Genomic DNA, 54768 nt, shown 5'->3' with positions numbered 1-54768 from the left:
CGAGCCCGCACACCGTCACGGGTCCGTGGTCCACGTCGAACTCGACCGAGACCCCCCAGCCGCGCTTGCCGTGGTAGACGCCGAGGCCGCGCAGCAGCGGCTTGCGGGCGCTGATCGCGAGGTGGGCCGGTCCGTCGTGACCCATCTCGACGACGTCGTCGTGGAAGTTGAGCGCCTGGAGCTCGGTGAACGACCCGCCGGCGCCGATGCGGTCCATGAGCAGCATCGCCAGCGACGTGCGCAGCTCGTACTCACCCACGACGGGCACGCCGCGCGCGGTCAGCAGGGAGGCGCCGAGGATCAGCCCGGCGCCCACCCGCTCGTGCATCTCGCCGTCGAGGCCGCGGTGGTAGTAGGCCATCGAGTCGAGCGAGAAGTCCTGGACGAGGCGGTCGAGGGCGACCGAGACCCGCGACCCCCAGCGGAAGTCGTCGTCCACGACGCTGTCGTCGAGGACGAACACCTCGCGCGCCACCGCCATCCGGGCGTCGGTCTCGGCGTCGGTGACCTGCTCGACGCGGACCCGCAGGTCGTCGATCTCCAGGACCTCGACGTGCCCGCCCAGCTGGGCCGAGACGAGCGTCGGGTCGGAGGAGACGTCCATCATCCCGGGGTACAGGTGGCCCATGAGGCCGTGCCGGCCGTGCCGGAACGCCGCCCGGACGCCGGCCGCCTTGACCCACCGGGAGATGCGGGTCCAGGCACGAGGGTCCTCGACGTAGCCCGAGACCGAGCGGAAGTCGATGCCGCAGCGGCGGAACGTGTTGGCCATCTCGGGAAGCGGGCAGGCGCCGCAGTAGGCCAGCCAGGCGCCGGTGTCGAACTCCGCGTGGTCCATCGACTCGGTGGGCTGCAGGTTGAGCAGCAGCACCGGGGCGCCGGAGCGCTGGGCCACGGGCACGAGCATCGAGGCGGTCATGTAGGTCGTCAGGAAGCCGACGATGAGGTCGCAGTCGGCGAGGCGCAGCTGCTCGGCGGCGCGCGCCCCCTCCTGCGCGTCCGAGATGAAGCCGACGTCCACGACCTCGCAGTCGAGCTCGGCGAACCGCTCGGACACCCGTCGCGCGCTCGCCTGCAGCTGGGGCAGCAGGGCGGGGAACTGCGGCCAGTAGGCGCCGAGCCCGCCGGCCACGAGCCCGATGCGGGTCTTGCGCGGCGTGATCCGCTCCAGCCCGGGAGGGGCGGCGGCGTCCAGGCTCTGGGTCATCGTGTCGGTCCTTGTCGTCGTCGGGAGGCGGTCAGCGCAGGAACGCCGCGGAGACCCCAGCATCCACCGGCACGTGCAGCCCGGTGGTGTGGGTCAGGTCGGGACCGCAGAGCACGAAGACCGCGTTGGCGATGTGCTCGGGCAGCACCTCCCGCTTGAGGATGGTCCGCTGCGCGTAGAACTTGCCGAGGTCCTTCTCCTCCACGCCGTAGACCGCAGCGCGGTTGGCGCCCCAGCCGCTGGCGAAGATCCCGGACCCGGCCACGACCCCGTCGGGGTTGACGCCGTTGACCTTGACGCCGTGCTCGCCGAGCTCGGCGGCCAGCAGCCGGACCTGGTGGGCCTGGTCGGCCTTGGTCGCGGAGTAGGCGATGTTGTGGGGTCCGGCGAAGACGGAGTTCTTCGACGAGATGTAGATGACGTCGCCGCCCATCCCCTGGTCGATGAGCACGCGCGCCGCCGCCTTGGACACCAGGAACGAGCCCTTGGCCATGACGTTGTGCTGCAGGTCCCAGTCGGCCTCGGTCGTCTCGAGCAGCGACTTGGACAGGGACAGCCCGGCGTTGTTGACGACGAGGTCCACGCCGCCGAAGGCGAGGACCGCCGCGTCGACCATGGCCTGGACGGCCGCCTCGTCGGAGACGTCCGCGGCCACGCCGACGGCGACGTCGGGGCCACCGATCTCGGCCGCCGCGGCCTGCGCCTTCTCCAGCGACAGGTCGGCGACGACCACGCAGGCGCCCTCGGCCACGAGCCGCTTGGCGGTCGCCTTGCCGATGCCGCCGGCGGCGCCGGTCACCACGGCGATCCGGGTGGCCAGGGGCTTGGGGGCCGGCATCCGCTGCAGCTTGGCCTCCTCCAGCGCCCAGTACTCGATGCGGAACTTCTCGCTCTCGTCGATCGGGGCGTACGTCGACAGGCCCTCGGCGCCGCGCATGACGTTGATGGCGTTGGTGTAGAACTCGCCGGCCACGCGGGCGGTCTGCTTGTCCTTGCCGTAGCTGAACATCCCGACGCCCGGCACCAGGACGACCAGCGGGTCGGCGCCGCGGATCGCCGGCGAGTCCGGGGTCGCGTGCCGGTCGTAGTAGGCCTGGTAGTCCTCGCGGTAGGACACCGCCAGCTCGCGCAGCCGGGCCACCGAGTCCTCCACCGAGGCGGAGGCCGGGAGGTCGAGGACCAGCGGCTTGACCTTGGTGCGCAGGAAGTGGTCGGGGCACGACGTGCCCAGCGCGGCGAGGCGGGGGTGCTCGCTGCGGGCCAGGAAGTCCAGCACCACCTCGGAGTCGGTGAAGTGTCCGACCATCGGGCGGTCCTGGGACGCGATGCCCCGGATGGTCGCGCCGAGGGCGGCGGCCTTCGCGCGACGCTCCTCCTCGGGGAGGGCGGCGTAGCCCTCGAGGGCCGGGCCGAAGGGCTCCGGCCGGCTGTGCTCGGCGATGTGGGCGGCGGCGGTGTCGATGATCCACAGCGAGCGGGCCTCGGCCTCCTCGCTGGTGTCGCCCCAGGCGGTGATGCCGTGCCCGCCGAGGATGCAGCCGACCGCCTGCGGGTTCTTCTCCTTGATCTCGGCGATGTCGAGCCCGAGCTGGAAGCCCGGACGGCGCCACGGGACCCACACGACCTCGTCCCCGAAGATCGTGGCGGTCAGTGCCTCACCGTCGGCCGCGGTCGCGATCGCGATGCCCGAGTCGGGGTGCAGGTGGTCGACGTGGGCGGCGTCGACGAGACCGTGCATGGCGGTGTCGATCGACGGCGCGGCGCCACCCTTGCCATGCAGGCAGTAGTCGAACGCGGCGACCATCTCGTCCTCGCGGTCGACGCCGGGGTAGACGTCGACGAGGGCGCGCATGCGGTCGAGGCGGAGCACGGCCAGGCCGGGCTCGCGCAGCGTGCCCAGGTCCCCGCCGGAGCCCTTGACCCAGAGCAGCTCGACGGGCTCGCCGGTGACGGGGTCGGTCTCGGTGCCCTTCGCCGAGGTGTTGCCCCCGGCGTAGTTGGTGTTCTTGGGGTCGGAGCCCAGGCGGTGGGAGCGAGCGATGAGCTCGGCGGCGGTGGAGGTGGTCATGAGTCCTTCTCGCGTGACCGGGGGGCGGGCCGCCCGCGGTCGGGTGTCGGGTGGTGGGGAGGCGTCAGGTCCACGAGAGCGGCGTCCCGCCGACGCGGGCCTCGTCGATCTGCTGCTGGTAGCCGGACTCGGCGTAGGCCCGCATCGGGTTCGCGGGCAGGCCGCGCTCCTCGCGCCACGCGGCCAGCGTGGGCCGGACGTCGGTCTGGAAGGCGTCCATGAAGATCTCGTTGGCGCCCAGGACGTCGCTCTCGGCCTGGGCCACGGCGAGCGCCTCGCGGTCGAGCAGCAGGGCTCGGGCGGTCATCTCCTGCACGTTGAGGACCGAGCGGATCTGGCCGGGGATCTTGTCCTCGACGTTGTGGCACTGGTCGAGCATCAGCGCGACGTCGCTGCCCTCGTCGAGCCCGCCACCGCGGATGACCTCGACGAGGATCCGGAACAGCTGGTAGGGGTCGGCGGCGCCGACGATGAGGTCGTCGTCGGCGTAGAAGCGGGAGTTGAAGTCGAACGAGCCCAGCCGGCCCAGCCGGAGCAGCTGCATGACGATGAACTCGATGTTGGTGCCGGGCGCGTGGTGGCCGGTGTCCAGGCACACCATGGCGCGCTCACCGAGCGCGCTGACCTGGGCGAAGGAGGTGCCCCAGTCCGGGACGTCGGTGTGGTAGAACGCCGGCTCGAAGAACTTGTACTCGAGCACCAGGCGCTGGTCCGCGCCGATCCGCTCGTAGATCGACGACAACGACTCGGCGAGCCGGTCCTGACGACCGCGCAGGTCGGCCTGGCCGGGGTAGTTGCTGCCCTCGGCCAGCCAGATCTTGAGGTCGCGCGAGCCGGTCGCGCCCATGACGTCGATGCACTCGAAGTGGTGGTCGATGGCCTTCTGGCGGATCTTGGGGTCCACGTGGGTCAGGGCGCCGAACTTGTAGTCGTCGTCCTGGAAGGTGTTGGAGTTGACCGTTCCCAGGGCGACGCCGCGGTCGGTGGCGTGCGCGCGCAGCGCGTCGTAGTCGTCGACGAGGTCCCACGGGATGTGCAGGGCGACGGTCGGCGCGAGGCCGGTCAGCCGGTGCACCATCGCCGCGTCGTCGATCTTCTCCTGGATGGTCCTGGGCGTGCCGGGGGTGCCGAACACCTTGAAGCGGGTCCCCGAGTTCCCGTAGGCCCAGGAGGGGACCTCGATCGCGAGGCGCTCGAGGGTTGACGCGATGGCGTCGAAGGCGGGCATGACGTTCTCCTTGCCGGGTCGGACCGGCTGGTTCCGGGGTCGTGGGGGGGGGGGGGGGGGGGGCCCCCCCCCGCCGCGGGGGGGGGTGGGGGGGGGGGGGGGGCGGGGGGGGGGGGGGGCCGCAGAGCGGATAACTCCGCGTTACAGCGAGTACGCCGCCGCGCTCACTCGCCGCGGAAGACCGGCTTGCGGCGCTCCGCGAACGCCCGCATCCCCTCGGCCACGTCGGCGGTCCGCATGAGCAGGGTCTGGCCGCTGCGCTCGCGCTCGAGCGCGGGCTCGAGCTGGGTCAGCGTCGCCGCGTTGACGGCGCGCTTGGTGGCGGCGAGCGCGAGCGGCGGCCCGGCGGCCAGGCGGCGTACGAGGGTCTCGACCAGGGCGGGGAAGTCCGCGTCGGCGGCGAGGTGGGTGACCAGCCCGGCGTCGTAGGCCTCCTGCGCCGACAGCGGCTCGGCGAGCAGGCCCATCCGCATCGCGCGGGCGCGCCCGATCGAGGCGGCCACGGTGGCCGAGGCGCCGCCGTCGGGCATGAACCCGATGCGGGCGAAGGCCAGCAGGAAGCTCGCGGACTCCGCGGCCACCACGATGTCGGCGGCGAGCGCGGCCGAGCAGCCGACGCCGGCCGCGATCCCGTTGACGGCGGCCACGACCGGCTTGTCGAGCCCGACGATCGCGCGGATGATCCGGTTGGCCGCGTCCATCGCGCGGACGTCGAACTGCTCGTGCGCGTCCTGCCCGGAGATGTCGGCGCCGGTGCTGAACGCCGCGCCGGCGCCGGTGAGGACGACGACGCGGACCTCCTCGCGGCTCACGGCCTCCTCGAGGGACCGCGCCAGGTCGACGGCCAGCTGCGGGCTGAGGGCGTTGAAGACCTCGGGCCGGTCCAGCGTGAGCCAGAGCGCGCCGTGGTCGAGACGCGCCTGCAGGTCCGTGTCCTTGGCCATGGCGGCGAGTGTGCCACCATGGATCCGTGTCCGCTGCCAGTCCTGTCGAGGTCGAGCCAGACACCGAGAAGGACCTCGTCCCCGACGGGGTCACGGTCCTGGCCACGCCCTGGGTGACCATCGTCTGGAACGACCCGGTCAACCTGATGTCCTACGTGACCTACGTCTTCCAGAAGCACTTCGGGTACGACAAGAAGAAGGCCGAGAAGCTGATGATGGAGGTCCACGAGGACGGCCGCTCCGTCGTCAGCACGGGCACCCGCGAGGAGATGGAGCGCGACGTCCAGGCCATGCACGAGTACGGCCTGTGGGCCACGCTGCAGAAGTCCGAGTAACGGTGGGCGCGTTCACGCGGCACCGGCGCAGCAGGCTGGTCATCGCGAACTTCACCGGCTTCGAGGCCGACCTCCTGCGCTCGCTGGCCTCCCAGCTCGTCGAGCTGCTGCGCAACGAGTCCGCCGTGCCCCGCGAGGACCAGGACCCCTTCGAGGCGATGATGGACTTCTCGGGGCCTACCACGGCGCCCGAGGACCCGGTGCTCGCCCGGCTGTTCCCCACGGCCTACCCCGCCGACGAGGAGGCCGCCTCGGAGTTCCGCCGCTTCACCGAGGGTGCGCTGCGCGACGGCAAGGCGGCCGCCGCCTGCTCGATCATCGACACCCTCGAGGACGCCGGCCTGCCCGAGCAGCTCACCGAGGACGGGCTGATGATCGACGTCGAGCTCGACGAGCCCACGGCGGAGAGCTGGCTGCGCTCGTTCACCGACGTGCGCCTGGCGCTGGCCAGCCGGCTCGGGATCGAGGAGGGCGACGAGCAGCTCTGGTACGACCTGCCCGACGAGGACCCGCGCTCGCAGGCCCACGACATCTACGAGTGGGTCGGCTACCTCCAGGAGACCCTGGTCGACGCCCTGATGCGCTAGTCGGCCGACCGGTCCGTCCGCCGGGCGAGTGCGGGGACCCGCCGGCCCAGCGCCTACGCTGGGGTCGTGCTGACCATCGAGCAGGCGACGTACGACGCGATCGTCGCGCATGCCCGCCGCGACCACCCGGTGGAGGCCTGCGGGATCGTCGCCGGTCCCGAAGGCAGCGACCGTCCCGAGCGCCACGTGGAGATGGTCAACGCCGCGGGGAGCCCGACGTTCTACGAGTTCGACTCCACCGACCTGCTCGGCCTCTACCGCGACCTCGACGACCGCGACGAGGAGCCGGTGGTGATCTACCACTCACACACCGCCACCGAGGCCTACCCGAGCCGCACCGACATCGGGCTCGCGCAGGAGCCGAACGCGCACTACGTGCTGGTCAGCACGCGCGAGCACGGGAATAACGACGGCCCCGTGGAGTTCAGGTCCTACAGGATCGTCGACGGCGAGGTGACCGAGGAAGAGGTCGCCGTCGTACCCCAGCTGAGCACCGACTGAGCAACACAACCGAGGAGTCTCACCCATGGCCATCGAGGTCCGGATCCCCACCATCCTGCGCACGTACACCGACGGCCAGAAGGCCGTGAGCGGTGACGGCGCCAGCCTGAGCGCGCTGATCGACGACCTCGAGGCCAGCCACCCCGGCCTCAAGGACCGCCTCATCGACAACGGGGACCTGCGTCGCTTCGTCAACGTCTACATCAACGACGAGGACGTCCGCTTCATCGGTGGGCTCGAGGCCGAGCTCACCGACGGCGACCAGGTCGTCGTGCTCCCGGCCGTCGCTGGGGGCTGAGCGGGGACGCGTCAGCGGACCCACTGATGGTGGTCGAGCGAGCGGCACGGCTGAGCCTGCGAAGCCGTGACCCGCGTGTCGAGACCTGAACGAGATGAGAGGGAAGATGTCGTGAGCGCTCGCCGTACCTTCGTCCTCGTCGACGGCGAGAACATCGACGCCACGCTCGGCAACTCCCTCCTCGGACGGCGTCCGCTGCCGGAGGAGCGCCCCCGCTGGGAGCGCGTGACGGCGTACGCCGAGTCCGTGTGGGGCCAGCCCGTGGTCGGGCTGTTCTTCCTCAACGCCACCAACGGCCAGCTGCCCGGCAGCTTCATCCAGGCGCTGCTGGCGATGTCCTACCGGCCGATCCCGCTGGCCGGGCGCAGCGACCAGAAGGTCGTCGACGTCGGCATCCAGCGCACCCTCGACGCGCTGCTCGGGCGGGACGACGACGTCCTGCTGGTCAGCCACGACGCCGACTTCGCGCCCCACATGGAGCGCCTGCTCGGGGGCGAGCGCCGCATCGGCGTGGTCGGGCTCCACGAGTACGTCAGCATCCAGTACACCGACCTCGACATCGAGATCCACGACCTCGAGGACGACGTGCAGGCGTTCAACGTCCCGCTCCCGCGCGTCCGCATCATCGACCTCGACGACTTCGACCCCGAGCGCTTCCTGCGCTGAGCGGGCTCCTCCCGAAGGGCACCCTGTACCCATGCGCTACGACAACCTGCTGGCCTCGGTCGGCAACACGCCGCTGGTCGGCCTGCCCCGGCTGTCGCCGAGCCCCGACGTCCGGCTGTGGGCCAAGCTCGAGGACCGCAACCCGACCGGCTCGATCAAGGACCGCCCCGCGCTGAAGATGATCGAGGAGGCGGAGAAGGGCGGGCTGCTGCGTCCGGGCTGCACGATCCTCGAGCCCACGTCGGGCAACACCGGCATCTCGCTCGCGATGGCCGCCAAGCTCAAGGGCTACCGGATCGTGTGCGTGATGCCCGAGAACACCTCCGCGGAGCGCCGCCAGCTGCTGCAGATGTGGGGCGCCGAGATCATCTCCTCGCCCGCGGCCGGCGGCTCCAACGAGGCCGTGCGCGTCGCCAAGCAGGTCGCGGCCGAGCACCCCGACTGGGTGATGCTCTACCAGTACGGCAACGACGCCAACGCGCTCTCGCACGAGGAGGGCACCGGCCCCGAGCTCCTCGCCGACCTCCCGAGCATCACCCACTTCGTCGCCGGCCTGGGCACCACCGGCACGCTCATGGGCGTCAGCCGCTACTTCCGTCGCGCCAAGCCCGACGTCAGGATCGTCGCGGCCGAGCCGCGCTACGGCGAGCTCGTCTACGGCCTGCGCAACCTCGACGAGGGCTTCGTCCCCGAGCTGTACGACGCCTCGCTGATCGACTCGCGCTTCTCGGTCGGCCCGCGCGACGCCGTGCGCCGCGTGCGCGAGCTGCTCGAGACCGAGGGCATCTTCGCCGGCGTCTCGACCGGCGCGATCCTGCACGCCGCCCTGGGCCAGGCCGCCAAGGCGGTCAAGGCGGGGGAGAGCGCCGACATCGCCTTCGTCGTGTGCGACGGCGGCTGGAAGTACCTCTCGACCGGTGCCTACGAAGGCACCGTCGACGAGGCCGAGGACCGCCTCGAGGGCCAGCTCTGGGCCTGACCGGGCTACCGTGACGGCGTGCTTCTGCGTGCCGCCCTGCTCTCGCTCCTGACGACGCTCTCGCTCGTCGCCCCGGCGCCGGCGCACGCCGCGGACCCCGTGGTGAGCACCGCTCCGCCCACCGTCTCCGGGGAGGCGGTCGTGGGCCGGGTCGTGCGCGCCAGCCCGGGCACGTGGTCGCCGGCCGAGGTCACCGTCACCTACCGGTGGCTGCGCGGCGACCGGCCGATCCCGGGCGCGACGTCGCCCGCCTACCGGGTCGTCCCCGACGACCTGGGCTCTCCGCTCGCGGTCCGAGCGACCGCGACCGACGCCGACGGCCACAGCGCCGTCGCGACCTCGGCCCCGACCGGCCCTGTGGCGCGCGGCGTCCTCGTGAGCCGTCGCCCGCCGGCCGTGACGGGCACCCGGCGGTACGGGCGTACGGTGGCCGCGACGACGGGTCGGTGGTCGGTTCCGCCCCGCGTGGCGACGTACCAGTGGCTGCGCGGAGCGCGGCCCATCCCCGGCGCCACGAAGCGTCGCCACACCTTCGCGCCGCAGGACGTCGGCCGGCGGGTCCGCGTGCGGGTGACCGTGCGGGCCCACGGCTACGAGCCCGCGACGGCCGTCTCGGCTCGCACCGGCACGGTCGGCCACCGCGTCGGGGTCCGGCGCACGGTGACCTACCACGTCGAGACCCGCGGCCGGATCACGACGAGCCTGAAGGACTTCCGGCGTCTGGCGCAGCAGACCTACGACGACCCGCGCGGGTGGCGGGCCAAGGGCGTCCGCTTCGTCCGCGTGGCGCGCGGCGGCTCCTTCACCCTGGTCCTGGCCGAGGCGTCGCGGGTGCCGGCGTTCTCGCCGATCTGCAGCAGCGAGTGGAGCTGCCGCGTCGGCCGCTTCGTCGTCATCAACCAGACCCGTTGGAAGAACGCGTCCCCGGCGTGGAACCGCGCCCGCGGCGCGCTGCGCGGCTACCGCCACATGGTGGTCAACCACGAGACCGGCCACTGGCTCGGCAAGGGCCATGCCGGCTGCCCCGGCCCCGGGCGCCTCGCGCCGGTCATGATGCAGCAGTCGAAGGGCCTCGCCGGCTGTCGCTTCAACCCCTGGCCGACGGCGGGGGAGCTGCGCTAGCCGCGGAGGTGCGACCGGATGCGTCTGTGCCGTCCCACCCGCCCCACCACCCGTACGAAACTCACGCTTCCGGTACGAAGTTTCCTACCGGAAGCGTGAGTTTCACCGGGTACCCGGTGAAACTCACCCGGCGCCAGGACCGACGCGCAGCCGCTGCCGCACGTCGAACTGGCTGCCGGGGACGGGGCCCAGGCCGAGGAGCGTGGTGACCAGGTTGGCGAGGTCGCTGTTGCGGACGGGCTGGGGGCCGACGGGGCGCGGGCGCGAGCGTCCGGGGTTCACGTAGGTCGGGTTCATCTCGTAGAGGTCGCCGTGCTCGATGCCCGGGCCCCAGACGACGAACGGGATCCGGTAGTCGCCCAGCTGGGTGACCTGGGAGTGGTCGCGGCCGACGCCGCCGTGGTCGGCGGTGAGCACCACGACCACCCGGTCGAGCGTCGGCTCGGTGTCGATCGCGCTGAGCAGCGTGCCGACGAGGGAGTCGGCGTGCTCCACGGCGCGCAGGTAGTCCGGCGACATGAAGCCGTGGGCGTGGCCGGCGGCGTCGGCGACGCCGAGGTGGACGAAGGTCAGCGCGCGGTCGTGGCCGACGAGGTCCGCTCGGGCGGCCCGGACGAGCGCGTCGTCGTCGCCGACGCGGATGACGGTCCGGTCGATCGCCCGGGGCCAGGAGCGCGTGAAGGTACGGAACTTCGTCTTCGTCGAGAACAGCGCGGACGACCCGCCCGCGGCCTGGATCTTGCTGAAGACCGACCGCACGCGCTCGCCGGCGGCCCGGTGCACGGTCGAGCGCGGGCGCTCGTCGTTCCAGGTGACGCCGTGGCCACCGGCCCGCTTCGCGACGCGTCGGCCGGTGACCATGCTGGTGTGGTTGGGCAGCGTGATCGTGAGCTCGTACTGAGCGCGGGCGTTGAGCGTCGCGGCGCCCTCGTCGACCAGCCGCCAGAGGTTCGGCGCCCCTTCGTGCCCCAACCGCTGGAGCGCCGTGGGGTTGAGCGCGTCGACCGAGATGGCCAGCACCCGCACCGCCCCCTCGTCGGCCCGGGCGGCCTCGTCGGCCTGGGCGGCCTGGGCGGCCCGAGCGGCCGCTCCGGCCCGCGCAGCCGGCGCGCTCGCGGTGTCCGGGGTCCGGTCGGGCGAGGCGGCGGCGGACGACGGAGCCGCCAGGGCGAGCACCGCGAGGCCGGCCGCGGCCCGATATCGGACGGTCATGTGTCCGAGACTACGCAGTCGGCGACGTGACCTCGGTCGCGACGCCGTCCGTTTGCCGGTGCCAGCGCCTACGCTTGCGTGTTGTGCCGCCCCTCATCGACGTCGACCCGCGCGAGCGGCCCATCGGCATCTTCGACTCCGGCTTCGGCGGCCTCACGGTCGCGCGCTCCGTCATCGACCAGCTGCCGCACGAGTCCATCCGCTACGTCGGCGACACCGCCCGCCAGCCCTACGGCCCCAAGCCGATCGGCGAGGTCCGCGAGTACGCCCTGGAGTGCCTGGACCACCTCGTCGAGGAGGGCGTCAAGGCGCTGGTCATCGCGTGCAACTCGGCCAGCGCCGCGATGCTGCGCGACGCCCGCGAGCGCTACGACGTCCCGGTGGTCGAGGTGATCTACCCCGCCACCCGGCGCGCGGTCGCGGCCACCCGCACCGGCCGCATCGGCGTGATCTGCACGGCCGCCACTGCCGAGTCCATGGCCTACGACGACGCGTTCGCCGCCGCACCGCAGGTCGAGCTCACGACGCAGGCGTGCCCCCGCTTCGTCGACTTCGTCGAGGCCGGCGTGACGGCCGGTGACGACCTGCTCGGTGTGGCCCACGACTACCTCGACCCGCTCTCCGCCGCCGACGTCGACACCCTGATCCTCGGCTGCACGCACTACCCGTTGCTCACCGGCGTCATCTCCTACGTCATGGGCGACGGGGTGACCCTCGTGAGCAGCGCCGAGGAGTGCGCCAAGGACGTCTACAAGATGCTCACCGCGACCGGCCTGATGCGGGAGACCGGCGAGGCGACGTACTCGTTCGTGACCACCGGCTCACCGGACGAGTTCGAGACGATCGGCCGCCGCTTCCTCGGTCCCGAGATGGTGGCGGCGAGCCAGTTCGCCGGCGGTCTCGCATGAGGCTCACGGTCATCGGCTGCTCGGGGTCCTACCCCGGCCCCGACTCCTCGGCGTCCTGCTACCTCCTCGAGCACGAGGAGGACGGCCGGACGTGGAGGATCCTGGTCGAGCTCGGCAACGGCGCCCTGGGCCAGCTCCAGCGCTACGTCGACCCGCTCGGCATCGACGCCGTCCTGCTCAGCCACCTGCACGCCGACCACTGCCTGGACCTCTGTGGCTACTACGTGATGCGCAAGTACCACCCGACCGGCCCCCAGCCGCGGATCCCCGTCTGGGGACCTCCCGGCACCGCCGAGCGGATGGCGCGCGCCTACGACCTGCCGCTCGACCCGGGCATGCACGAGGAGTTCGACTTCCGCGCCTACGACGAGGAGACCTTCGAGGTCGGCCCGTTCACGGTCGCGGCGGTGCCGGTCGACCACCCGGTCACGGCCTACGGCCTGCGGATCACCGCCGGGGGCAGCACGATCGGCTACAGCGGCGACACCGGTCCCTGCGAGGGGCTCGACCGCGTCGCCGCGGACGCCCAGCTGCTGCTCGCCGAGGCGTCCTTCCGCCACGGTGACGACAACCCCCCGCACCTGCACCTCACCGGCACCGACTGCGGCGACGTCGCGAGCCGGTCGCGGGCCGAGCGGCTGGTGCTCACCCACATCCCCCCGTGGTTCGACAAGCAGGTCGCGCTCGCCGAGGCGCAGGCGACGTACGACGGTCCGGTCGAGCTCGCGCAGCCGGGCACGGTCTACGAGCTCTGAGCCGCTCCGGCGCTCAGTCGGGGTCGAGCGCGCCGGCGTCGTGGACGCAGATCGCGATCTGCACGCGGTTGGTGGTGCCGAGCTTCTCGAAGAGCCGGGACACGTGGGCCTTCACCGTCGGCACCGACAGGTGCAGCGAGGCGGCGATCTCGGCATTGCTCAGGCCGCCGCCCACGGCGAGGGCCACGTCGCGCTCGCGGTCGGTGAGCAGGGCCAGGCGCCGCTCGGCCTCGGCGGCCCGGCCGTCGCCGGACTCGGTGCGGACCCGGTCGATGAGCGTGCGCGTGGCCGACGGGGACAGGATCGGCTCGCCGGAGGCGACCTTGCGGATGGCGTCGAGGATCTGGGCGGGCGGGGTGTCCTTGAGCAGGAAGCCGTCCGCGCCGGCGGCCAGCGCGCCCAGCACGTGCTCGTCGGCGTCGAAGGTGGTCAGCACGATCACCCGCGGGGGTCTCGCCTCGTCGCGCAGCACCTGGGTCGCGTCGAGCCCGTTGAGCCGGGGCATCCGGATGTCCATGAGCACCACGTCGGGGGCCAGCTCACGCGCCAGCGCGACGCCGGCGCGCCCGTCGGCGGCCTCGCCCACGACCTCCACGTCCGTCTGGCCGCCCAGCATCAGGCTCAGCGCCGAGCGCACGAGCGGGTCGTCGTCGACGATCAGGACGCGCACGGCCGAGGTCACGACGTCCACGGTATCCAGGCCCTCAGCTCGAACGCCCCGCGGTCCGCGCGGTGCTCGAGCCGCCCACCGCGCAGGACGGCGCGCTCGCGGAGGCCGACCAGTCCCAGCCCCGCGCCCGGAACGGAGGTCGGTCCGAAGCCGAGCGGGTTGCGCACGGTCACGTCGACCCCGTCCTCCGGTCCGCCCGACACGGTGAGGGTCACCCGGGCGCCGGGGGCGTGCTTGCGGGCGTTGGTGAGGGCCTCCTGGACGATCCGGTAGAGCGTCCGGCCGACGGCGTCCGGCATCGGCTCGTCGCAGGGGAGGTCGTCGTGGAGGGTGACGTACATGCCCGAGGCGACGCACTCGGCCACGAGCACCGGCACGTCGGCGTACGTCGGCTGCGGAGCGCTCATCGGCCTGCCCGTCTCGTCGTCGCGCAGCACGCCCAGCACGCTGCGCAGGTCGGTCAGCGCCTCGTGGGCCTTGTCGCGGATCACCGCGACGCTGTCGCGCATCTCGTCGGCGCTGAGGTCCTCGCGGAAGCTGAGAGCCCCGGCGTGCATGGAGATCTGAGAGATCCGGTGCGCCAGCACGTCGTGCATCTCGCGGGCGATCCGGGCGCGCTCGGTGCCGCGCGACTGCGCCACCCGCAGCTCCTGCTCGGCCTCGGCCCGCTCGGCGCGGTGCCGGAGGGTCCACAGCAGCTCCCGGCGCGAGCCGATGTACATGCCCCACCCCATGCTGGCCGCGATCGCGAAGAGCCCTGCCAGGAACGAGATCCACGCCGGGTCGCTGTTGGAGGAGGGGGCGGTCTCGGTGAAGATCGTCGAGGTCGCCAGCGCCACGGCCGCCACGAGCACGACGTGGGCCAGGCGACGTCGGGTCGCCAGGGAGACCGAGGTGAGCGTCGCCGGGCCCTGGGCGATGCCCGACACCGCGCCCAACAGGTTCGTGATGAGCGCGATGGTCAGCGGCCACCGCCGCCGGAGGAACATCAGGACGTAGGCGACCAGACCGGCCGCGATGTCCACCGCGAACAGCACGGGCTCCTCGTCGACCATGACCTCGGCGTACGAGACCCAGATGACGGCGCTGATCGACAGCGTGAGCAGGAGTCGCCAGGTCTGCCCCCACCAGGTCAGCGGAGGCTGGTAGGTCTCCGGCGCGGGCCTGTCCACACCCGGCAGCGTAGGCCGACCGGTCGGGGCCGCGCAGGCTGCGGCGGTCGCGAGGCACCCCCTACTTTGGTCATTGCGCCACCACCGCGTGGCCGATTCCGCCAGGGCCGGACGTGCGGCATGGTGGAGCCATGATCTCAGTTGAAGGACTCACCAAGCGGTACGGCGCGTTCACCGCCGTCGACGACGTCAGCTTCGTCGCCCAGCCCGGCCGGGTCACCGGCTTCCTCGGCCCCAACGGCGCGGGCAAGACCACCACCATGCGGATCATGGTCGGCCTGACGCCGGAGACCCAGGGCCGCGTCACCATCGGCGGCCACCTCTACCGCGACATCCCCAACCCCGGCCTGCACGTCGGCGTCCTCCTCGACGCCTCCGCCCAGCACGCCGGCCGCACCGGCCGCGAGATCCTCACGCTCGGGGCGACCACGATGGGTCTGCCCTCGTCGCGCGTCGACGAGATGCTCGAGCTGGTCTCCCTCAGCCCGGCGGAGTCCCGGCGCCGGCTGCGCAACTACTCCCTCGGCATGCGCCAGCGGCTGGGCATCGCCCACGCGCTGCTCGGCGACCCGTCGGTGCTGATCCTCGACGAGCCGGCCAACGGCCTCGACCCCGCCGGCATCCGCTGGATGCGCGGCCTGCTGCGCGGCTACGCCGAACGCGGCGGCACGGTGCTGCTCTCCAGCCACCTGCTCCACGAGGTCGAGCAGATCGCCGACGAGATGATCCTCATCGGCCGCGGCAAGATCGTGGCCCAGGGCGACAAGAAGTCTCTGCTCGACCACGGCCAGGCCGCCTCCAGCCTGGTCACCTCCCTCGACAACCAGAAGCTCGCGGCCGCGCTGAGCGCCAAGCAGTACTCCGTGGCAGTGGCCGGCGACGGCCTGCGCGTGGGCGCGGAGCCGGTCGAGGTCGGTCGCACCGCCCTCGAGCAGGGCATCGTCCTGTCCGACCTGCGCTCGGGCGCCGCCGGGCTGGAGGACCTCTTCCTCGAGCTCACGTCCGACACGCAGCGCGAGGGCCACCCCGCCGCCGCGACCCAGCAAGGAGCCATCGCATGAGCACCACCCAGCAGACCCCGGGGCCGGTGCCGACCCTGGACATCTCCCAGACCGCCCCGGTGCCGTTCAGCCGCCTGGTGCGGGTCGAGTGGCGCAAGATGCTCGACACCCGCGGCGGGCTCTGGCTCATGATCGCCACCGCGATCCTGCTCGTCATCACCGTCGGGCTCGTCCTGCTCGTCGTCGCCCTCAACGACGACCCCATCGAGATCGGTGCCGCCGGGTTCTCCCAGATCCTGACGATCCCGCTGTCGCTGCTGCTGCCGGTCTTCCCGATCCTCTCGGTGACCAGCGAGTGGGGGCAGCGCACCGGCCTGGTGACGTTCACCCTCGAGCCCAACCGGGTGCGCGTGCTGCTCGCCAAGGTCGCCTCCGTGGTGCTCCTGGCGATGGCGACCATCGTCGTGGCGCTGGTCCTGGGCGCCCTCGGCAACGTCGTGGCCGCCGCCATGGACGGCACCGACGTGGTCTGGGACCTCGACCTCAGGACGTTGGTGCTGACCATCGTGCTGCAGCTGCTCTACTTCCTGATGGCCTTCGGCATCGGCACGGTCTTCCTCAGCAGCCCGGCGTCCATCGCGGTCTTCTACGTCGTCGCGCTGCTGCTCCCGCTGCTGGTCTACTCGACGCTCTACGCGATCTTCGACTGGGCGCAGGACATCATTCCGTGGATCGACCTCCAGTACGCCATGGGCCCGCTGCTCGACCCGGACGACGACGCCACCACCATGGACGGCCTCCGGGTCGTGGTCACGGTGCTGATCTGGATCGTCACGCCGCTGGTCATCGGCACCCGCCGGGTGCTGGCCTCCGAGCCCAAGTAGCCGATCACCGTCGTGCGCCCGGCCCCTACTAGGGTCGGGCGCATGACGTCCCTCCCCATCACGCCCCGCGTCGACGGCCGCGCCGACGACGAGCTCCGCTCGGTCACGATCACCCGCAACTGGCTCGACCACGCGGCCGGCTCGGTGCTGATCGAGTTCGGCAAGACCAAGGTCCTGTGCGCGGCGTCGGCCTCCAGCGGCGTGCCCCGGTGGCGCAAGGGCTCCGGCCTGGGCTGGGTCACGGCCGAGTACGCCATGCTCCCGGCCGCGACCAACACCCGCTCCGACCGCGAGTCGGTCAAGGGCCGCATCGGCGGCCGCACCCACGAGATCAGCCGGCTGATCGGCCGCTCCCTGCGCGCGGTCATCGACTACCAGGCCCTCGGGGAGAACACGATCCAGCTCGACTGCGACGTGCTCCAGGCCGACGGCGGCACCCGCACCGCGGCGATCACCGGCGCCTACATCGCGCTCGTCGACGCCTGCGCCCACCTCGGTGTGCCGCAGGCGCTCACCGGCTCCGTCGCGGCCATCAGCGTCGGCATCATCGACGGCGCTCCGCGCCTCGACCTGCCCTACGTCGAGGACGTGCGCGCCGAGACCGACATGAACGTCGTGATGACCGGCGACGGCAGGTTCGTCGAGGTGCAGGGCACCGCCGAGGGCGCGCCGTTCGACCGCGCCGAGCTCGACGGCCTCCTGGCGCTGGCCGAGAAGGGCTGCGCCGACCTCACCCGCATGCAGCAGGCGGCGCTCGCCGGCGACGCGGGAGCTCCTGCGTGACCCGGGTCTTCCTCGCCTCGCGCAACACCAAGAAGCTCGACGAGATGCAACGCATCCTCGTCGAGCACCTGGGCGAGGTCGAGGTCGTCGGCCTCGACGACGTGCCGGCCTACGACGAGCCCGTCGAGGACGAGCCGACCTTCACCGGCAACGCCCTGCTCAAGGCGCGCGCCGGCGCGGCGGTGACCGGTCTGCCCTCGCTCGCCGACGACAGCGGGCTGTGCGTCGACGCCCTCAACGGGATGCCCGGCGTGCTGTCGGCCCGCTGGTCGGGGCCTCCCAAGTCCGACGACCGCAACAACGAGCTGCTCCTCGCCCAGCTCTCCGACGTGCCCGACGAGCGTCGCGGCGCCCACTTCGCCTGCGCGGTGGCGTTCTGCCACCCGGACGGGCGCGAGGTGGTCGTCGAGGGCCGCATGGACGGCCGGGTGATCCGGGAGACGCGAGGCAGTGGCGGCTTCGGCTACGACGTGCTGTTCGTGGCCGACGACCGGCCCGACCTCACGACCGCCGAGCTGGACCGCGCCGACAAGGACGCCATCTCGCACCGCGGCCGTGCGCTGCGCGAGATCGCCCCTCAGCTGGCGACGCTGCTCGGCTCGCGCTGACCCACGCGCCGGCTGATGACGACTCCCCACGCGCCGGCCATGAAGAACATCAGCAGCGAGTAGACCGCGGCAGGCACCGCGATCTCGTTGACCTCGAGGATGTTCTCCGCGACGAAGATCGCCAGCGTCCCGTTGTGGACGCCGATCTCGAACGACGACGCGATCGCCTGACCCTCCACGATGCCCAGCGCGCGCGGCACGACGTACCCGACGACCAGGCTGATCGCGCAGAACAGCGCGGCCACCAGGCCGACGTCGGCCAGGTAGTCGCCGACCCGGTCCTTCTCGCCGAGGAGGATGCCGAGGACCAGCACGCCGAGGATGACGGCCGAGGCCACCCGCACCGGCTTGTCCATCGCGGTGGCGAAGGACGCCTTCCGGGCGCGCACCAGCATCCCCAGACCGGTCGGCACCAGGATCAGGACGAACACCTTGACGACCTCGTCGAGGGGCATCGACACCGACTCGCTCTTGTCGAAGTAGTCGATGGCGACGTTGGTGATCAGCGGCAGCGTCGCGATCGCCACCACCGAGTTGATCGCGGTGAGCGAGATGTTGAGGGCGACGTCGCCGCGGAAGAGGTGGCTGAACAGGTTGGCGGTCGTGCCGCCGGGGGAGGCGGCGAGCAGCAGCATGCCGATGCCGAGGAACGGCGGCAGGTCGAAGAGCACCACCAGGCCGAAGCACACCGCGGGCAGCAGGGCGAGCTGGCAGAGCAGGGCGATGGCGACGGCCTTGGGCTGCTGTCCGACCCGACGGAAGTCGGCGAGCGTGAGGTCCAGGCCGAGCCCGAACATGATGATGGCGAGGGCGATGGGCAGCCCGATCTCGGTCAGCGCGGAGTCCATGCGCGGACCCTAGTGGAAGGTGACGGCGGTCACGTCGTCACGCCGCGATAGGTTCCCCGGATGGGCCGACGCTTTCTCCTCCGCAGGACGTTCGCGCGCGTGGCCCTCAAGGCGGTCCGCTGGAAGACCGTCGGGCAGGTGCCGAGCCGCGGGATCCTGGTCGGCGCGCCACACACCTCCAACTGGGACTGGGTCCTCACGATGCTGCTCGCGTGGGACAACAGCGTCCAGATCCGGCTGCTGGTCAAGCAGTCGTTCTTCAAGGGCCCGGTCGGGGTCTTCATGCGCGCGACCGGCGCCGTCGAGCTGGACCGCGACAACCCCGGCGGCACGATCAAGGCCCTGCTGGCCGACGCCGAGACCGACGAGGCCTTCCTGCTGGGCATCGCCGCCGAGGGCACCCGCAGCCGCACCGACTACTGGAAGTCGGGGTTCTACCGGATCTCCCGGCAGACCGGCATCCCGGTGACGCTGGCCTTCCTCGACGCCCCGAGCCGCACCGTCGGCTGGGGTCCGACGTTCGACCTGACCGGCGACGTCGGCGCCGACATGGACCGGATCCGTGCGTTCTACGCCGACAAGACCGGCTTCCACCCCGAGCTCACGACCGAGCCCCGGCTGCGCGAGGAGGACCGGTCCGGCGGACCGGCCTGAGCCTCAGCTCGCCCAGGTCCAGTCGGCCAGGATCTGCTCGTAGAAGTCCTGCGCCTTCTGGTCGCCGGCCTGCGTGGAGAGGATGACGGAGTAGAGGTCGCCGTCGTGGATGGTGAGGTAGCCGAACTGCTCGATCGCGACGTCGTTCTCGTTGACGCGCGCGATGCGCACGCCGATCGCGTCCTCCCCGCCGATGACCGTGGTGCCGTTGTCCTCGGGCGTCGCGCCCGTGGCGCCGGCCATGTTGTTCTGCCAGGTGCTGCGCAGGGCCTCCGGGTCGGTCTCGCCGCCGGCGAAGGCGGTCTCGACGATCATGTTGGCGCGCGCGCCGTCGAACGACTTGCCCCAGGCCACGGCCAGGTCGGTCTGGCCGGCGCCCTCGCTCGCGAGCACCTCGTCGGTGATGTCGTTCCAGCCCTTCGGCAGCTCGAAGTAGTAGCCCGTGCCCTTGACGGCGCCGGCGGGCACCTCCGTGGTCTCCTCCGTCGGCTCCTCGGTGGGCTCGTCCGTCGGCTCGTCGGTGGCCTCGGTCGTGGCCTCGCTGGTGGGGTCGGTAGCGGTGTCCTTGCCGTTGTCGTCGTCTCCCGAGGTCAGGAGCACCACGGCGAGCACGCCGCCGACGACGGCCACCAGGACGGCGCCGATGGCGACGAGCAGACCGGTGCGCTTCTTCTTCGCCGGTGGCCCGGCGGGGTACGACGCCGGGTAGCCGGGTGCGGCGTAGGCCGGCTGGTAGGGCGGCGAGGTCGGCGGCGGCTGGAACGGGGAGGTGGCCGGTGACATCGGGGGCGACGTGACCGGCGGCTGGCCGGACCAGGTCGGAGGCGCCGCGGGGTAGGCCGGCGGCTGGGCGGACGGGACGGGGCCGCTGGTGCCGGGGCCCTGCTGCGTACGTCGGTCGAAGCGGCGCACGTCCTCGGCGCCGACCCGGTCCACCGCGAAGCCGAGCACCGCGCAGGCCCAGCGGGTCGCGGTGACGTCGGAGGTGCCACGGTCGCGGGCCAGCATCTCGCCGGCGGCCTCGACGGCGCGGGCCGGCTCGGCCCCGCTGTCGATCGTGGCCAGCATCATCCGCAGGGCGCCCAGGCGCACGGCGTCGACCAGCAGGTTGATGTCGCCGGTGGAGGCGGCCCCCTCGTCGAGGTAGTCGTCGAGCGCGGCGCGCAGGAGGTCGGCGTCGTCGAAGACGCCCCGTCCCGAGGCCACGCCCAGATCGTGGAGGGTCTCGTGCAGCTCCATGGGGGGCCTTCCTCGCGGGTCGCTGTTGCTGGTCGCTCGTGCTGGGTCGTCCGTGCCGTCGTTGCTGCTGCACCCGTGCCGGAGGGGGGACTTGAACCCCCACGCCCGAAGGCACAGGTACCTAAAACCTGCGTGTCTGCCAGTTCCACCACTCCGGCGGGTGCGCCCAGTCTAGGAAGGCGGCGCCAGGACGCGGCAGGCGCGTCAGTCGAGGCCGAGATCCTTGCGCAGCTTGGCCACGTGACCGGTCGCCTTGACGTTGTACTGGGCCTTCTCGATCGCACCGTCCTCGTCGACGACGAAGGTGGAGCGGATGACGCCCTGGACGACCTTGCCGTAGAGCTTCTTCTCCCCGAAGGCGCCGTAGGCGGTCATCACGGACCGGTCCGCGTCGGAGAGCAGGGGGATGGTGAGGCCGTCCTTCTCGCGGAACTTCACGAGCTTCTCCGGCTTGTCCGGCGAGATGCCGAGGACCTCGTAGCCGGAGGCCTTCAGGGAGTCGAGGGAGTCGGTGAAGTCGCACGCCTGCTTGGTGCAGCCGGGCGTCATGGCCGCCGGGTAGAAGTAGACGATCACCTTGCGTCCGCGCAGGTCCGAGAGCGAGACCTGGCCGCCGGCGTCGTCGGCGAGGGTGAAGTCGGGGGCGGCGTCGCCGGGGGAGAGGCGGGCGGGCTCGGTCACGGCGGGCTCCTTGTTGCGAGTGATGTGCAATAACGTAGGCTGAGCGTCGCATCAAACCTAGCGACCCGGGAGACCCTGCATGCACGTGCCCGACGGCTTCCTCGACGCGCCCACGTCGGTCGTGACCGGCGTCGTTGCGGCGGGCGGGGTGGCGGTGGCCCTCCGCAAGGCGCGCGGCGAGCTCGACGACCGCACCGCGCCGATGGCGGGCCTCGTGGCGGCGTTCATCTTCGCCGGCCAGATGATCAACTTCCCGGTCGGGGCCGGCACCAGCGGCCACCTGCTGGGCGGCGCGCTCGCGGCCGTGCTGGTGGGGCCGTGGACCGGGGCGCTGTGCCTGAGCGTCGTGCTGCTCGTGCAGGCGCTGTTCATGGCCGACGGCGGGGTGACCGCCCTCGGCACCAACATCACGCTCATGGGCCTGGTGGGCTGCTTCACCGGCTACGCCGTCTTCCGGCTGGTCGCGGCGGTGCTGCCACGCCGTACGTCGTCCATCGCGCCGGCCGCAGCCGTCGGGGCCCTCGTCTCGGTGCCCGTGGCCGCCTGCGTGTTCACCCTGCTCTTCGCCATCGGGGGCACCGCCCCGGTCGACACCGGCGCCGTGCTCACGGCCATGGTCGGCTGGCACACCGTGATCGGCATCGGCGAGGCGGTGGTCACGGGGCTCGTCGTCGCCTCCGTCGTCGCGGCCCGCCCCGACCTGGTCCACGGCGCGCGCCACCTCGTCGAGGCGCGGGAGCTCGAGATCCGCAGGGCGGCCGCCTGATGAGGTCGCGCCGCTTCTTCGTCATCGGCCTGCTGGCCGCGCTGCTCATCGCCGGGGTGGGGAGCTTCTACGCCAGCTCCCACCCCGACGGGCTGGAGTTCGTCGCGGGGGAGACCGGCTTCCTGGACTCCGCCGACGAGCCCAAGACCTCCGACAGCCCGTTCGCCGACTACCAGACCGCCGGGGTCGAGGACGAGCGCCTCAGCGGTGGGCTCGCCGGGGTCGTGGGGGTGGGGCTCGTGCTCGTCCTGGCGGGCGGGCTGGCCTACGCCGTACGTCGGCGTGGCGGCTCCTCGGAGCCGACGGACTGACATGGGCGCCGGTCACGGCCACCGGCTGTACTTCGGTGGCCACAGCGCGGTCCACCGCCTGCCGGCGCACCTGAAGGTCCTGGCGCTGGTCGGCTTCATGCTGACCGTGGTGGCGACGCCGCGCGACTGGTACCCCGTCTTCGGCGGCTACCTCCTCGTCGTGGTGTCGGTCATCCTGCTCTCGCGGGTCCCGCTCCTCTACGTCGTGCGGCGGATGGTCATCGAGGTGCCGTTCGTGGTGTTCGCGCTGCTGGTGCCGTTCATCGCGACCGGTCCGCGCACGGACGTGCTGGGGCTGGCCGTGTCCGAGCCGGGTCTGCTCGCCGCGTGGGGGCTGCTCGCCAAGGGGACGCTGGGCGTGATGGCCTCGCTGACGCTCGCGGCCACGACCGAGCCGACCGACGTCCTGGTCGGGCTGCGGCGGCTGCACCTGCCCGACCTGGTCGTGCAGATCATGGGGTTCATGATCCGCTACCTCGACGTGGTCACCTCCGACCTGGGGCGGATGATGGTCTCCATGCGCTCCCGAGGGATGAACCCCCGCTCCCCGCGTAGCTGGCCGACCCTCGCCCGCACCCTCGGCGCACTGTTCATCCGCTCCTACGAGCGCGGCGAGCGCGTGCACCTCGCGATGCTGTCGCGCGGCTACACCGGGCGGCTGCCGTGAGCACCCCCGTGCTCGACGTGCAGGGTCTCGCCTACGCCTACCCCGACGGACACCAGGCGCTGTTCGGGGTCGACCTGCACGTCCACCGCGGGGAGCGCGTGGCGCTGCTCGGCCCCAACGGCGCCGGCAAGACCACGCTCGTGCTGCACCTCAACGGCATCCTCACCGCGGGCGCCGGCTCGGTCTCGGTGAGCGGCCTGCCCGTGGAGAAGACCCACCTCGCCGAGATCCGCCGCCGCGTCGGCATCGTCTTCCAGGACCCCGACGACCAGCTGTTCATGGGCACGGTCCGCCAGGACGTGGCGTTCGGGCCCGCCAACCTGGGGCTCAAGGGCGCGGCGCTGGAGGCACGGGTGATGACGGCGCTGGAGATGGTCGGCATGGCCGACTTCGCCGACCGCCCTCCCCACCACCTGTCCTTCGGCCAGCGGCGCCGGGTGGCGGTCGCGACCGTCCTGGCCATGGAGCCGGAGATCCTGGTCCTCGACGAGCCGTCCTCCAACCTCGACCCGGCCTCGCGCCGCGAGCTCGCCGACATCCTGCGCTCGCTGGACGTCACCGTCCTCATGGTCACCCACGACCTGCCCTACGCCCTCGAGCTGTGCCCCCGCGCCGTCGTCCTGAGCGACGGCCACGTGGTCGCCGACGACACGACGTACGACGTGCTGACCGACGCCGCGCTGATGCGTGCGCACCGCTTGGAGCTCCCGTTCGGCTTCGACCCGCGCAGCATTGATAGCCTTCCGGGATGAGCAACCCGTCTGACCTCGAGGCCGAGATCGAAGCGACCCGCGAGCGGCTGGCGGGCACGATCGACCAGCTCCTCTACCGCGCGAGCCCCAAGACCATCGCCAGTCGCGAGGTGGCGTCGGTCAAGGCCTACTTCGTGGACCCGGCCTCCGGCCAGCCGCGCACCGACAACATCCTCAAGGTCGCCGGCGGGGTCGTCGGCTTCGTCGCGCTGCTCGTCGTCATCCGCAAGGTCGCCGGCTGACGCTGGTCGGGATCCCGTCGTGACCGAGAAGCGCCCCATCAAGATGCTGCACGACCGCATCCTGTGCGAGATCGACCAGGAGTCCGGCGAGCGCCGCTCCTCCGGCGGCATCGTCATCCCCGCGACCGCCGCCATGGGCGGCCGTCGGCTCGCGTGGTCCCAGGTCGTCGCCGTCGGCCCGCAGGCGCGCGCCATCGAGGCCGGCGACCGCGTCCTCTTCGACCCCGAGGACAAGGCCGAGGTGGAGGTCCACGGCGAGGTCTACGTCGTCATGCGCGAGCGCGACGTCCACGCCGTCGCCGCCGACCGCCTCGCCGACGAGTCGACCGGCCTCTACCTCTAACCCCTCCCGCCGGTGGTCGGGCAGGGAGGAGCGCCAGCGACGAGCGCCCGTCACCGGTGGTCGAGCAGTGAGGAGCGCCAGCGACGAGCGCCCGTCGAGACCCGCGCACCTCTGGTCGCCTCCTCGGGTGAATCGGTGGTCGCGTGCGGCGCCGCGGGGGTCGCGGTCTCTGGCATTGATGGGGATGAGGTGGGCGGTGGTGGCGCGCCGTCGCCGGCTTCCTGGTCGCTGGGGTTTCGAGACGGTTGCTGCGCAACCTCCTCAACCCACGACGCCGCCCCCGGTGGTTGAGGTGCGAGCGCAGCGAGCCTCGAAACCACCCCACCCCAGAGGGCCGAAAGTAAAATCAGAGAAGGAAAGCCACTAACCCTTCACACCCTGTGGATAACCGGCCTTTCCGGCCTGTCACTGTCGGTGGTCGCTGCTTGAGTAGACCCCATGAGCAGCCCCGCCACCCACCCGCCGAGCCACCCCGTGCTCGCCGCCGTACTGCGCGCGCAGGCCGAGCTCGACGCAGTCGCCGACCAGCCCATGTGGTCGATGACCCCGCAGGAAGCAGCCCTCGCGCTGGTGGAGGAGACCCGCCTCAACGCCCGCCTCGCAGGCCTCACCCTCAAGACCGCAGCCCACGCCGACCGGACCGAGGTCGGCGCCGCCCAAGGCGCGACCTCGTCCGCGGCGTGGCTGGCGCACACCACGCACATGACCCAACGCGACGCCGCCGCCCTCACCAAGCTCGGCAAGGCCCTCGAAGCCCACCAGCCGGTCGAGGAGGCACTCAGCCGCGGCGACATCCTGGTCGACCAGGCGAAGGTGATCGTCGAAGCCGTCGACGCACTGCCCGACGACGTCGGCACGACGGTGAAAGACCAGGCCCGGGACCACCTCCTCGACGAGGCGGCTCACTTCGACGCCAAGCGGCTGCGGGTGCTGGGCCTGCACGTCCTGGAGGTCGTCGCCCCCGAGGTCGGGGAGGCAGAGACCGCACGTCAGCTCGAGGCCCAGGAGCGCAAAGCCGAGGCGAAGGCCAGGTTCACGATGCACGACGACGGCCACGGCACCACCCACGGCCGGTTCTCGATCCCGACCCATCAGGCAGACAAGCTCCGCAAACCACTCGACGCGTTGGCCTCACCCAAAGCCGGCGGCGGGGGATCGACCCCGCACGGCATGGGGTTGGCGTTCATCGAGTACATCGACCGCTTCCCCGCCAAGAAGCTCCCGCAGGCGGGCGGGATGGACGCCACCGTCGTGGTCACCATGACCCTGGAGACCCTCATGGGTGGCCTGAAGGCGGCGCACCTCGACACCGGCACCCCGATCAGCCCCGGCCTGGCCCGGCGGATGGCGTGCGAGGCCGGTGTCATCCCCGTCGTGCTCGGTGGGAAGTCCCAGGTCCTCGACGTGGGCCGCAGGATGCGGTTCCACACCAAGGCCCAGAGGATCGCGATGGCCGTCAGGGACGGCGGCTGCATCGCGCTGGGCTGCGACAGGCCCTCGGCGTGGTGTCACGCCCACCACCTCGACCCCTGGTCCCAGGGCGGCAGCACCTCGGTCGAGCGCGGCGGGCTCCTCTGCACCGGCCACCACCCCCTCGCTCACCACCCCGGCTACGTCATGACCCATCACGAGGGCGGCAAGGTCTCCTTCCACAAGCGGGAGTGAGACCCGCGTGGTGGGAGTTCGCAAGCTGAGTTCAAACCCGTCGGCGTGTCCGGCCTGGGAGTGTGGAGGGATGGGCAAAACACCATCGTTCTGGATCCCAGCTCCGTCGACGGTGGCACTGCATTCAGCAGCCCACTGCCGAGTCCGCGATCCGCTACTTCGATACCTTCGAATGAGAATGGCAAAGATGGAACTGACGAAACGAGAGATCCTCGGGGTCCGCGCAAGTCTGCTCGAAACCATCACGGATCACTTTTTCCACGGCAACCTGCGGCTTGTCGAGGAGTCCAAACGGCTGTTCTCGGAGCTGGATGCTGCTTACCACGACGAGTCTTCAAGCCCAAGAACTTTCCATTTCGACAGATTCGGCCTAGGAGTTCTCGACCGAACCTTCTCCCATGTCGGTGCTGTCATCGAGGAGTGGGAGTTCCAGACCCGAATTAGGCTGACCGTCGACGAGTTCCAGGGACTCGCCGACCGCGTCAGGGCGCTTTGTGATGAGTCTGACTGAGCGAAGGAAGCCGACCACACGCGACTGGCAGACCGATCGTTTCCGTCGCGGCCGGTATCACCCAAACTGCCGACCATTGGAACCCGAAGGTCCGGTCCGCCCGGCGCCGCTACCACGAGGAGAAGTGGGGGAGCCATCTCCCGCACGGCAGGTCGGCCACCTCGCCGTCTGCACCATCGGCAAGGAACCGCCGCGACGTCTCGCGCCTCGCCAGCCGCCCGCACCGCTGATGCCGGCACAAGGCAAAGACCGGAACGCCGGCCCGCAGCATACAGATCCACACTGGCGGGCTCTAATGTCGCGACACGTGCCGCGCTGCGGTCATCCATGGCACCCAGTCCAAGGACCTGATGATGCAGAGCCTGGCTGTCTGTGCACTGCATCTCTTGGCCGCTACCGGGTATCCACGAGGAATCAGACACCTGCCCTCCGGCGTCCTCTTCCGTGTCCGCCAGCCTTCCCTAGATGTCGCCGGCGCCGCCCGGGCAAGACGCCCGAGGAGCGCCAGGCCGAGGCACAGGCGCTGCACGAGACCCTCACGGCTCGAGTCGAGCAGCTGGTCGACTCCGACCAGTGGCTCCGGTTCCTGGCCTTCACCGCAGCGTTCCACCACTACACCTGCCGAACCTGCTGCTGATCTCCGCGCAGGGCCCGCACGCGTCGCAGGTCACGGGTTCCGCCAGTGGCAGGCCAAGGGCCGCCAGGTTCCGCAAGGGGGAGCGGGGGATCGAGATCCGTGGAGTCTCCACGAAGAAGATCACCGAGGAGGACCCCGAGACCGGCGACGTCGTCGAGCGGCAACTACGCCGGTTCCCGGTCCTCCGTCAAGACTTGTCGGATCAGGCGGGGTCAGGCGCCGTCGCCGGGCCCGGCGGGCTGACGCTCGAGGCACCCGGGACGTAGCCCAGCTCGGCGTTCTCGGCGTCCTGCAGCGGGCCGGAGGTCGGCTGGTCCCGAAGGTCGGGGATGAACCACGCCGCCACGGCGGCGCCGGCCATGCCGACCGCCAGCACCAGGAAGCCGACGGTGTAGCCGCTCTCGGCGGGAATCCCCGTGGGACCCACGTGGGCGGTGACGATGCCGGCCATGACGGCCGCGCCGACGGAGCCGCCGATGGTGCGGATGTTGGCGTTCATGCCGCTGGCGACGCCGGTCTGCTCGCGCGGCACGGAGGCGATCACGACGCCGGCCAGGCTCGAGAAGACCAGGCCCGAGCCGACGCCCTGCACGGTCGTGGCGGCGTACAGCTGCGCGGTGGTGTCGTGGAAGAGGGCCATGCTCGCGAAGGCCGTGGCGGTGAGCAGCGTGCCGGTGACGATGACCGCGCGGGCGCCCACCGCGTGGATGAGCCGCGCCGTGAAGAAGCCGACGAGGAAGCTCGCGATCGCCGAAGGGACGAGCAGCAGCCCGGACTCCGAGATCGTCGCCCCGAAGCCGTAGCCCGCGGCAGACGGGGTCTGCAGGAACTGGGGGAGGAAGCCGAACGCCGCGAACATGCCGAAGCCGACGAACGCCGCGACCAGGTTGGTGGTCCACACTCCGCGCAGGCGCATCATCCGCATGTCGATCATCGGCACGGGCACGCGGCTCTCGACACCCACCCAGCCGACGACGCCGACCACCGCGAGCGCGAAGAGCCCGAGGATCCTCGGGGACGACCAGCCCCACACGTTGCCCTCGGAGAGGGCGAGGAGGAGGGCGACCAGCCACACCGCGAGGAGTACGGCGGGCAGCACCGGCAGCCGCGCCGGCGTACGCACCGGCGACTCGGGCACGAAGAGCGCAGCGGCGAGGGCGGCCACGGCGGTGACGCCCATCGGCAGCCAGAACAGGCCGTCCACCCCGAAGGCGTCCACGATGGGACCGGCGATGACGATGCCGAAGCCGAAGCCCACGGCGGTGAGCGAGGCGAGGACGCTGAGTGCGGTGGTGACCTTGTCCTTGAACTCGTCGCGCGCGATGCCGAACGCGAGCGGCAGCACGCCGCCGCCGGCGCCCTGCACGACGCGGGCGAAGATCAGCCAGCCGATGCTGGGCGCCAAAGCCGCCAGCAGCGAGCCGACGACCAGCGCGCACAGAGTGATGACGAGCATCCGGGTCTTGCCGAGGACGTCGCCGACGCGACCGAGCAGGGGAGTGGCGATCGAGGCGCTGAGGAGGTAGGCCGTGAGCACCCAGGTGACCGTCGTCTGGTCGGTCTCGAACTCGCCCTGGATGGTGGCCAGCACCGGCACGATCATCGACTGCAGCAGCGCGAAGGACGACACCGCCACCGCGAGCACGGCGAAGGTGATGCTGCCGCGACCCGGCCTGGACATGCGTACTCCTCACAGTGGTTGCTGAAGGCAACCAATGCGGTCGATCCTAGTCGGGAGTCAGGGCCGGCCGACCGGTGGTCCCGGGGTCAGTCGGCGTTGGGCTCGATGGTGCGGCTGCGGTCGGGTGCGAACCCGTGGGCGATCCCCCACAGCACGGCCTGCGAGCGCCGCGTGACCTCCATCTTGCGGTAGGCCGTGCGCACGTAGGTCTTCACCGAGTTGATGCTGAGGTAGCAGCGGTCCGCGATCTCCTGGTTGGAGAGCCCCTGCGTGATGAGCGCGATCACCTCGGCCTCGCGGGCGCTGAGCCCGTGGTCGACGCCCGGCCAGGTGCCGAGCGTGCTGACATCGTCGCCGTTGAGGTCGACGCCGGCCGTGATGGTCTCCCCGGCGTGGACCGCCTCGATCCCCTTGACGAGGTCCTCGGCGCTGATGCCCTTCGAGAGGTAGCCGGCGGCGCCGCGCGACAGCGCGCGGTCGACGAGCTCGGGCTGGACGTTCCACGTGAAGATGACGATCCGGGCCTCGCCCCCGGAGACCAGCTGGTCGATGTCGACGGCGTCGCCCTGGACCTGACCGAAGGTGTCGTAGAGCAGCACGTCCACGTCGCTGATCACCGGCAGGCGGGAGTCCAGCTCCACGACCTCGACACGGTCGCGGTAGGGCTCGAGCACCGCAGCGACGCCGTGGACCACGATCTCGTAGTCGTTGACGATCGCGAGCCGGATCGGGGTAGGAGACACGGCGTGAGTTTACTCAGAGTCGCGTGTCGCGCGTGATCGGCGAGCATCTCGGTGCCTCAGGACGACACGCACTGATCTCAGCACCGGGCGCACCGACGCCGTGCCCGGCAGCACGGCTGCGGTTTCGTCAGGTCCGGTGAGGCGACGTGTCGAGCCGGCCGGCGCAGGCGGGAAAGGCAGCAGCCCCGGTCGGTGACCGGGGCTGCTGGGCGGTACGGCATCAGGGACTCGAACCCCGAACCCGCTGATTAAGAGTCAGCTGCTCTGCCAATTGAGCTAATGCCGCGCGGTGAAGCGACGCTGACATTACCAGCGGGGTACCGCTCGGAAAAATCGAGGGGAGCCTCACTGGAAGAGTCCGTCGCCCGCACCGTCCGAAGCCCTCGGCGGTCGAGGCTCTGCCGAAGGGCTGCGCGGCTGGGGAGGACGTCCTGAGGTAGCAGGGCGGGAGGTTCTGGGCAAGAACGTGCGCTTCTGGGCCGTTATTTCGCCCCAGAACGTCAGGGTTTTCAGCAGATGCTGAAAACCTGCCCCGGTGCCCTCAGAGCATGGCAAGGACGGCCTGAGCGGCGTTGTGGCCGCCGAGGCCGGAGACGGCGCCGCCGCGGCGGGCGCCGGAGCCGCAGAGGAGCACCGAGTCGTGGTCGGTGTGGACGCCCCACTGCTGGGCAGGGGTCTCCATGCGCGAGCGGTTCGGAGCCCAGGGCCAGTCCAGGTCGCCGTGGAAGATGTGGCCCCCGGGCATGGCGAGGTCGCGCTCGACGTCCTGGGGGATCTTGGCCTCGATGCACGGGTTGCCGTCGGCGTCGCGGGCCACGCAGCCCTCGAGGGGCTCGGTGAGGTGGGCGTCGAGGGAGGCGATCGCGCGACGGACGGCCAGCGCCTTCGCGCCCTCGGGGTCCTCGCGGAACAGCGAGGCCGGGGTGTGCAGCCCGAAGTAGGTGAGGGTGTGGGTGCCCGCGGGCTCCTCGCCGAGGATCGAGGGGTCGGTGAGGGAGTGGCAGTAGACCTCGCCCGGCAGCGAGGAGGGCACCTCGCCGCGCGCGGCCTCGGCGTACGCCGCCTCGAGCATGGAGAGGTCCTCGCCGAGGTGGAGGGTGCCGGCGAACGCGAGGGCGGGGTCCATGCCCGAGCGGAGGCCGGGCAGCCGGTCGAGGAGGAAGTTGACCTTGAGCTGGGCGCCCTCGGGCTTGGTGGCCGGGTCCTCCGGCTCGCCCAGCAGGATGCGCAGCACCCAGGGAGCGACGTTGGCGAGGACGAAGCGTCCGCTCACGGTGTGGCTGGCCTCCCCGTCGTGGAACGTGACGTCCGCGCCGCCGTCGTACGGCGCGATGGCGCTGACGCCGGCACCGGTCACGATCTCGGCGCCGGCCTCGACCGCCACGCGGTGCAGCTCGGTCGTCACGGCGCCCATGCCGCCGATCGGCACCCGCCACTCGCCGGTGCCGTTGCCGATCAGGTGGTAGAGGAAGCAGCGGTTCTGCACGAGGGAGGGGTCGTGCAGCGAGGCGAAGGTGCCGATCAGCCCGTCGGTGCCGACGACGCCGCGCACGGTGTCGTCGGCGAAGCGGGACTCGATCGTCGCGCCCAGCGGCGTGGTCACCAGGTCGCGCCAGATGCCCGGGTCGACGCGCTCGCGGAGGTCGCTCTCCGTGGCCAGCGGCTGCAGGAGCGTCGGCGCGACGACGTGGGCCAGCTCGGCGACGTCGGCGTAGAACTCCCGCCAGGCGTCGTACTCGGTGTCCGAGCCGGTCAGCTCGCGGAAGGACCGCCGGGTCGCCTCGCCCTCCTCGTGCTCGACGAACAGGCCGCCGGGACGGCCGTCGCGCAGCACCGGGGTGTACGACGCGGTGGCGCGCGAGGCCAGCCTCAGGTCCAGGCCGAGGTCGGCGATGACCTGCTCCGGCAGGAGGGAGACGAGGTAGGAGTAGCGCGACAGCCGCGTCTCGTGTCCGCGGAACGCCGCCGCCGACACCGCGGCGCCACCGGTGTGGGCGAGCCGCTCGAGCACGAGGACCGAGAGCCCCGCGCGGGCGAGGTAGGCGGCCGAGACGAGCCCGTTGTGGCCCCCACCGACGACCACGACGTCGTAGTGCTGCTGCGCTGTAGTCACCGGCCGAACCTACGACACGGTGTCCGGCAGGTGATCAGCGCTCGACAGCATCGTCGTTTCGGTGCGGGAGGCACTAGGTTGCTGCTCTGATTCTCTCGGGTTCGTTCGCCTGGGAGGGGTGGGCCAGGTGCGGAAGTCCTGGGTCGTGCGTGTCGTGGCCGTCGTCCTGCTGATGGCGGCCACCGGTCTGATGGCCGTCTGGGGTGCCCCCGACGGTGGCCGGGTGACGGGCATCTGGCCGGCGGGCCTCGCCACCGGGGCGCTGCTGCTGGCACGCCGACGTCGCACCGCCACGCTGCTGCTCGTGATCTTCCTGGTCGCGCTCGGCACCATCTGGGGACCGTCGCTGGTCAGCGACAACGGCCGGCCGTTCGCGGTGGCCCTGGGCTTCGCGCTCGGCAGCACGCTCGAGGCGTGGGTGGTCGCGCGGCTTTTCACCGACGGGGTGGACGACCGACCGCCGCTGCGGTCCGACCTCGACCTGCGCCGCTACTTCCGCTCGATCGCGGTCGGTGGCGCCGTGGGCGGGCTCCTGGGCTACGCGACCTCGGTCGCCGCCGACTGGGGCGACCCGCTCATGGTGGGCGTGACCATCGGCACCTCCCACATCGCCTCCAACCTGACCCTGGTCCCGTTCTTCTGCCGCCCGCCCAACCAGGAGTCCGTCGCCTCGCGCGGCGAGCGGGTCTTCCAGTGGGTCACGATCGTGACCGTGACGCCGGCGGTGTTCCTGCCGACCGACTTCCCCTCGCTGGTCTTCGTCGCCATCCCGGTGCTCGCCTGGGGCGCGCTGCGGCTGAGCCCCCGGGAGTCGCTGGCCCAGATGGTCGCCGTGCTCGCGTTCGCGGTCTTCATGACCACGGGCGGCTACGGGCCCTTCGCCGACGTCTCCGAGCGCTACGACGTGCCCGTGGACTTCCGCGGCCTGATCCTGGCGTGCTTCGCGCTCGTCTGCGCGGTGATCGTGGTGCCCCTGATGATCCGCATGGGCGAGCAGATCGCCTCGGCACGCGAGGCCAAGGCGGAGCGCGACATCGTCCAGCGCATCGTCGACGGCGCCAACGGCGTCGCGATCATCGGCAGCGACGAGCAGGGGCGGGTCAACCTCTACAACCCCGGGGCGCAGCGCCTGCTGGGCTACGAGGCCGCCGAGGTGCTCGGCGAGCGCACCACGATGTTCCACAGTCCCGAGGCGATCCGGGACAAGGCTGCCGAGCTCGGCGTGTCGGAGACCTTCTCGGACGTCGTGCAGGAGATGACCAAGGCCGGCGCCGCCGGCACGAACATCCGGTTCCGGCGCAAGGACGGCGTCGAGCGCACCCACGCCATCACGCTGTCGCGGCTCTCCGACGACCGGGGGCGCACCACCGGCTACGTCAGCACCTCCGAGGACGTCACGGACCAGCTGGAGTCCCGGCGGGCCCTCGTGGAGGCGCTGGAGGTCGAGCGCCAGGCCGTCGAGCGCCTCCAGGAGGTCGACAGCGTCAAGGACTCCTTCGTCTCGAGCGTGAGCCATGAGCTGCGCACCCCGATGACCAGCATCCTGGGCTACCTCGAGATGCTCGGCGAGGACGCCTACGGCGCGCTCACCGGCGACCAGCGCAACGCCGTACGCCGAGTCTCGGCCAACACCCAGCGCCTGCTCGGGCTGATCGACGACCTGCTCACGCTCTCGCGCGTGGACAGCGAGGGCTTCGACTACGTCGACCGGGTCTTCGACCTCCGGAGCGCCATCGGCGCCGCCTACGCCGTGGTCCTGCCCTCCTGGGAGGGCCGCGAGCTCGACGTGACGCTGCGGCTTCCCGAGGAGCCGGTGCCGCTGATGGGCGATCGGGACATGATCGAGCGGGTCACGCTCAACCTGCTGAGCAACGCCGTGAAGTTCACGCCCGACGGCGGTGCCATCCAGGTCGAGCTGGACGTCGACGGGGAGGTCGCCGCCCTCGTCGTCACCGACTCCGGGATCGGCGTGCCCGAGCAGGAGCAGGACCAGCTCTTCAACCGCTTCTTCCGCTCGACGCTGGCCCAGAAGCAGGCCATCCCCGGCAGCGGGCTCGGTCTGTCGATCACCCGCGCGATCGTGGAGAAGCACGGCGGCACGATCTCCTTCACCTCCGGCGACGGCGGTACGTCGTTCCGGGTGCAGCTGCCGATCGTCACCTGACGGACGCGGACCTGCCCTGAGGTCACCAGGTTAGGGTCGCCTCACCATGTCTCGGACCTATCGCGACTCCTTCGGCATCCCGCACGTCCGGGCCGACTCGGTCCTCGACCTCGCGCGCGGCCAGGGCGAGGTCACGGCGAACGACCGGTCCTGGCAGCTGGAGTGGCTGCGCCGCCGCGCCACGGGCACGACCGCGGAGGTGCTCGGCCCCACGGCGCTGGGCTGGGATCGCTTCGCCCGCCGCACCCTGGTCGCCCGCACGGCGCGCCGCGCCCACGCCGCGCTCGGCGACGAGACGCGCGCCTTCGTCGCGGCGTACGTCGCCGGCGTCAACGCCGGGCTGCGCGCCGACGTCCACGAGCTCGAGGTGCTCGGGGTGGAGCCGCAGCCGTGGGAGGAGTGGACCCCGCTGGCGGTGTTCCTCGCGCAGCACCTGCTCTTCGCCAACCTGGGCGGCAAGCTCTGGGCCCAGCGGTCCCGCGACGTGCTCGGGGCCGACGCCGCGCTGCTCTCCCACGAGGGTCCGCTCCCCAGCGGCAGCAACGCGTGGGCGGTCGGCGGCGCCCGGACGGCCAGCGGCCTGCCGCTGATCGGCGGCGACCCGCACCGCGTCATCGAGGCGCCCGGCGTCTACCAGCAGGTGCGCCTGGCGTGCGAGGACCCCGACGACGGCTTCGACGTGGTCGGGCTGGCCTTCCCCGGTGTGCCCGGGGTGCCGCACTTCGCCCACGCCGGCGACGTCGCGTGGGCGATCACCAACGCCTGCGGCGACTACCAGGACGTCTACGCCGAGCCCACGCCCTACGACGCGGTGGAGCAGTGGGTCGAGTCGGTCCCGGTGCGCGACGGCGACCCGGTGGACGTCGAGGTCGTCGTGACGCCGCGCGGCGCGGTCTTCGAGGACGGGCTCAGCCTGCGCACCGCCTCCCTCGAGCTCGGCGACCTCGGCTTCGACGCGATCCTGCCGCTGCTGCGCGCGCGCACCGTCGAGGACGTCGACCGGGCCCTCGACCACTGGGTGGAGCCGGTCAACAACGTCGTCGTCGCCGACCGGCACGGTGCGGTGCGCTACCGGCTCGCCGGCCGGGTGCCGCTGCGTCCCGACGCCCACCGCCGGGGCGTCGTCGTCCCGGGGTCGGGCACGGGCTGGAGCGGCTGGCTCGAGGACGTCCACCGCCTTGACGTCCCGCCCGACGGCCAGGTCGTCACGGCCAACGAGCGTCGCGGACCGGAGAGCGACGCCGTCGGCGCGGTCTTCGCCCCGCCCCACCGGGCCGAGCGCATCCACGAGCTGCTCACCGGTCGCGACGGCCTGACTCCCGAGGACTTCGCCGCGATCCAGGACGACGCCCACCTGGCGACGGTCCCGGCGCTGCGCGCGCTCGTGCCCGGGGCCTTCGACGGCTGGGACGGCGCCATGGAGGCCGGGTCCGCGCGGGCCGGCGCGTTCGCGGCGTGGCGCTCGGCGCTCGTACGCCGGATCGCGGCCGAGCCGGTGTTCGCGCCGCTGCACGAGCCGCGCCACGACCCGCTGCTCCTACCTTGGGTCGACGTCACGGCCCGGATCGCCCTCGCGCTGCCCACCTTGGCGTCGCACGGCACGCCGTACGGGATCGACCTGGGTCGGCTCGCGCGCGAGGCCCTCGAGGAGACCGCCGGCTCCACCGCCATGTGGGGTGAGACCCACGTCGTGACGCCGGTGCACGCCTTCGACGTCTACGGCGACAAGCTGGTCGCGCCGCACGTGCCGCACCTGCCGGTCAGCGGCGACAGCGACTGCGTGCGGTGCACCGGCTCGATCCCGGGACTCACGGACGACGCCTACCGCGGCTCCGTCGCGCGCTACGTGTGGGACCTCGCCGACCGGCAGGCCAGCGCGTGGGTGGTGCCGCTGGGCGCCTCCGGCGACCCGGGCGACCCGCACCACCACGACCAGCTCGCCCTGTGGGCAGAGGGCCGGCTGGTGCCCGTCGTCACCGACTGGGCCCGACTGACGGAGCAGCCATGACCGACGCGGGCATCCGGCACCTGCGCCTGGAGCGCGTCGACCCGGCGCGGGACTCGCCACTGCTGCACGCGTGGGTGGTCGAGGACCGGGCGCAGTTCTGGATGATGACCGAGCACACGCTCGAGGAGGTCCGCGAGATCTACGAGTGGATCGACGAGCAGCCCACGCACGCGGCGTACCTCGCCTGGGCCGACGACGAGGCGGCCGCGCTCTTCCAGACCTACGACCCGCGCGCCGAGGAGGTCGGTGAGCACCTCGACGTCCGCCCGGGCGACGTCGGCGTCCACTTCATGCTGGCGCCGCCGACAAGTCGCCGCAGCGGTTTCACCGGCACGGTCGTGGCGTTCCTGCTCGACACGGTGTTCGCCGACCCGACGGTGCAGCGGCTGGTGGCCGAGCCGGACGCGCGCAACGCCAAGGCGGTGGCACTCGTCGAGCGGCTGGGCTTCGAGCTCGGTCCCGTCGTCCAGCTGTCGACCAAGCCGGCGCGGCTCGCGTTCTTCAGCCGCGCGGCCTACGAGTCGATGCCGCGGGAGCGCTGAGCGGCTTCTCGAACCACCGCTGCGCGTAGGGGTTGTCGTTGTAGCGCGCGACCGAGGCGTAGCCGGAGCGCTCGTAGAGCGCGATCGCGTCGGTGAGGGTCGCGTTGGTGTCGAGCCGTACGACGGTGTGGCCCAGCGCCGCCGCGTCGTCCTCGAGCCGGCGCAGCATCCGCGCCCCGAGCCCGGCGCCCCGCCAGCCGTCGTGCACCCACATGCGCTTGACCTCGCCCACCCCCTCGCCGAGCGACTGCACGCCGCCGCAGGCGACGACCTCCCCGTCGCTGCGTGCCAGCACGAACGTGCCGCCCGGCGGGCGCATCGTGGCGAGGTCGGCCTCGGTGAGCGGGCCGGGATCGAAGCCGCCCTCGAAGCGCCGGTCCAGCTCGGCGAAGTAGTGGCCCATCGCCAGTCGGGCGTTCGGGGAAGCCGGGTCGACCACCTCGAACTCCAGCGTGGCGGCGCGCACCAGCAGGTCGGCGGTCGCGAGCGCTTCGGCCAGCCGCGCGCGCTGCCGCTCGCTGAGCGGCTCCAGCAGCCGGGTCGCGAGAGCGTCGGAGCGATCGTCGAGGTCCGTCAGCAGCCGGGCGCCCGACTCCGTCAGCGCGGCGACCCGGCGCCGCCGGTCGGCCGGGTCGGGGCTGAGCTCGACGAGGCGGCGGGACTCCAGCCCGCGCAGCAGCCGGCTGAGGTAACCCGAGTCCAGGCCCAGGCGCGCGCGCAGGTCCTGCACGGTGACCGGCTGCGCGCCGCCGATCTCGAAGAGCAGCCGAGCCGACGCCAGGGGCATCCCCAGCCCCAGGAAGGACTCGTCGAGCGCCCCGATGCGCTGGGTGTAGGTCCGGTTGAAGCGGCGCAGGACCGCGGTGCTCTCCATTCGTCTGACTCTAGTCAGACAAATATCGGGTCACGCCAGCGGGTCCCGGGGTGCGTGCTCGGCCCGCTCGAGGGGAACCGTGACGTACGTCTCACTCCATCACCCGACTCGGAGGCATCCCGATGGATCTCGGCACGACCACGACCCCCACCCCGGCGCTCGACCGCCGGACCATGTTCAAGGCGGCCGGCCTGACCGGCCTGGCGGTGGCCGCCCCGGCGGCCGGCGCCGTCGGCGCGCTGTCGGCGCCCCGCGACCTCGACCCCTTCGACCTGGACTTCGAGGTGGTGCGCCGCCAGCGCCCCGTCGACCTGGTCGCCCGGGGCTTCGTCCAGCTGCGCGACCGGTTCGAGCGCGGCCACGAGACCTACGAGCGGCTGTCCCCGACGGGGAGCCGCGGCAGGATCCAGTTCGGGGGCGGGCACCTGCGGGTGTCCGGCACCTCGCCGTTCTTCACCCTCTTCCGCTCGCAGACCCGGCAGCGCTCGCCGTACGCCGCCGTGGTGGTCGACGTGGCGGCCCGCGGCACCAGCCGGGGCACGGTCATGAGCGGGTTGATCAAGGACGCCGACAACTACGTCGTCGCCAGGTACGACGGCAACGCAGCCACGGTCGGCCTCGAGGTCTCGGTCGGTGGCACGGTCCAGACGCTCGGCACGGCGGCGGTGGACGTGCAGAAGCCGTTCCGCCTCGGCTTCGGCCTGACGAGCACGACGGTGGTGGCCTTCATCGACGACGGCTCGGGCTTCCGGCCGCTCGTCAAGGGCAACCTCTCCGGCATCCTGGACCTGCGCCGCCCGGCCAACCTGGCGCAGTACCGCAACGGCTTCGGCGTGCGTGCGCCCTCGGGCGCCGTGGTCCTCGACGGCGTGGTGGCCGGCTACTTCGGACAGCTCGGCCTGCGCGACCCGCACCTGGTCACCCGCGCCGACGGCACGCCGTACATCAAGGACAACCTGGCCTACCTCACCTTCACCCAGGCCGGCCTCGGCTTCTTCGAGACCGCCCACTGGGGCGTGTGGACGATGGACGTGCGCACCTTCGAGCTCAAGCAGGTGGCCAACCTGTTCTTCCAGCGCGACGGGAACCGCACGGTGCTGGGCGACCACGCCGGGCACATCGTGCTCGACGAGGCCAACGACCGCTGGATCATCGCCAACAGCACCTGGGGTGACTTCAGCGGCGAGAGCGTGCAGGTCAACTACGTCACGCTCCCGAAGCGCCGCAGCCCGCTGCGTGGCGTCCACGTCCTGCGCACCCGGCGGCTGCCGCTGCCGCTGGCCCAGCTGCCCTCCGCGGCCGTCGGCCAGTGGGACCCGCACCTGGTGCGGATCCGGCGCCGCTGGTACGTCGGCTTCGTCAACGCCCGCGAGTTCTTCAACTTCTACCCCGCGCTCGCGCGCAGCAAGGCGGGCGGCGACTTCACCGACCTGCAGCTGGTCGGTGCCGACGCCGCGAAGGTGGAGACTGAGGGGCCGGTGCTGCAGAAGTTCGGCGACCGCTGGTACGTCATGGCCAGCAACGGCGACGCCTCACCGGCCGCGATCCGCGGGCAGTACCCGGTCTACAACCTGGCCATGAAGCAGGTCGGCCGGCTCGACGCGCCGCACCCGACCAACATCCCGTGGCCGATGGTGATCCCGGTGCCGCTGCGCGACAACCGCACCCGCTGGTTGCTGGTGACGTTCAACGGCACGCAGCTCGACGAGGACCTGCTCGGCTACGGCACGCACGGCGACCTGATCGTCATGCGTGCCGAGCGCGACACCCGGGGGCACCAGTTCCCGCCGCTGCGCGGGTGAGCCGGTGACCGGGCAGACCGGCAGGTGAGCGGGGGAGCGGTCAGGGCACGTCGTCGATGACGTGCACGGCCGCTTCCTCAGCGCCCGCGCCGGCGCCGTCGATGCCGACGTCCTCGGCGACCAGGTCCTTCTCGACGTCCTCGTGGGCGCCCTCGTCGGGTGCCACCAGCCGGCCCGCGCGCGCCTCGCCGACGGTGTCGTCGGTGACGTCGCGGTCCAGGTCGGCGGCTTCGAGCTCGGCCTGCTCGTAGGGGTCGGGCTCGGGGACCTCCTGCTCGACCCGCTGGTCGAGGGTCTCACCGAGGCTCTCCTCCAGCGGGGTGTTGCCGAAGCCCTGGGCGGCTGACCACTTCTCGGGAGGGCTGTAGCCCTCGTCCAGCGGCTCGGCCAGCCCGCGGTTGTCGACCAGGCTGTCGCCCGAGCTCTGCGGCTGGTCCTCGTCGTCGACGCTGTAGCCGTGGTAGCTCTCGCCCGACGCGTCCCCGGTGTCGTCCACGCCGGGGTCGGTGCCGATCTCCGCTGCGATGTCGCCGTTCTCGCTCATGGGTCTCCTCTGCTCTCGGACAGGTGCAGGTAGCCCGTACCCGTCCAGGCTCCTGAGTACGCCGCCGGCAGCGCCATCCCCTTAACGAAGGAGTCCGAGAAGGCGTCGAGCCCCCGACCCGGGTGTCCGGGTCGGGGGCTCGATCACGCTGGGGTGAGTAACGGGACTTGAACCCGCGACATCCGCCACCACAAGGCGGCGCTCTACCAGCTGAGCTATACCCACCAGGTCGATCCAGGCGGCACCGGGGGTGCTGTCAGGATCAGAGAGGAGTGTAGACGGATCAGGGCGTCGGGCTGGAATCGGGCTCGGTGATGCCGGTCAGCGCGCCACCGTGACGCTCGGCGATCGGGCGGGCGGCGGCGGTGTCCGGGCCGGGGGAGGGCACGAAGACGGCCTCGCGGTAGTAGCGCAGCTCCTCGATGCTCTCCTGGATGTCGGCCAGGGCGCGGTGGTTGCCGCGCTTGGCCGGGGCCGCGAAGTAGGCCTTGGGGAACCACCGGCGCGACAGCTCCTTGATGGAGGAGACGTCGACGATCCGGTAGTGCAGGAACGAGTCCAGGTCGGGCATGTCGCGGGAGAGGAAGAGCCGGTCCGTGGAGACCGTGTTGCCGGCCAGCGGCGGGCGGGTGCCGTCGGGGCAGTGCTCCCGGATGTAGGCCAGCACCTGCTCCTCGGCCTCGGCGAGCGAGACGCCGGAGTCGAGCTCCTCGAGCAGGCCGGACTTCTCGTGCATGGTGCGGACGAAGTCGATCATCTGCTCCAGGGCCTCGGGCGGCGGCTTGACGATGATGTCGATGCCCTCGCCGAGCACGTTGAGGTCGAAGTCGGTGACCAGGGCCGCGACCTCGATCAGCGCGTCCGCCTTCAGGTCGAGCCCGGTCATCTCACAGTCGATCCACACCAGTCGGTCGCTCACGCCTCCCACAGTAGTCGGGCCCGGCGTCCCGGCAGGTCGGGACCTTCGCCTCTCAGACTCGACTCAGGGTCCGCCCCTAGCCTCAGGGTCGTGAGGCAATGGCTCGGACTGGTGGCGCGTCTGGTGACCGGTGGGGTCTGGATCTACGCCGGCGCGGTCAAGCTCCCCGACCCCTACGCGAGCGTGCAGGCGGTGCGGGCCTACGAGCTGCTCCCGGCGTCGGCCGCGGAGGCGGTCGGCTACCTGCTGCCGCCGCTGGAGATCGTGGTCGGACTGGCGCTCGTGCTGGGCCTGCTGACCCGCGGCGCCGCCGCGGTCTCGGCGGTGCTGTTCGTGGTGTTCATCATCGGCATCGCCTCGGTCTGGGCGCGCGGCATGGAGATCGACTGCGGCTGCTTCGGCGGCGGTGGATACGACCCCGACGCGCAGTCCAGCTACCCGTGGGAGATCGCCCGCGACGCCGCGCTCCTGCTCGCCTCCCTCTACCTCGTCTGGCTGAGGCGCTCGCGCCTCGCGCTGGACGACCTGCTGTTCCGCCGTACGACGTCCCCGACCCACGAAGGCTGATCCCGTGCCCAACCCGCCCAAGCCCACCAAGTCGCAGAAGGCCCAGGCCCGCGCCGAACGCGCCGCCGAGCTGATCCGCCAGCAGCAGGCCGCCGAGCGCCGCCGCAACCTGCTGGTCGTGGCCGGCGTGGTGGTCGCGATGGTGCTCATCGTGGGCGTGCTGTTCTTCGTCAACGCCTCGCGCGACTCCGCGGACGACATCGACGCGGCACCGGCCGGCCAGAGCGACTTCGGGCTGACGATCGGCGACTCCGGCGCCCCCCACGACGTGGTCATCTACGAGGACTTCCTGTGCCCCTTCTGCGGGCAGCTCGAGCGCGAGTCCTCCGACCAGCTCGACAAGCTCGCCAAGGAGGGCAAGGTCCAGGTCGAGTACCGGCCCTTCAACCTGCTGCAGACCGACTACTCGGTCGCGGCCGCCAACGCGTTCGCGGTGCTGCTCGACAAGGAGGGCCCGGAGGTCGCCAAGAAGTTTCACGACCTGATCTACGCCGACCAGCCCTCCGAGTCGGGCGAGCAGCCCGGCGCCGACTGGCTGCTCGAGAAGGCCGTGGACGCCGGCGCCGACGAGGCCGCCGTGAAGCCGGGCATCGAGGGGCTCACGGAGAAGGACTGGGTCGAGGACGCGACGAAGGCGGCGGCGGACGCGGGGGTCAGCAGCACGCCGACCATCCTGCTCGACGGCAAGGCCTACCAGGACGGTCGGACGATCGAGGAGATCGCGGACAACCTGGTCGCCGAGCTGGAGTGAGGCACGGCGGGGTGCCGCGGTTTCGCGCATCTGGCCGGGCGGCTGGCAGCATCGCGGGGATGAGCGACGACTTCATCTCACGGCTGCCCAAGGCCGAGCTGCACGTCCACCACATCGGATCCGCCTCGCCCCGGATCGTCAGCGAGCTGGCCGAGCGGCACCCGGGCACGGTGCCGTCCGACCCGGACGCGCTGCGGTCGTTCTTCGAGTTCCGCGACTTCGCGCACTTCATCGACGTCTACCTCGCGGTGGTCGGGCTGATCCGCACGCCGGAGGACCTGCGCTACCTCACCTACGAGATCGCCCGTGAGATGTCCCAGGCGCAGTCGCTGCGCTACGCCGAGCTCACCTGCACGCCGTACACGTCGGTGGCGGCGGGGATCGCGATCGAGGCCTACACCGAGGCCATCGAGGACGCCCGGCTGTCGGCCGAGCGCGACTTCGGGCTGGTGCTGCGCTGGATCTACGACATCCCCGGCGAGTCGGGGCTGCCGGCTGCGGACGACACGCTGCGCTACGCGCTCGACCACCGGCCCGAGGGCCTGGTCGGGTTCGGGCTGGGAGGCCCCGAGATCGGGGTGCCGCGCCCGCAGTTCGAGCCGCACTTCACCGCCGCGCGCGCCGCCGGGCTCCACTCGGTGCCGCACGCGGGGGAGACGACCGGCCCAGAGACCGTCTGGGACGCCGTGCGGCTGCTGGGCGCGGAGCGCATCGGCCACGGGACCTCCTCGGCGGCCGACCCCGCGCTGCTGGCGCACCTCGCCGAGCACCGGATCCCGCTGGAGGTCTGCCCGTCCTCCAACCTTGCGACCCGCGCGGTCGCGACCCTGGCCGAGCACCCGCTGCGGGCGTTCGTCGACGCCGGGGTGGTCGTCACGATCAACTCCGACGACCCGCCGATGTTCGGCACCACGCTCAACCGCGAGTACGAGATCGCCGCCGACCTGCTCGATCTGGACGACCGCGGCGTCGCCGACCTGGCGCGTACGGCGGTCGAGGTGTCCTTCGCGCCCGAGGACGTCAAGGCACGCGTGCTGGGCGAGATCGAGGAGCACGTCGCCGCGCAGGCGTGAGGGCGTCGCCGGCGGCAGCGTCAGGGTCAGCGCCAGGGCAGAGATATGGCCCCGCACTCTCATACAGTGCGGGGCCTGACCCCTTTCCTATCCCGTCGCGGCGAGCGGATCGGGGATCTCGACGCGTGTCGCGACGAAGTGCTCGTGGGCGCCGGAGAAGTGGGCCAGGACCCGCCCGGGCAGCGTCGGTCGCGCGTCCGGACGTCCGGACCGCGGCCCGAGCTGGCTCGCGTGGCACCGGATCGCGGCGGCCTTGGCGTCGTGGGCGTCCGAGCTCAGCGTCAGGCAGACCATGTCCTCCCAGGGCGCGGTGGAGGGGTCGCCCTCGCTCCAGAACCACACCGGGTACTCCACCAGCGTCGCCCCCGACGCCTCGGCCGCCGCCGCGGCGGCCCGCCCGGCGGCGTCGTGGTCGGGGTGGCCGTCGCGTCGCCACGGCGCGGCGACCAGCGTGGCCGAGGCCTCGCCCAGGAGCTCGGTCAGCGAGTGGGTGACTTGCGACTCGCAGTCGGCCACCCCACCGTCGGGCGCGCCCAGGAAGACCAACGGCGTGTCGGGGGCCAGGCGCGCGAGCGCGTTCTCCATCTCGGCGAGGCGCAGGGTCGCGAGCGCGTGACGGGTGTAGCCCTCGGAGGGCGACTGCGACGCCTCTCCGGCGGTGAGGAGGACGACGTAGACGGGGATGCCGCGCGTGAAGGCCGTGGCGATGAGGCCGCCGGCGCCCAGGCTCTCGTCGTCGGGGTGGGCGGAGACCACGACCAGGCGCCGGTAGGGCGTGAGGTCCAGCTCGGGGACCCGGGCGTAGTGGGCATGGGAGCGCCACTCCGCGGAGGTCGTGGGGGCCCGCACCGTGACAACCTACGAATTGCGCGGTAATGACGCTTCCTCCCCGCGGGTGAAATACGCTGCGGGCATGGAACACCGGACGAGGCCGATCAGGGTCGCGATCGTCAACGACTACGAGGTCGTCGTGGCGGGGGTAGCCGCCATGCTCGACGGCTTCGTCGACCGCGTCATCGTGGTCGAGATCGACGCCGGGCTCCCGGTCTACAGCGACGTCGACGTGATCCTCTACGACACGTTCGGCCAGGTGCAGGGCGACGGCGTCGACCTGGAGGACCTGGTCCGCGGCGGCGACGCCAAGGTCGTGATCTACAGCTGGAACACCCAGCCCGAGCTGGTGGACCGCACGCTGCGACAGGGCGCCCACGGCTACGTCTCGAAGTCGTTCACGGCCGAGGAGGTCGTGCAGGCGGTGGAGGCGGTCGACCGCGGCGAGGTCGTGCAGCCCGGCGCCGAGCCGGAGCCGGTCCGCGCGGCCGGGGCGTGGCCGGGCAAGGAGCACGGCCTCAGCGTGCGCGAGGCCGAGGTGCTGGCCCTGATCGCCCAGGGGCTCTCCAACCAGGAGATCGCCGACCGGTCCTACCTCAGCATCAACTCCGTCAAGACCTACATCCGCACGGCCTACCGCAAGATCGACGTCACCCGCCGCTCGCAGGCCGTCGCCTGGGGCATGACGCACGGGCTGTCGCCCGACCGGCTGCGCGTGATCGACCCCGCTCGCGGCTGAGCCCGCAGCGGCTCGGATGGAGCCGGGCCCGTCGGGGTACCTGAACCGGTTCGCCACCATCAGGAGCCGTCATCGCATCTCCGTCGTACCCGTCGCTGCCCGTGCGCCTGGACCTCCCCGACCCCCCGTCCGCTGCCGGCGACCTGCGGCTGGCGGCACTGCCGGCCGCTGCCGCCGACGCCGCCGACGGCGGCATCTCCGCCGCCGTGGAGCTCGCGCGCGAGGTCGGGGCCTGGCTGCCGGCTCCCGGCAAGGACACCCGGCTGCGGTGGGAGGCCCTGGCGACCGTGGCGGCCGTCGACCTGTCCGTCGCCCGCGTGGTCGAGCCGCACCTCGACGCGCTCGCGATCCTCGAGGAGGCCGGCCTCGGCGACGACGCGAGCGCCCCGACCTGGGGCGTCTACGCCGCCGAGGGTCCCGGGATGCGCGTCGTGGCCACGGCAGGTCCCGGAGGGGTGCAGCTCTCGGGCACCAAGCCGTGGTGCTCGCTGGCCGGCAGCCTCGACCGCGCGCTGGTGACCGCGTGGGTCGACGACTCCCGGCGCGGCCTGTTCGCGATCGACCTGCGCCACCCCGGCGTGCGCACCGTGGAGGAGCCGTGGGTCGGCCTCGGGCTGCGCGACGTGACCAGCGGCCCGATCGAGCTCGACGCCGTGCCGGCCCAGGAGGTGGGCGGTCCGGGGTGGTACCTCGACCGCGACGGCTTCGCGTGGGGTGGCATCGGGGTCGCCGCGGCGTGGTTCGGCGGGGCCGTCGGGGTCGCGCGCCGGATGTTCGAGCAGGTGGCCCACCGGGCTCCGGACCAGATCGCCCTGGCCCACCTCGGCGCGGTCGACGCGCGGCTCACCGGCGCCGCCGCCCTGCTGGGTCGTACGGCGGACCAGGTCGACGGAGGCGCGCTGGCCGGTGACGCCGCCGGGCTCGCCGCGCTGCGGGTGCGCCAGGTCGTGGCCGACGCCGTCGACGACGTGCTCCTGCGCGCCGCCCACTCCCTGGGCCCGGCGCCGCTGGCCAAGGAGCACGAGCACGCGCGCCGCGTGGCCGACCTCCAGCTCTACGTCCGCCAGCACCACGCCGAGCGCGACGCCGCCGCGCTGGGCGCCCAGCTGGTGCGGGACGTCACGTGACGCTGCCGCTGGACCCGCCCGGGTTCCGCCACGACGTCGCCGGCACGACCGCCGCCGAGTGGGAGCAGCACCTGCGGGAGGCCGGCGCGCCCGCGGCCGGTGACCTCACGCCGTACTCACGGGTGGTGGTGCTCGCGCCGCACCCCGACGACGAGTCCCTCGGGGCCGGTGGGCTGATGGCGACCGCGCACGCGCTGGGGCTGACCGTCGAGCTGGTGCTCTGCACGCTGGGGGAGGCCAGCCACCCCGACTCCCCGACGCACACGCCGCAGCGGCTCGCGGCCCTGCGCCGCGACGAGGCGGTGGCCGCTCTCGCCGAGCTGGTCCCGGCCGCGACGCCGACGGTGCTCGGGCTGCCCGACGGTGGGGTGGCCGCGTCGGAGGAGGAGCTCGTCACGCGCCTCGTGGAGGTCGTCGGTGACGGTCGTGCCACGCTCCTGGTCGCTCCCTGGCGCCACGACGGGCACCCCGACCACGACGCCGCCGGACGCGCGGCGGCCACGGCGGCGGCCCGCACGGGCGCGATGCTGTGGGAGTACCCGGTGTGGGCGTGGCATTGGGGGCGGCCCGACGACGCCCCCTGGTCGCGGCTGCACCGCCTCGACCTGGACCCCGCGGCCCGGTCGGCCAAGCGCCGGGCGATGGCCGCGCACCGCTCCCAGGTGGCGCCGCTCTCCGCGCAGGCGGGCGACGAGACGCTGCTCGGGCCGGACCTGCTCGCGCACTTCGTGCGGCCCTCGGAGCACTTCGTCCTCGAGCCCCTCGTCGACGACGCCCTCGACGACCTGCACGCGGACGGCGCGGACCCGTGGGGTGCGGACTCCCGGTGGTACGAGCGCCGCAAGCGGGCGCTGCTGCTGGCCGCACTGCCGCGGGAGCGCTTCGGGCGGGGGCTCGAGGTCGGCGCCTCGCGCGGCGCGCTCGCCCGCGACCTGGCCACCCGCTGCGACCGCCTGCTGGCGGTGGAGCAGGGCGCGCAGGCGGCGGCGTCCGCGGGGGAGCGGCTGGTCGACCTGGGTCACGTGGAGGTCCGCCGGGCGGCCGTGCCCGACGAGTGGCCCGAGGGACGCTTCGACCTCGTCGTCGTCTCGGAGGTGGGCTACTTCCTGAGCCCGCTCGCCCTCGACGGCCTGGTCGAGCGGCTGTCGTCGTCGCTCACCGACGACGGGGTGGTGGTGCTGTGCCACTGGCGGCACCCGGTCGAGGGCTGGGTCCTGGACGGCCCGGACGTGCACGCCGTCGTGCGCGCCGCCGAGGCGTCGGTGCTGCCGCCGGTGGCGGCGACCTACGTCGACCGCGACGTCGAGCTGCTCGTCCTGGCGCGCGAGTGGCCGGAGCCCACGCGGTGACCCCGCTGACCCGGGTGGACGAGCTCCACGTCGTCGTACCCGCCCGCAACGAGCGCCTGCTGCTGCCGCGCTGCCTCGACGCCCTGGCGGTCGCGGCGCTGAGCCTGGCCCAGGTGCCCGGCGCCCCGCGCGTGAGCGTCACCGTGGTGCTGGACCGTTGCACCGACGGCACCGCCGAGGTGGTCCGTGACCACCCGGTCACCGTCGTGACCACCGACGTCGGCAACGTCGGGGCGGCGCGCCGGCTCGGGGTGGCCTCGGTGCTGGCGGCGACCGCGACGCTCCCGGCGCGGTCCGTGTGGGTCGCCTCCACCGACGCCGACTCGCTGGTCCCGGAGCGCTGGCTGGCCGACCACGTGCGCGCGGCCGAGGCGGGCGCGCAGGTGGTCACCGGTCCGGTGCTGCCCGACCCCGGTGACCTCAGCGCACAGCTGCTCGACCGGTGGCTCGCGCTCCACGGCCCGGACACCGCCGCCACGGTCGTGCACGGCGCCAACCTCGGCTTCCGCCTGGACGCCTACCTCGCCGTGGGCGGCTTCCGCGACCTCCCCGAGCACGAGGACGTCGTCCTCGTCAGTGCGTTGCGCGCCGCCGGGGCGAGGCCGGGCGCCGTCGCCACGGTCCTGACCTCGGGACGGCGGCACGGCCGCACCCCGGGCGGGTTCGCGGGCTACCTGCGGCGCCTGGCGGACGAGCCGACCGGCGCCTGAGAGCCGGCTGCCGGAACTGGCGGGCGCCGCGTCGGCTGGGCGTGACAGGATCCGTGCCGTGCGCGTCGTCTCCCTCGGGCTGACCCCGGTCAAGGGGCTGCGGCACGCGTCGCTGCCGTCGGTCGAGCTCGACGACCACGGACCGGTCGGTGACCGGGCCTTCTGCCTGGTGGACGTCGAGCGCCGCACCGTGCTGCGCACGATCACGCACCGCGCGCTCGTGGCGGCGACGGCGTCCTGGGACGGCACCACGCTCGGCATCGAGCTGCCCGACGGCCGCCGGGCCGAGGGGGCGCCGGTGCTCACGGGCGAGCGGGTCACCTGCGACTACTGGGGCCGCTCGGTCACCCACGAGCTCACCGGCGGCCCGCACGCGGCGCTGCTGTCGTCGTACCTCGGCAAGGACGTGCGCCTGGCCGCCTCGCCGCGCGGGGGAGTGGTCTACGGCGCCCCGGTCAGCATCGTGACGACCGCGTCGCTGCGCGACCTGGCCGAGCGCACCGGGCGCACCGACGTGCTGGACACCCGCAGCCGCTTCCGGATGACGATGGTGGTCGACGCCGGTGACGAGCCGTACGTCGAGGACGGCTGGTCCGGTCACGAGCTGACGCTCGGGGACGCGGTGGTGCGGGTCGAGGGTCCCGTGGGCCGGTGCGCGGTCATCGACCTGGACCCCGCGACCGGCCTCAAGGACGGCTCCCTGCTCAAGGCGCTGAGCCGCTACCGGCCCGCCACCGACGGTGAGCCGTGGTTGGGCGTCGACGCGCAGGTGGTCGTGCCCGGGCGGGTCACGCTGACGGAGACGGATTACTAGCTCGAGCGGCGCCGCAGGACTCAGCGGTGGTAGTGCTCGGTGTGCGGGCAGCCGGCGCGGTAGCGGAGCCGGCACTTGACCCGCCGCTTGGCGCGCTCGAGGTGTCGCATGGGCCCTCGCATGGGGCGAGAGCCTGCCTCCTCCACGTGACCGGCACGTTGCGCGTCGGTGTCGAACGCACGAAACCGCTGGCAGCCGGCGGGTAGTCCCTGACGTTCGTGTCGGACGCAGGCCGTTTCGGTGACACGAACGTCAGGGACTACCCCGCCGGACCTGCGCCACGAGCCGCTCGGACTCCAGGATTCCGCCCGGAACGCGTGGTTGCGTCTGCAGGGTCGGCTAGAGGTCCTCGCGATACCCCACGAGCACGCTGGTGGGGACCCCCGATGGTCCCTGCGTGGCGTTGGGGGCGGCGTCGTCGATCGCGGCCTGCACCCCTGCTTCGTCGTCGCTGCCCTCGCGGACGCGCACGAGGATCCCGCTCGGGCCTCGCCGTGACGGCATGACGTTGAACCGCAGCTCGAGCAGGCGGTCCGTCAAGGCGGCCAGCTCCCCCGGAGGAGCCATCAGGAGCAGCAGCTTCTGGTTCATGGTGCGCACCTTCGCACAGAAGCGCCGTCCGGATCTGGCCGGCACCTGGCGGGGCGGTGTGGGTGGCGCCCCCGGCAGGACTCGAACCTGCGACCGGCGGATTAGAAGGCCGCTGCTCTATCCAGCTGAGCTACGGGGGCGGGGGATCGGGGGCTGGTCGCAACGGGCTCGGAGCATCCCGGTGCAGCTCGACGGCACCCGCCGATCCGGTCGTCAGTATGCCGCAGCGGGCGGGACGGCGCTGCGGCGGCGGACCTGCCGACCGGTCACCCTTCCGCGGGGGAGGCGACGATCAGCCCTTGCCCTTGCCGCCGCTCTTGCCGCCGCCCTTGCCCTTGCCGCCGCCCTTGCCCTGGTCGTCCTTCTTGTCCTTGTCGGGCTTCGGCGCGTCGGGGGCGCCGCTGTCCTCGGCCGGAGGCTCGCCCTCCTGGGTGGGCTCCGCGTCGGGCGACGCGTCCTGCGGCGAGGACGACGGGGTGGTGGCGGCGGGCGTGGTCTGCGCGGGAGGGACAGGCTCGTCCGGGTCCCCGTCGCCGCCTCCTCCGGCGAACGCGGCGACGACCAGCAGCAGCACGATCGCGGCGACGGCCGCGGCGACCGCCCGGAGGTGGGGCGGTACGGCGGCGGCGCGAGCCGCCCACGAGGGTGACGACGGCGGGACCGGAGGCAGGCGCCGTACGGTCTGCTCGCCCAGGTCCAGCACCCGCGTAGACCCGCCGGCGTCCAGGCTTCGCAGCGCGGCCGCCACCTCGCCGGCCGAGGGGCGTGCGGACGGGGAGCGAGCGGTCATGCGGGCGAGGACGTCGCGCCACGAGGCCGAGAGGGACGCCGGCAGCTCGGGGTCGCGGTGCAGGCGCGCCAGGGCGGACTCGGTCGGGGTGCCGGGGAAGGCGCGCCGGTTGGTGAGCACCTCGAGCAGGACCAGCCCGAGGGCGTAGACGTCGGCGGCCGGCGTGAGGTCCTCGCCCTGGACCTGCTCCGGCGCGAGGTACGCCGCCGTGCCGATCGCGTGCCCCGTGCGGGTGTGCCGGACGGTGTCTCCCAGCAGCCGGGCGATCCCGAAGTCCGCGAGCTTGACGCGGCCGTCGTCGCCCAGCAGCACGTTGGCGGGCTTGACGTCGCGGTGGACGACGCCGTTCGTGTGGGCGTAGGCCAGCGCGTCGGCGACCTGCGCTCCCACGTCGGCCAGCTCGTCCGGAGACAGCGCGGACGCGCGCTCGGAGAGCGTGTGCCCCTCCACGAGCTCCATCACCAGGTAGGGCTGGTCGGTCGTCGTCCCGGCGTCCAGCACCATCACGAGGTTCGGGTGGCTCAGGCCCGCCAGCATCCGCGCCTCGGAGGTGAAGCGCAGGCGGTCGGTCTCGTTGTCGGCGGTCGCCCGCATCACCTTCACCGCCACCTCGCGGTGCAGCACCCGGTCGGTGGCGCGGAAGACGTCGGCCATCCCTCCGGTCCCGAGACGTTCTCCCAGGTCATAGCGGTCGGCGAGCACCCGCGAAGGGTCTCACGTCAGCCGCGCCGCAGGCCCCTCGACCGCTCCACGTCGGCCACGGCGTGGGAGACTCCGACGCGGCAACGGCAGCGACTCACGACCGAGGGAGCCCGATGACGGACGGGATCGTCGACGCCACCTCACCGCTGGTCGAGGACTTCCTGTCCGGGGACACGCGACGGGTCATGCACGCCGTCTGGGAGGTCTTCGCGACCCGCGACCCCGCGGTCCTGGCCCCGCTGGAGAGGGCCGTCGTCGCCATCGACCGCGCCACCGAGGACCTCGAGCTCGGCGGGATGCTCGCGTCCAACGGCTTGCACCTGGACCACGCGCTCGACCGGATCCGGCTGTTCGGTCAGCGGCGGTGCCTGTGCGCCGCCTACCTCTCGCACCAGTTCTACGACGTCGAGAAGGAGGAGCGTCGGCAGCACGTGCGCGTCGTCGGGACCGTCCCCAACCCCCGGCAGTGGGTCCCGGACCGGGTCTGCGAGTGCCTCGACTGCGGCCGGCGGTTCCAGGTCGAGCAGGGCGAGTACCACTACCCGTGGTGGGACTGGACCGACCTGGGTCCGGGCACCGCGCCCACCTGAGCCGCGGGCACCACCGGTCAGCCGCGCAGCGCGCCCATCCACTCCTCGACGTCCGCCGCGGCGCGGGGGAGCGAGGCGGAGAGGTTGCGGGCGCCGTCGGCCGTCACCAGGATGTCGTCCTCGATGCGGATGCCGATGCCGCGCAGCTCCTCGGGGACGAGCAGGTCGTCCTCCTGGAAGTACAGGCCGGGCTCGACGGTCAGGACCATGCGCTCGGCGAGCGTCCCCTTGGCGTAGGACTCGGGCGAGGCCTGGCCGCAGTCGTGCACGTCCATGCCGAGCATGTGGCTGGTGCCGTGGAGCGTCCAGCGCGCGTAGACCTTGGACTCCGGGTCGAGAGCCTCCTCGGCCGACACGGGGAGCAGTCCCATGCCCTCGAGGCCTTGGGCGAGCACGGTCATCGAGGCCTGGTGGACGTCGGCGAACGCCGTGCCGGGGCGTACGGCGTCGATGCCGGCGTCCTGCGCGGCCAGGACGAGCTCGTAGAGCTCGCGCTGCAGCGGCGTGTAGGTGCCGTCGACGGGCAGGGTGCGGGTGACGTCGGCGGTGTAGAGGTTGCGGCCCTCGACGCCCATGTCGAGCAGCACGAGCTCGCCGGGGGTGATCGGACCGGAGTTCTCGATCCAGTGGAGCGTCGTGGCGTGCTTGCCGCCGCCGACGATGGAGTCGTAGCCGATGTCGTTGCCCATGGCGCGCGCCCGGCGGAAGAACGTGCCCTCCAGCCACCGCTCGCCGTACTTGAGGACGTTGTCCCACTCGCGCACGGAGTCCTCGAAGCCCAGCGCGGTGATGTCGCAGGCCTCCTGGAGCTCGCCGATCTCCCAGTCGTCCTTGAGCAGGCGCATCTCGGACACGACGCGCGCGAAGTCGCCGTCCAGGCCGGTGTCGCCGGGCACGAGGGCGTCGACCGCCGCGGAGACCCCGCGGTGCACGCGCGTCTTGCCGGGCGCGGCCAGCGCGTCGGGCAGCGAGTCGATGTGACGCACCTCGATGCCGAGCGAGGAGGAGATCTCGTGCGCCGAGGGGCGCCGGCCGGCCCACAGCTCGCCGTAGGCGCGGTCGCGGAAGAACTCATCGGTCTCGCGCGACGAGCGCGGGCGCGCGTAGAGGACCGCGTCGCCGTCCTCGACGACCAGCACGGCGTCGCTGGTCTGGTTGCCGGAGAAGTAGGTGTGGGCCGTGTCGGGCCGGAAGCGGTAGTCGGTGTCGTTGGAGCGCACCTTGAACGTCCCGGCCGGCAGCACCAGCCGCTCGCCGGGGAACGTCTCGGCCAGCCGGGTGCGGCGGGCCGCGGCGAGGTCGGTCACCGGGTGGGGCGGGAGGTCGAGCTCGCGGTCGCCCCAGCCCTGCCGCATGAAGGCGGAGTACGCCGCCGGCACGGCCGGGTCGTGGGACTCGATCTTCGGCTCGCTGGTGTCGAGCTCGTCCTGCGGGGCACTGGTCTGGTCGCTCACCCGGTCACTCTACGCCGCGGAATCAGCCGTACGGACCCCTGACGATAGGCTTTCGGCATGCCCACCCCCCGTCGCGACAGCCTCGCCTTCACGGTCGTCGTGACCGTGCTGGTGGCCGTCGGGGCGCTCGCGATGCTGGCCATTCTGGCGCTGTCCGGGGCTCCTCGGATCATGTTCCTGGCCACCCTCCTGGCGGCCGTGCCGGTGGGGCCGCTGGTGGCGTCGTACCTCTGGCTGGACCGCTACGAGCCCGAGCCCAAGCGCCTCCTGGCCTACGCCCTGCTGTGGGGAGCGTTCGTCGCCACGGTGGCCGCGATCCTGGTCGGCGGCGTGGGCGGGATGGTCGTCGGGTTCACCGACAACCAGTCGCTGGCCATCGTCGCGCCCGTGACCGAGGAGGCCAGCAAGGGGCTCTTCCTGCTGCTGCTCCTGTGGTGGCGCCGCGCCGAGCTCGACGGCATCCTCGACGGGATCGTCTACGCCGGCATGGTCGGCATCGGCTTCGCCTTCACCGAGAACATCCTCTACCTCGCCGCGGCCTACGACGGCACGGACGGGCAGGCCCCCGGCGGGATCGCCGGCGTGACCACGCTGTTCGTCATCCGGTGCCTGCTCAGCCCGTTCGCCCACCCGCTCTTCACGACGTTCACCGGCATCGGCATCGGGATCGCCGTGACCACCCGCACCCCGACGCTGCGCTGGCTGGCGCCGATCGGCGGCTACTGCCTCGCCGTCCTGGCCCACGGCCTGTGGAACGGCTCGACAATCTTCGGGGTGGCGAGCTTCGCCGGCGTCTACCTCGTGCTGATGCTGCCGGCCCTCGTCGGCGTGATCTGGCTGGGCGTCTGGATGCGCCGCTCCGAGCGCACCATGCTCACCGCCGCCCTCCAGGACGCCTCCCACCGCGGTCTGATCCCGGCCACCGACATCGGCTGGGTCGTCGACCTGCGCGCCCGCCGCGCGGCCCGCCAGCACGCCCAGCAGTACGGCGGTCCGGGCGCCGTGGCCGCGATGAAGGATTACCAGCAGGCCGCCATCGAGCTCGGCTTCCTGCACCACCGGCTGCTGCGAGGGACGGCTCCCGCCGACTACCAGCTGCGCGGGCAGGACTACCTTGCCCGGATCAACGCCGTGCGTCCGAGCATCGCGTTCCCCGGACAGGTGGTGCCCACTCGATGAGCGAGACCAACAGCGAGATGCTGACGGCGCTCATCCGGCTGCGGGGCGCCCTCCAGGAGGCCGAGCTTCCTCTGGACGTGCCCGGCATCGAGGAGCAGCGCACGGCGCGCCGCGAGATGATCGACCAGCTCGAGGACTACGCGATCCCGCGCCTGATGACCATCGAGGCGCCGCTCCTGGCCGTGGTCGGCGGCTCGACCGGCGCCGGCAAGTCGACGCTGGTCAACTCCCTCGTCGGCAGCCGCGTCACCGTGCCCGGCGTGCTGCGGCCCACCACCCGCTCGCCGGTCCTGGTCCACCACCCCAGCGACGTCGAGTGGTTCGGGCAGGACCGCCTGCTGCCCGACCTCGTGCGCGTCCAGCACCCCACCGACGACCCCGACGCCCTCCAGCTGGTCGCCACCGAGTCGGTGCCCGCCGGCCTCGCGATCCTCGACGCCCCCGACGTCGACTCCGTCGAGGAGCGCAACCGCCAGCTCGCCGCCCAGCTGCTGGCCGCCGCCGACCTGTGGCTCTTCGTCACGTCCGCCGCGCGCTACGCCGACCAGGTGCCCTGGGGCTTCCTCAAGCAGGCCGCCGAGCGCTCCACGGCGGTCGCGATCGTCCTGGACCGCACCCCCGACGACGCGATCGAGACCGTGTCGACCCACCTGGCCCGCATGCTCGCCAGCCGTGGCCTCAAGGACTCACCGCTCTTCACCGTCACCGAGGGCAAGGTCGATGACCAGGGTCTGCTCCCGGCCCACCACGTCGCCGACATCCGCGGGTGGCTGGAGTCGCTGGCCTCCGACGTCGACGCCCGGGGCGCCGTCGTCAAGCAGACCCTCGACGGCGCGATCCGCACCATCGCCCGCCGTACCTACGGGG

Annotated in this window: 57 protein-coding genes and 4 tRNA genes (2 of these 61 only partly in view); 37 read left to right on the top strand and 24 right to left on the bottom strand. The window is 72.4% G+C overall.

The window, feature by feature from the left end; genetic code table 11:
* From E4622_RS14640 to E4622_RS14620, 4 genes are all read right to left on the bottom strand, one after another.
* A protein-coding gene (locus E4622_RS14640; protein ID WP_134740969.1) for an L-fucose/L-arabinose isomerase family protein crosses the window boundary here: on the bottom strand, positions 1-1207 show its 5' portion. It extends 239 nt beyond the left edge of the window; the window shows 1207 of its 1446 coding nt (coding positions 1-1207); it begins with the start codon at positions 1205-1207; its stop codon lies beyond the left edge, outside the window.
* A gap of 31 nt (positions 1208-1238) precedes the next feature.
* Positions 1239-3275: a bifunctional aldolase/short-chain dehydrogenase gene (locus E4622_RS14635; protein ID WP_134740968.1), complete on the bottom strand. Its 2037-nt coding sequence runs from the start codon at positions 3273-3275 to the stop codon at positions 1239-1241.
* 64 nt (positions 3276-3339) lie between these two features.
* Entirely contained in the window at positions 3340-4503 is a 1164-nt protein-coding gene (rhaI, locus tag E4622_RS14630) for an L-rhamnose isomerase (protein WP_134740967.1), read from the bottom strand.
* A gap of 164 nt (positions 4504-4667) precedes the next feature.
* Positions 4668-5447, bottom strand: coding sequence for an enoyl-CoA hydratase-related protein (locus E4622_RS14620; RefSeq protein ID WP_134740966.1), 780 nt, complete (start codon positions 5445-5447; stop codon positions 4668-4670).
* Between the two features lie 26 nt (positions 5448-5473).
* Between E4622_RS14620 and clpS the strand changes: the two genes are divergently transcribed.
* The 7 genes from clpS (at position 5474) to E4622_RS14585 (ending at position 9935) form a co-directional block, all read left to right on the top strand.
* Positions 5474-5782 carry an ATP-dependent Clp protease adapter ClpS gene (clpS, locus tag E4622_RS14615; RefSeq protein WP_134740965.1) on the top strand — a complete coding sequence of 103 codons (309 nt, stop codon included), beginning with the start codon at positions 5474-5476 and terminating at the stop codon, positions 5780-5782.
* Between the two features lie 2 nt (positions 5783-5784).
* Positions 5785-6369, top strand: coding sequence for a DUF2017 domain-containing protein (locus tag E4622_RS14610; protein WP_134740964.1), 585 nt, complete (start codon positions 5785-5787; stop codon positions 6367-6369).
* Between the two features lie 66 nt (positions 6370-6435).
* The gene (locus tag E4622_RS14605) at positions 6436-6870 is read left to right on the top strand and encodes a M67 family metallopeptidase (RefSeq protein WP_134740963.1); all 435 of its coding nucleotides are present in this window, start codon (positions 6436-6438) and stop codon (positions 6868-6870) included.
* A gap of 25 nt (positions 6871-6895) precedes the next feature.
* Complete coding sequence (locus E4622_RS14600; RefSeq protein WP_134740962.1) at positions 6896-7168, top strand: MoaD/ThiS family protein; 273 nt, start codon at positions 6896-6898, stop codon at positions 7166-7168.
* 111 nt (positions 7169-7279) lie between these two features.
* Positions 7280-7834, top strand: coding sequence for an NYN domain-containing protein (locus E4622_RS14595; RefSeq protein ID WP_134740961.1), 555 nt, complete (start codon positions 7280-7282; stop codon positions 7832-7834).
* 31 nt (positions 7835-7865) lie between these two features.
* Positions 7866-8813 carry a cysteine synthase gene (locus E4622_RS14590; RefSeq protein WP_134740960.1) on the top strand — a complete coding sequence of 316 codons (948 nt, stop codon included), beginning with the start codon at positions 7866-7868 and terminating at the stop codon, positions 8811-8813.
* Positions 8814-8831: 18 nt separating this feature from the next.
* The gene (locus tag E4622_RS14585; protein ID WP_134740959.1) at positions 8832-9935 is read left to right on the top strand and encodes a DUF3152 domain-containing protein; all 1104 of its coding nucleotides are present in this window, start codon (positions 8832-8834) and stop codon (positions 9933-9935) included.
* Between the two features lie 123 nt (positions 9936-10058).
* On the opposite strand, the gene E4622_RS14580 is transcribed toward E4622_RS14585, so the two are convergent.
* Positions 10059-11147 carry an alkaline phosphatase family protein gene (locus E4622_RS14580; protein ID WP_134740958.1) on the bottom strand — a complete coding sequence of 363 codons (1089 nt, stop codon included), beginning with the start codon at positions 11145-11147 and terminating at the stop codon, positions 10059-10061.
* Positions 11148-11230: 83 nt separating this feature from the next.
* Between E4622_RS14580 and murI the strand changes: the two genes are divergently transcribed.
* Both murI and E4622_RS14570 read left to right on the top strand, forming a co-directional pair.
* A complete protein-coding gene (murI, locus tag E4622_RS14575) occupies positions 11231-12055 on the top strand; it encodes a glutamate racemase (protein WP_134740957.1) in 825 nt (274 codons plus the stop codon).
* Positions 12052-12810, top strand: a complete 759-nt coding sequence (locus E4622_RS14570; RefSeq protein WP_134740956.1) for an MBL fold metallo-hydrolase — start codon at positions 12052-12054, stop codon at positions 12808-12810. Before murI ends, E4622_RS14570 begins: the two co-directional genes overlap by 4 nt.
* A gap of 13 nt (positions 12811-12823) precedes the next feature.
* On the opposite strand, the gene E4622_RS14565 is transcribed toward E4622_RS14570, so the two are convergent.
* Both E4622_RS14565 and E4622_RS14560 read right to left on the bottom strand, forming a co-directional pair.
* Positions 12824-13492, bottom strand: a complete 669-nt coding sequence (locus E4622_RS14565) for a response regulator transcription factor (protein WP_134740955.1) — start codon at positions 13490-13492, stop codon at positions 12824-12826.
* Positions 13489-14652: a histidine kinase gene (locus E4622_RS14560; protein ID WP_134740954.1), complete on the bottom strand. Its 1164-nt coding sequence runs from the start codon at positions 14650-14652 to the stop codon at positions 13489-13491. The genes E4622_RS14565 and E4622_RS14560 overlap by 4 nt, the downstream gene beginning before the upstream one ends.
* A gap of 131 nt (positions 14653-14783) precedes the next feature.
* On the opposite strand from E4622_RS14560, the gene E4622_RS14555 reads away from it, so the two are divergent.
* From E4622_RS14555 to rdgB, 4 genes are read left to right on the top strand one after another with little or no spacing between them, the layout of a single operon-like run.
* Positions 14784-15713, top strand: coding sequence for an ATP-binding cassette domain-containing protein (locus E4622_RS14555; RefSeq protein ID WP_134740953.1), 930 nt, complete (start codon positions 14784-14786; stop codon positions 15711-15713).
* On the top strand, positions 15710-16537 hold the full coding sequence (locus E4622_RS14550; RefSeq protein WP_134740952.1) for an ABC transporter permease: 828 nt from the start codon (positions 15710-15712) through the stop codon (positions 16535-16537). Before E4622_RS14555 ends, E4622_RS14550 begins: the two co-directional genes overlap by 4 nt.
* Positions 16538-16579: 42 nt before the next feature.
* Positions 16580-17320 carry a ribonuclease PH gene (gene rph / locus E4622_RS14545; protein ID WP_134740951.1) on the top strand — a complete coding sequence of 247 codons (741 nt, stop codon included), beginning with the start codon at positions 16580-16582 and terminating at the stop codon, positions 17318-17320.
* Positions 17317-17928: an RdgB/HAM1 family non-canonical purine NTP pyrophosphatase gene (rdgB, locus tag E4622_RS14540; protein ID WP_134740950.1), complete on the top strand. Its 612-nt coding sequence runs from the start codon at positions 17317-17319 to the stop codon at positions 17926-17928. The genes rph and rdgB overlap by 4 nt, the downstream gene beginning before the upstream one ends.
* Here rdgB and E4622_RS14535 read toward each other — a convergent pair.
* A complete protein-coding gene (locus E4622_RS14535; RefSeq protein ID WP_134740949.1) occupies positions 17898-18776 on the bottom strand; it encodes a bile acid:sodium symporter family protein in 879 nt (292 codons plus the stop codon). The genes rdgB and E4622_RS14535 overlap by 31 nt on opposite strands.
* 60 nt (positions 18777-18836) lie before the next feature.
* Here E4622_RS14535 and E4622_RS14530 point away from each other — a divergent pair, with 60 nt between their 5' ends.
* A complete protein-coding gene (locus E4622_RS14530) occupies positions 18837-19430 on the top strand; it encodes a 1-acyl-sn-glycerol-3-phosphate acyltransferase (RefSeq protein ID WP_134740948.1) in 594 nt (197 codons plus the stop codon).
* A gap of 3 nt (positions 19431-19433) precedes the next feature.
* Here the strand turns inward: E4622_RS14530 and E4622_RS14525 are convergent, their stop codons facing one another.
* From E4622_RS14525 to bcp, 3 genes are all read right to left on the bottom strand, one after another.
* Positions 19434-20669 carry a hypothetical protein gene (locus E4622_RS14525; RefSeq protein WP_134740947.1) on the bottom strand — a complete coding sequence of 412 codons (1236 nt, stop codon included), beginning with the start codon at positions 20667-20669 and terminating at the stop codon, positions 19434-19436.
* Positions 20670-20745: 76 nt separating this feature from the next.
* Positions 20746-20827 (bottom strand) — tRNA-Leu (locus tag E4622_RS14520).
* A 46-nt stretch (positions 20828-20873) separates the two neighbouring features.
* Positions 20874-21350, bottom strand: a complete 477-nt coding sequence (gene bcp, locus E4622_RS14515) for a thioredoxin-dependent thiol peroxidase (RefSeq protein WP_134740946.1) — start codon at positions 21348-21350, stop codon at positions 20874-20876.
* A gap of 79 nt (positions 21351-21429) precedes the next feature.
* Between bcp and E4622_RS14510 the strand changes: the two genes are divergently transcribed.
* The 8 genes from E4622_RS14510 to E4622_RS14480 all read left to right on the top strand — a co-directional run bounded on the left by E4622_RS14510 (position 21430) and on the right by E4622_RS14480 (position 26607).
* On the top strand, positions 21430-22116 hold the full coding sequence (locus E4622_RS14510) for an energy-coupling factor ABC transporter permease (RefSeq protein WP_167736097.1): 687 nt from the start codon (positions 21430-21432) through the stop codon (positions 22114-22116).
* Positions 22116-22427 carry a PDGLE domain-containing protein gene (locus tag E4622_RS22840; RefSeq protein ID WP_167736096.1) on the top strand — a complete coding sequence of 104 codons (312 nt, stop codon included), beginning with the start codon at positions 22116-22118 and terminating at the stop codon, positions 22425-22427. Before E4622_RS14510 ends, E4622_RS22840 begins: the two co-directional genes overlap by 1 nt.
* A gap of 1 nt (position 22428) precedes the next feature.
* A complete protein-coding gene (gene cbiQ, locus E4622_RS14505) occupies positions 22429-23094 on the top strand; it encodes a cobalt ECF transporter T component CbiQ (RefSeq protein ID WP_134740945.1) in 666 nt (221 codons plus the stop codon).
* Positions 23091-23846 (top strand): ABC transporter ATP-binding protein, encoded by a 756-nt coding sequence (locus E4622_RS14500; protein ID WP_134740944.1) that lies wholly within the window; start codon positions 23091-23093, stop codon positions 23844-23846. Before cbiQ ends, E4622_RS14500 begins: the two co-directional genes overlap by 4 nt.
* Positions 23843-24088: a DUF3618 domain-containing protein gene (locus tag E4622_RS14495; protein ID WP_134740943.1), complete on the top strand. Its 246-nt coding sequence runs from the start codon at positions 23843-23845 to the stop codon at positions 24086-24088. The genes E4622_RS14500 and E4622_RS14495 overlap by 4 nt, the downstream gene beginning before the upstream one ends.
* A 43-nt stretch (positions 24089-24131) precedes the next feature.
* Positions 24132-24431: a co-chaperone GroES gene (locus E4622_RS14490; protein WP_134741438.1), complete on the top strand. Its 300-nt coding sequence runs from the start codon at positions 24132-24134 to the stop codon at positions 24429-24431.
* 438 nt (positions 24432-24869) lie between these two features.
* Positions 24870-26096 (top strand): HNH endonuclease signature motif containing protein, encoded by a 1227-nt coding sequence (locus E4622_RS14485; RefSeq protein WP_134740942.1) that lies wholly within the window; start codon positions 24870-24872, stop codon positions 26094-26096.
* A gap of 187 nt (positions 26097-26283) precedes the next feature.
* Positions 26284-26607, top strand: a complete 324-nt coding sequence (locus E4622_RS14480) for a hypothetical protein (protein WP_134740941.1) — start codon at positions 26284-26286, stop codon at positions 26605-26607.
* A gap of 839 nt (positions 26608-27446) precedes the next feature.
* On the opposite strand, the gene E4622_RS14475 is transcribed toward E4622_RS14480, so the two are convergent.
* The 4 genes from E4622_RS14475 to E4622_RS14460 form a co-directional block, all read right to left on the bottom strand.
* A complete protein-coding gene (locus E4622_RS14475; protein ID WP_209021956.1) occupies positions 27447-28925 on the bottom strand; it encodes an MFS transporter in 1479 nt (492 codons plus the stop codon).
* An 86-nt stretch (positions 28926-29011) separates the two neighbouring features.
* Positions 29012-29668 (bottom strand): response regulator transcription factor, encoded by a 657-nt coding sequence (locus tag E4622_RS14470; protein ID WP_134740940.1) that lies wholly within the window; start codon positions 29666-29668, stop codon positions 29012-29014.
* Positions 29669-29881: 213 nt separating this feature from the next.
* Positions 29882-29954: transfer RNA gene (locus E4622_RS14465), tRNA-Lys, on the bottom strand.
* Positions 29955-30209: 255 nt separating this feature from the next.
* On the bottom strand, positions 30210-31781 hold the full coding sequence (locus tag E4622_RS14460; RefSeq protein WP_134740939.1) for an NAD(P)/FAD-dependent oxidoreductase: 1572 nt from the start codon (positions 31779-31781) through the stop codon (positions 30210-30212).
* Between the two features lie 127 nt (positions 31782-31908).
* Here E4622_RS14460 and E4622_RS14455 point away from each other — a divergent pair, with 127 nt between their 5' ends.
* From E4622_RS14455 to E4622_RS14445, 3 genes are read left to right on the top strand one after another with little or no spacing between them, the layout of a single operon-like run.
* Positions 31909-33945, top strand: a complete 2037-nt coding sequence (locus E4622_RS14455; protein ID WP_134740938.1) for an ATP-binding protein — start codon at positions 31909-31911, stop codon at positions 33943-33945.
* A 46-nt stretch (positions 33946-33991) separates the two neighbouring features.
* On the top strand, positions 33992-35953 hold the full coding sequence (locus tag E4622_RS14450; RefSeq protein WP_134740937.1) for a penicillin acylase family protein: 1962 nt from the start codon (positions 33992-33994) through the stop codon (positions 35951-35953).
* Positions 35950-36495: a GNAT family N-acetyltransferase gene (locus E4622_RS14445; RefSeq protein ID WP_134740936.1), complete on the top strand. Its 546-nt coding sequence runs from the start codon at positions 35950-35952 to the stop codon at positions 36493-36495. Before E4622_RS14450 ends, E4622_RS14445 begins: the two co-directional genes overlap by 4 nt.
* Here the strand turns inward: E4622_RS14445 and E4622_RS14440 are convergent.
* Positions 36455-37369 carry a helix-turn-helix domain-containing GNAT family N-acetyltransferase gene (locus tag E4622_RS14440; RefSeq protein WP_134740935.1) on the bottom strand — a complete coding sequence of 305 codons (915 nt, stop codon included), beginning with the start codon at positions 37367-37369 and terminating at the stop codon, positions 36455-36457. The two genes, E4622_RS14445 and E4622_RS14440, sit on opposite strands and share 41 nt — an antisense overlap.
* Before the next feature lie 122 nt (positions 37370-37491).
* Here E4622_RS14440 and E4622_RS14435 point away from each other — a divergent pair, with 122 nt between their 5' ends.
* Positions 37492-39171, top strand: a complete 1680-nt coding sequence (locus E4622_RS14435) for a hypothetical protein (RefSeq protein ID WP_134740934.1) — start codon at positions 37492-37494, stop codon at positions 39169-39171.
* Between the two features lie 40 nt (positions 39172-39211).
* Here E4622_RS14435 and E4622_RS14430 read toward each other — a convergent pair whose 3' ends face one another.
* From E4622_RS14430 to orn, 3 genes are all read right to left on the bottom strand, one after another.
* Positions 39212-39715: a DUF5709 domain-containing protein gene (locus E4622_RS14430; RefSeq protein WP_134740933.1), complete on the bottom strand. Its 504-nt coding sequence runs from the start codon at positions 39713-39715 to the stop codon at positions 39212-39214.
* A gap of 149 nt (positions 39716-39864) precedes the next feature.
* A tRNA-His gene (locus tag E4622_RS14425) sits at positions 39865-39940 on the bottom strand.
* A 58-nt stretch (positions 39941-39998) separates the two neighbouring features.
* Positions 39999-40634 carry an oligoribonuclease gene (gene orn / locus E4622_RS14420; protein WP_134740932.1) on the bottom strand — a complete coding sequence of 212 codons (636 nt, stop codon included), beginning with the start codon at positions 40632-40634 and terminating at the stop codon, positions 39999-40001.
* A 90-nt stretch (positions 40635-40724) separates the two neighbouring features.
* On the opposite strand from orn, the gene E4622_RS14415 reads away from it, so the two are divergent.
* From E4622_RS14415 to E4622_RS14405, 3 genes are read left to right on the top strand one after another with little or no spacing between them, the layout of a single operon-like run.
* Positions 40725-41201, top strand: coding sequence for a MauE/DoxX family redox-associated membrane protein (locus tag E4622_RS14415; protein WP_134740931.1), 477 nt, complete (start codon positions 40725-40727; stop codon positions 41199-41201).
* A 4-nt stretch (positions 41202-41205) separates the two neighbouring features.
* Positions 41206-41952, top strand: coding sequence for a thioredoxin domain-containing protein (locus E4622_RS14410; RefSeq protein WP_245156041.1), 747 nt, complete (start codon positions 41206-41208; stop codon positions 41950-41952).
* 59 nt (positions 41953-42011) lie between these two features.
* The gene (locus E4622_RS14405; RefSeq protein WP_134740930.1) at positions 42012-43025 is read left to right on the top strand and encodes an adenosine deaminase; all 1014 of its coding nucleotides are present in this window, start codon (positions 42012-42014) and stop codon (positions 43023-43025) included.
* 87 nt (positions 43026-43112) lie between these two features.
* Here E4622_RS14405 and E4622_RS14400 read toward each other — a convergent pair whose 3' ends face one another.
* Positions 43113-43874, bottom strand: coding sequence for a PIG-L family deacetylase (locus E4622_RS14400; protein WP_134740929.1), 762 nt, complete (start codon positions 43872-43874; stop codon positions 43113-43115).
* 64 nt (positions 43875-43938) lie between these two features.
* Here E4622_RS14400 and E4622_RS14395 point away from each other — a divergent pair, with 64 nt between their 5' ends.
* The 5 genes from E4622_RS14395 to E4622_RS14375 all read left to right on the top strand — a co-directional run bounded on the left by E4622_RS14395 (position 43939) and on the right by E4622_RS14375 (position 48595).
* The gene (locus tag E4622_RS14395) at positions 43939-44595 is read left to right on the top strand and encodes a response regulator transcription factor (RefSeq protein WP_134740928.1); all 657 of its coding nucleotides are present in this window, start codon (positions 43939-43941) and stop codon (positions 44593-44595) included.
* A gap of 101 nt (positions 44596-44696) precedes the next feature.
* Positions 44697-45722 (top strand): acyl-CoA dehydrogenase family protein, encoded by a 1026-nt coding sequence (locus tag E4622_RS22835; RefSeq protein ID WP_167736095.1) that lies wholly within the window; start codon positions 44697-44699, stop codon positions 45720-45722.
* Positions 45719-47071 (top strand): bifunctional PIG-L family deacetylase/class I SAM-dependent methyltransferase, encoded by a 1353-nt coding sequence (locus E4622_RS14385; RefSeq protein WP_134740927.1) that lies wholly within the window; start codon positions 45719-45721, stop codon positions 47069-47071. The genes E4622_RS22835 and E4622_RS14385 overlap by 4 nt, the downstream gene beginning before the upstream one ends.
* Positions 47068-47781: a glycosyltransferase gene (locus tag E4622_RS14380; protein WP_209021955.1), complete on the top strand. Its 714-nt coding sequence runs from the start codon at positions 47068-47070 to the stop codon at positions 47779-47781. Before E4622_RS14385 ends, E4622_RS14380 begins: the two co-directional genes overlap by 4 nt.
* Positions 47782-47839: 58 nt before the next feature.
* Positions 47840-48595 carry an MOSC N-terminal beta barrel domain-containing protein gene (locus tag E4622_RS14375; protein ID WP_245156040.1) on the top strand — a complete coding sequence of 252 codons (756 nt, stop codon included), beginning with the start codon at positions 47840-47842 and terminating at the stop codon, positions 48593-48595.
* 339 nt (positions 48596-48934) lie between these two features.
* Here the strand turns inward: E4622_RS14375 and E4622_RS14370 are convergent, their stop codons facing one another.
* The 3 genes from E4622_RS14370 to E4622_RS14360 form a co-directional block, all read right to left on the bottom strand.
* Positions 48935-49186, bottom strand: a complete 252-nt coding sequence (locus E4622_RS14370) for a hypothetical protein (RefSeq protein ID WP_134740925.1) — start codon at positions 49184-49186, stop codon at positions 48935-48937.
* A gap of 63 nt (positions 49187-49249) precedes the next feature.
* A tRNA-Arg gene (locus E4622_RS14365) sits at positions 49250-49326 on the bottom strand.
* Positions 49327-49478: 152 nt separating this feature from the next.
* Positions 49479-50678: a serine/threonine-protein kinase gene (locus tag E4622_RS14360; protein WP_280633766.1), complete on the bottom strand. Its 1200-nt coding sequence runs from the start codon at positions 50676-50678 to the stop codon at positions 49479-49481.
* 113 nt (positions 50679-50791) lie between these two features.
* On the opposite strand from E4622_RS14360, the gene E4622_RS14355 reads away from it, so the two are divergent.
* Complete coding sequence (locus E4622_RS14355) at positions 50792-51268, top strand: hypothetical protein (RefSeq protein ID WP_134740923.1); 477 nt, start codon at positions 50792-50794, stop codon at positions 51266-51268.
* A gap of 17 nt (positions 51269-51285) precedes the next feature.
* Here the strand turns inward: E4622_RS14355 and E4622_RS14350 are convergent, their stop codons facing one another.
* Complete coding sequence (locus tag E4622_RS14350; RefSeq protein ID WP_245156039.1) at positions 51286-52722, bottom strand: aminopeptidase P family protein; 1437 nt, start codon at positions 52720-52722, stop codon at positions 51286-51288.
* A 57-nt stretch (positions 52723-52779) separates the two neighbouring features.
* Between E4622_RS14350 and E4622_RS14345 the strand changes: the two genes are divergently transcribed.
* On the top strand, positions 52780-53901 hold the full coding sequence (locus E4622_RS14345; RefSeq protein ID WP_134740922.1) for a PrsW family intramembrane metalloprotease: 1122 nt from the start codon (positions 52780-52782) through the stop codon (positions 53899-53901).
* Positions 53898-54768: the 5' portion of a dynamin family protein gene (locus E4622_RS14340; RefSeq protein WP_245156038.1), read on the top strand. 851 nt of this gene lie beyond the right edge of the window; the window shows 871 of its 1722 coding nt (coding positions 1-871); the start codon lies at positions 53898-53900; its stop codon lies off the right edge, out of view. The genes E4622_RS14345 and E4622_RS14340 overlap by 4 nt, the downstream gene beginning before the upstream one ends.

Source organism: Nocardioides sp. 503 (assembly GCF_004522095.1).
Classification (GTDB): domain Bacteria; phylum Actinomycetota; class Actinomycetes; order Propionibacteriales; family Nocardioidaceae; genus Nocardioides.
This window is presented reverse-complemented; position numbering and strand designations above follow the sequence as displayed.

What these genes read in the sequence shown, in the direction of transcription:
- E4622_RS14635 (WP_134740968.1), bottom strand. Translation starts at nt 3,275, where the DNA reads ATGACCACCTCCACCGCCGCCGAGCTCATCGCTCGCTCCCACCGCCTG.
- rhaI (WP_134740967.1), bottom strand. Translation starts at nt 4,503, where the DNA reads ATGCCCGCCTTCGACGCCATCGCGTCAACCCTCGAGCGCCTCGCGATC.
- E4622_RS14620 (WP_134740966.1), bottom strand. Translation starts at nt 5,447, where the DNA reads ATGGCCAAGGACACGGACCTGCAGGCGCGTCTCGACCACGGCGCGCTC.
- E4622_RS14600 (WP_134740962.1), top strand. Translation starts at nt 6,896, where the DNA reads ATGGCCATCGAGGTCCGGATCCCCACCATCCTGCGCACGTACACCGAC.
- E4622_RS14590 (WP_134740960.1), top strand. Translation starts at nt 7,866, where the DNA reads ATGCGCTACGACAACCTGCTGGCCTCGGTCGGCAACACGCCGCTGGTC.
- E4622_RS14580 (WP_134740958.1), bottom strand. Translation starts at nt 11,147, where the DNA reads ATGACCGTCCGATATCGGGCCGCGGCCGGCCTCGCGGTGCTCGCCCTG.
- E4622_RS14570 (WP_134740956.1), top strand. Translation starts at nt 12,052, where the DNA reads ATGAGGCTCACGGTCATCGGCTGCTCGGGGTCCTACCCCGGCCCCGAC.
- E4622_RS14555 (WP_134740953.1), top strand. Translation starts at nt 14,784, where the DNA reads ATGATCTCAGTTGAAGGACTCACCAAGCGGTACGGCGCGTTCACCGCC.
- E4622_RS14550 (WP_134740952.1), top strand. Translation starts at nt 15,710, where the DNA reads ATGAGCACCACCCAGCAGACCCCGGGGCCGGTGCCGACCCTGGACATC.
- rph (WP_134740951.1), top strand. Translation starts at nt 16,580, where the DNA reads ATGACGTCCCTCCCCATCACGCCCCGCGTCGACGGCCGCGCCGACGAC.
- E4622_RS14535 (WP_134740949.1), bottom strand. Translation starts at nt 18,776, where the DNA reads ATGGACTCCGCGCTGACCGAGATCGGGCTGCCCATCGCCCTCGCCATC.
- E4622_RS14530 (WP_134740948.1), top strand. Translation starts at nt 18,837, where the DNA reads ATGGGCCGACGCTTTCTCCTCCGCAGGACGTTCGCGCGCGTGGCCCTC.
- E4622_RS14525 (WP_134740947.1), bottom strand. Translation starts at nt 20,669, where the DNA reads ATGGAGCTGCACGAGACCCTCCACGATCTGGGCGTGGCCTCGGGACGG.
- E4622_RS14510 (WP_167736097.1), top strand. Translation starts at nt 21,430, where the DNA reads ATGCACGTGCCCGACGGCTTCCTCGACGCGCCCACGTCGGTCGTGACC.
- E4622_RS22840 (WP_167736096.1), top strand. Translation starts at nt 22,116, where the DNA reads ATGAGGTCGCGCCGCTTCTTCGTCATCGGCCTGCTGGCCGCGCTGCTC.
- cbiQ (WP_134740945.1), top strand. Translation starts at nt 22,429, where the DNA reads ATGGGCGCCGGTCACGGCCACCGGCTGTACTTCGGTGGCCACAGCGCG.
- E4622_RS14495 (WP_134740943.1), top strand. Translation starts at nt 23,843, where the DNA reads ATGAGCAACCCGTCTGACCTCGAGGCCGAGATCGAAGCGACCCGCGAG.
- E4622_RS14490 (WP_134741438.1), top strand. Translation starts at nt 24,132, where the DNA reads ATGCTGCACGACCGCATCCTGTGCGAGATCGACCAGGAGTCCGGCGAG.
- E4622_RS14485 (WP_134740942.1), top strand. Translation starts at nt 24,870, where the DNA reads ATGAGCAGCCCCGCCACCCACCCGCCGAGCCACCCCGTGCTCGCCGCC.
- E4622_RS14480 (WP_134740941.1), top strand. Translation starts at nt 26,284, where the DNA reads ATGGAACTGACGAAACGAGAGATCCTCGGGGTCCGCGCAAGTCTGCTC.
- E4622_RS14475 (WP_209021956.1), bottom strand. Translation starts at nt 28,925, where the DNA reads ATGTCCAGGCCGGGTCGCGGCAGCATCACCTTCGCCGTGCTCGCGGTG.
- E4622_RS14450 (WP_134740937.1), top strand. Translation starts at nt 33,992, where the DNA reads ATGTCTCGGACCTATCGCGACTCCTTCGGCATCCCGCACGTCCGGGCC.
- E4622_RS14445 (WP_134740936.1), top strand. Translation starts at nt 35,950, where the DNA reads ATGACCGACGCGGGCATCCGGCACCTGCGCCTGGAGCGCGTCGACCCG.
- E4622_RS14440 (WP_134740935.1), bottom strand. Translation starts at nt 37,369, where the DNA reads ATGGAGAGCACCGCGGTCCTGCGCCGCTTCAACCGGACCTACACCCAG.
- E4622_RS14435 (WP_134740934.1), top strand. Translation starts at nt 37,492, where the DNA reads ATGGATCTCGGCACGACCACGACCCCCACCCCGGCGCTCGACCGCCGG.
- E4622_RS14430 (WP_134740933.1), bottom strand. Translation starts at nt 39,715, where the DNA reads ATGAGCGAGAACGGCGACATCGCAGCGGAGATCGGCACCGACCCCGGC.
- E4622_RS14405 (WP_134740930.1), top strand. Translation starts at nt 42,012, where the DNA reads ATGAGCGACGACTTCATCTCACGGCTGCCCAAGGCCGAGCTGCACGTC.
- E4622_RS14395 (WP_134740928.1), top strand. Translation starts at nt 43,939, where the DNA reads ATGGAACACCGGACGAGGCCGATCAGGGTCGCGATCGTCAACGACTAC.
- E4622_RS14370 (WP_134740925.1), bottom strand. Translation starts at nt 49,186, where the DNA reads ATGAACCAGAAGCTGCTGCTCCTGATGGCTCCTCCGGGGGAGCTGGCC.
- E4622_RS14355 (WP_134740923.1), top strand. Translation starts at nt 50,792, where the DNA reads ATGACGGACGGGATCGTCGACGCCACCTCACCGCTGGTCGAGGACTTC.
- E4622_RS14345 (WP_134740922.1), top strand. Translation starts at nt 52,780, where the DNA reads ATGCCCACCCCCCGTCGCGACAGCCTCGCCTTCACGGTCGTCGTGACC.